The sequence below is a fragment of the Niastella caeni genome (assembly GCF_004834005.1).
GTDB classification, from domain to species: Bacteria; Bacteroidota; Bacteroidia; order Chitinophagales; family Chitinophagaceae; genus Niastella; species Niastella caeni.
Genome location: NZ_STFF01000009.1, coordinates 57,672 through 115,342 on the forward strand (window position 1 = coordinate 57,672; position 57,671 = coordinate 115,342).

Below are 57,671 nucleotides of genomic sequence, written 5' to 3' on the forward strand. Positions count from 1 at the left end.
CTTCGCGTAAAATAAAGTGAAGCATTAATCATTTGCCGGTACCTTATCGGGAAAGTTCCAAACGTCCTTTGTTAACGGCAGGTCTCCTGGCTTGTTGATTTGCTGAACACCTTCCCACCGATGTGGCTTTCACCGGTCATCGGCAGTGGTCATTTGTAAGATCAGCTTAGTGAGTGGCCCCGAATATATTCGGAAACTTCAACCTCCATTCACCCAACTTACAGTTGCCCGTCAGCCCGTGATTTTCACACGGTTCCCTTTTAAGCCGGCTGATTGGTATGATTTTGTCAGCCGACACCGTAACAAATTATTTGTAAGAACCCGTACGAAAGTAGCAGTCCTGCGAAATAATTTATAAAACAGTTTTTCACAGGTGTTAATAGATTTTACGCCAATGTTAAATGTATTTCAATTAAGGCCATATCCTTTATGAAAAAACGCTGTACAATCAATGGAAAAAGAGATAGTTACAAACAATTGACCTAAGTATGTTGTATTTATATATACTGTTATTGCGGTTACTTTGTTGGTGGTTTTTGGGTATGATATAATTTTACCGACTTTCGCAACCTGTAATTAATAATAAATTTATTCGGTATGACAAATACAGCTACGAAACCCCTGTATGAGGAATATATTAAAGGGATGCAAACGATTGCCGATTTACGATATGCCGCCGCCGTATTACAGTGGGACCAGGAAACTTATCTTCCACCGAAAGGCGCACCGGTTCGTGGGCAGCAAATTGCCACCCTTTCTGAAATTGCGCATAAATTTTTCACCGATGATAAGCTGGGCGGGCTTTTACAGGAATTGTTAGCTGGTAATAATTTGTCGGCCGAAGAAAAAAGAAATGTAGAGCTTACCTGGCAGGATTATTCCAAACAAAAAAAATTCCCTTCCTCTTTTGTACGCAAACTGGCTGAAGCGGTGAACAAAAGTTTTCATAGCTGGATGGAAGCCCGAAAAGCCAATGATTTTTCCGTTTTTGCCGATGACCTGGCCCGGCTGATAGAATTAAAAAAACAGGAAGCCGATATGCTGGGGTACGAACAGCATCCTTACAATGCATTGCTTGATGACCACGACAAAGGCGCAACGGTTCAATTGCTCGATGGTGTGTTTACCGCTATTCAACAACCCCTGAAAGACCTGTTGGGAAAAATTGCCGCGCAACCACCGGCTGATGACAGTTTTTTACGCCAGCACTTCGATAAAGAAAAACAATGGCAGTTTGGTTTGCAGGTAGTGAAAGAACTGGGCTATGATATGGAGGCCGGCCGCCAGGATATTTCTGAACATCCTTTTACCACCAACTTCAATAGCCAGGATGTACGCATTACCACCCGCATCGATGAAAATGATCTGAGTAATATGGTGTGGAGTTGTATCCACGAAGCGGGTCATGCGTTATATGAGCAGGGATTACCGTTGGGAGAATATGGTTTGCCACTGGGAGAACCCGCGTCCTACACTATTCATGAGTCACAATCGCGCTTATGGGAAAACCATGTTGGCCGCAGCCGGGCATTTTGCGAACGCTGGCTGCCGGTGTTGCAGCAATACTTCCCGCAACAATTGGGGAAGGTTTCCGTAGAACAATTCTACAAAGGCATTAATAAGGTACAACCTTCGCTTATTCGAACAGAAGCAGACGAGCTTACCTATCATTTTCACATCAAGATCCGGTACGAACTGGAAAAATTGTTGATTGAAGGGTCGATGGGCGTAAAGGACATTCCCGGGTACTGGAACGACCAATACCGGCAATTGATGGGGGTTCAGGTTCCCAGCGATAAGCAGGGTTGCCTGCAAGACGTGCACTGGAGCCACGGAAGTTTCGGCTATTTCCCCACCTATAGTTTGGGGAGTTTTTATGCCGCCCAATTCTACTCCTATGCAAATCAGTCGGTTACAAATTTAGAAGGGCAAATAAAACTAGGAAATACAGCACCTTTGTTGCAGTGGCTGCGTAATACAATACACCAGCAGGGAAGGCGTTTTACTAGTGAGCAGTTGTGCAAAGATATATACGGGGAAACCCTGAATATTGAATATTTTACAGGCTATTTACTTGACAAATACAAGGATATTTACAAATTTTAATATTTGAAACCAGGCCTGGCCTGAACTATGAAGAAACTAATACCTCTGATCGTGACAGGGTGCTTAGCCCTGTTTATATCCATGTCGTGTAAGAAGGCTGTTGAAAAGAAGGCACAGGACATGATAATGGATGCCATTACCAATGGGGAATGGTTCGTAGAGCAGTACTTTGAAGGCAATAATAATATTTCAAATCAGTTTCTAAACTATTATTTCAAATTTAATTCAAACGGAACTGTAACAGGTACCATAAGCAGCACTACTACTAATGGGACCTGGGTGGGGAACCCTTCTGACTATACCATTACCTCAGAATTTCCTTCGGCCGGCGATCCGCTGAAAAAGCTGAACGGGGTGTGGAAGATCAAAGACAGTTACTGGGATTTTGTAAAAGCAGAAATGATAACATCCACTGGAACCAACGTGCTAATGTTGCGAAAAAAACAAAACTGAAACAACTATATCCCAACGAAGCGCATATATTTTTCGTATAAATAAGTTGACACAACCAGGTTTTAATAAACCTACACCCCATCCTTGTAACCGACACAACTTATCAACGGATAAGCTTCTTCCCTGAATATCCTATTTAATACATCCAACTACAATCCGATACCCCGCGATTAACGCATTGCCCAACAACTGGTTAAGAACTGATCATTTGCGCATGTAAAGCCATACAGCTACATTATATTTTACAGGTATAGAATATAATCTGGCGGGAACAAGGTTTGCATGGTAATCGATCATTCTGTGCGAGAGGGGCGTTTACGGCCTATAAACCATAAAACAGTTTTGCACTTGAGTAAATTTGTACTAGCACCTTGTGGTAACCGGATGCGCTTACCGGTTCGGTTTTCCAGGGGAAACCGGCGAATGCTTATCAGATCATGGTTTTGGTTACCATTTATATTGCTATTCCCGCTATCCGGATATGCCCAGACCATGGTTCCCGATTTCTCTGCCAATCAAACTTCGGGTTGTGCGCCATTGAATGTGAACTTCAGAGACCTGACTACCGGTAATCCCCGGTTCTGGAATTGGGATTTTGGAAATGGCACCCTATCGAATGTGCAAAACCCCACTGTAACCTTTTTTACACCCGGCACATATACTGTAACGTTGGTGGTACGCAATCCCGATGGCACCACAGGCATTACCAAAACAAACTATATCACTGTTCATCCTTCGCCTACAGCCTATTTTGGAGCCAATCTTACCATCGGCTGTGTTCCGGTTAATATTCAGTTTACAGATCAAAGCAACTCCACTTCCGGCAATATTGTATCATGGCTATGGGATTTCGGCGATGGCACCACCAGCACGGCTCAAAACCCGTCGCATGCTTATACCACCACCGGTTTCTATACTGTTAGCCTTACCGTTACCAGCAGTACAGGATGTAAAAATACTTATACAGTTAACCGCTACATTCGCATTGTTTCAGGGGTTAAAGCTGAGTTTGACAACAGCAAGCCGGTCAGTTGCCAGGCCCCATATGAGATCGACTTTACGAATCAATCGAGCGGACCAGGCAATATGACCTTTCAATGGGATTTGGGCAATGGCACCAACTCAACGCAAAGCAACCCCAGTACTACGTATGCCGCTACCAATACTTATAATGTAACCCTTACTGCTACCAGCGAATTCGGTTGTTCAAACACAATAACCAAACCGGTGGTTTTAAGTGGGCCAACCACTTCGATCACAGCGCCTGATACGGTGTGTCAAAATGCAAAAGTGTTTTTCGTCAATAATTCATCGGTGGCGCCACAAAAAACAATTTGGGATTTTGGGAATGGTCAACAGTCGCTCAATACCAACGACAGTACCATTTACCCAACGTCTGCTAATTATACCGTAAAACTGTTCAATACGTATGCAGAGTGTAAAGACTCTGCTATTAAAGTTATTTATGTGCGCCCCAGCCCCATGGTTGATTTCACAGCTGCCAATACGGCTGCGTGTAAAGCACCATTGAATGTTACATTCCAGGATGTTTCACCAGCGCCCATTACCAATTGGTTTTGGGATTTTGGAGATGGCGGTACCGGCAGCGGTTCCAACCCTACGCATACGTATAATGCCCCCGGCAGTTTCAATGTTTCTGTTACATTCACTGATAATGCAGGTTGTGAAGGAAAAATTACCAAACCGGCCGTTGTGCAGATCAAGGCCCCAACAGTGCAGATCAATACAGTTCCTGCCGGTGGTTGCGTTCCTTTCACCTATACACCCACCGCAACTGTAACAGCAATAGATGGCGTAGCTTCCTGGTTATGGGATTTTGGCGATGGCTCAACTTCTACCCAGCAATTCCCTTCTCATACCTATACCAGTACCGGTAGTTATGTAGTCAGGTTGACTATTACTACTACTGGCGGTTGCACCGTAACAACCTCTGAAGTTGATGGTGTGAAAGTGGGTACGCCACCGGCAACTAATTTCAGCATGTCGGCAACTGATGTTTGTGCTTCAGATGAAATACAATTCACCGATCTGACGCCCCCGCCTGCTGATTGGTGGGAATGGGATTTTGGCGATGGCGGCTCATCTACCTTACAAAACCCTGGCCATGTCTATAATGATTCCGGTACTTTTGTTGTTACATTAACAGCGTATAATAACCGATGCCCATCCATCAGCACCGGGCAGGCAGTGCATATAAAACCACCGATAGCAAGGTTTACACCCAACATTATATGCGGCAATTTGACGGTATCGTTTACCGATGGGTCAAAAACAGATCCTTCGTATGGGCCTATATCTTATTCCTGGACATTTGGCAACCCTGTAGTGGGAACTGATAATGTCAACCAAAACCCAACGTTCACATTCCCGGGGTATGGCATATACCCGGTTACACTTACTGTAACAAACGGCTCCTGTACCAGTACATATAACGATACGGTAAAACTGGTTAAAGTACCGGCCAATTTCACAGTTCCCGCCACCGTTTGCAGGAATAAACCCTTTGATGTAATATCCACCAACCCCTCTCAATACGTTACAAAATATGAATGGTCAGTTGATGGCGCTCCTTTTGGTGTTGGCGGTGTTTTATCTAGTTTAGTACTTACCACGAATGGCTTACACAGCATCGGGTTGGTCATTACTGATATCAATGGCTGTACAGATACATTAATAAAGACTAATGCAGTAAACGTTACCGGCCCGTTTGCCAACTTTACGGCATCCACGCCGGGCGGTTGTAAAAATGCGCCCATCACCTTTAATGATCATTCAACCACTTCGGGCAGTTTGGTAAAATGGACATTCAACTTTGACGATGGTAATACGCAGTCGTTTACCAGTGCGCCCTTCACCCATGTTTATAGCGATACCGGCTCGTATCTTCCGCAGTTAACCGTGGAAGATAACCAGGGTTGTACTGATACCTACAAATTGACGGATACGATTTATGTTACTACACCAAAGGCCGATTTTACTTCCGACTATGATACCATCTGCCCAACATCGAACGTACAGTTTTCCGATGCTTCCTTTGGAAAAGGCTTAACGCATTTCTGGGATTTTGGCAATGGCGGTACTTCCACCATGAAAGACCCGGTTTATAGTTATGGCGGCAACAATGCTAACTATACTGTTAAACTGGTAATTACCGATCACGCCAGTTGTAAAGACTCAATAATCCGCACCAACTATATTACCACATTAAAACCAGTGCCCGCTTTCGATATCCTGGATACGCTTACTATTTGTCCGCCCATTGAAACCAAATTTACATTCAGGGGCACCGACTATGAATCTTTTGAATGGGATTTTGGCGATGGAGGCACTTCTACTTTAATGAACCCTACGCACTTCTATAATGCCTATGGCGATTATACACCCAAGCTTTATTTATATGGCTATGGTGGTTGTAAAGACTCTGCCAGCGCATCTGTGCATGTATATAATGCCGGCTCGGTCACCACACTCAATTTCAGTCCGACTGATGCCTGTAATGAATTAACAGTGGACTTCAACGTCGTCACCATTCCCGACATGAAGTATGCCCTTCATTTTGGCGATGGCACATCCGATACCACCATGGCCACTACCTATCAGCACTATTATGGTTCACCAGCCTTTTATATTCCTTATTTACAGTATACCGATAAACAAGGCTGTATTGCAGGCGTAAGCGGCGCCACTATTAAAGTAATTGGCGCGGACCCATTCTTTGGCGTAGACAGGAACAAATTCTGCGATTCGGGCGTTGTTTATTTTACAAACTACACCATTGGTAATGATCCGGTGGTAAGCAGAACATGGGATTTTGGCGATGGCACTACTACATCAGATCCTGACCCTACCCACGTTTTCCAACAACCGGGCATTTATAAAGTATCACAATCCGTAACTACGCAGCAGGGTTGCAGTAAAACCTTTTCAGATACCATCCTGGTGTACCGCACACCTGATCCGTATATTGCCGGTGACAGCATTGGCTGTTTAAATGAAACCCTGAACCTGCAGGCTATGCTGACTGTTCCTGACACGTCTATAACCTGGAAGTGGACGATGAGCAACCGCCTCCCCGTATCAACGCCCAATATCTCCCTTAACTTTCAGAATAGCGGAAACTATTTGTTACACTTGCAGGCCACCAACCTGCTCGGCTGTACCGACTCTGCCAGTACAAACCTTTACGTACCGCCCATACCAGAAATTACCGTAACCAGTGACCCGGTAATACCGGTAAGCACGGGCATCACTTTACCTGTAACGTATGGGCCCGAAGTTGTGAGCTATAACTGGACGCCAGCTAAAAACCTGAGCTGTACAGATTGCCCTAACCCATATGCCAATCCTAAATTAAATACTACTTATACCGTTAAGGTGTTTGATGAATATGGCTGCTCTAATACAGAAGACGTTACCGTAACGGTAGTTTGTAACGGGTTGAATTATTTTGTACCTAATACCTTCTCCCCCAATGGCGACGGGGTGAACGACATTTTTGCACCACGCGGTGTTGGTTTGGCGCGCGTGAACAGCATGCGCATCTTCAACCGCTGGGGGCAAATGGTATATGAAAAAATGAACTTTGTAGCCAACGACCGTACCCCAACCGGTGGCTGGGATGGCACTTATAAAGGGAAGCCAGCCAGTGCCGATGTATATATTTATATCATAGAATTTGTGTGTGAAAATGCCGCTATTATTCCTGTTAAAGGCAATGTGGCATTAGTACGATAACCATTAATAACAAAAAACCCAACCATGATCACCGGCTGCAGCTATAAACGATTTCTTGCCGGCTTTATATGCTCGCTGTTCCTGCTGAACGCAAAAGGGCAGGATATACATTTTTCGCAATTCTTTGAAGCGCCCTTGTTACGCAACCCTTCACTGGCCGGAATTTATACCGGCGACTATCGCATCCAGGGCGTATACCGCGATCAATGGAACAGCATTACCAATGCATATAGAACAGGTTCGCTGAACGCAGAATATAAAATGCCCGTTGGCGTCGGCAATGATTTTATAACAACCGGCATCCAGGCTTTATTTGATAAAGCAGGGACCGTAGGATTAACTACCACGCATGTTCTTCCCGCACTTAACTATCATAAATCGTTGAGCAATGAAAAAACCATGTACCTGTCGCTGGGCTTTATGGGTGGACTGATCCGCAAAAGCATTGACATTACCAAGATCACTACCGACAACCAGTACAATGGTGGCGGCTACGATGGCAGTTTGCCAACCGGGGAAACCATGTTAACGCCCAACTATACTACCTGGGACGCCAGCGTGGGCATGAGCTTCAATACAACATTTGGTCCTGATCAGGGAAACAGCTTATTTATCGGGGGCGCTTACCATCATTTGAACCGCCCGAAAAATTCCTTCTACCGCAATCGCAGTATAGAGCTGAACGCCAAGTATGTGGCATCCGTAGGCGTTAAGTGGAGCCTGGATGATTTCTCGGCCTTTACCCTGCAGGCCGATCACTCGGTACAGGGCAATTATACGGAAACGATAGGCGGCGCATTGTACTCCTACAAATTAGGGAACGATATGGATAACCCATTGTATACAGTAAGCGGCGGTTTGTTCCTGCGCTGGAAAGATGCGCTGGTACCGGTGCTGAAAATAGAATGGGCCAACCTGGCAGCAGCACTTAGTTATGACGTAAACGTATCGCAATTAAAAACGGCTAGTATGGGGCAGGGTGGGTTTGAATTATCGATCTCATACATTGGTTTCCTGCATCGCGATAACAGCAGTGAGTATAAAATGTTGTGCCCGAAATTCTGATAACAGGTTAAACTATAAAAAGCGAAGCCTCTGCCATTTGGTGGAGGCTTCGCTTTTTATTTCGCTAACACAGTTTGTACCATCTGCTAATATTCAGGATTTTGTGTTAAGGCCGGGTCTTTCTCCCGTTCCGTTTGCGGTATAGGGAACAGATCAAACGCTGGCCGGTAAACCCGGTTTTCTAATAGAAATTTTTGATAGGTGAAATTACTACCGCTTTTAGTAATGCGCATTCCATACGCGGAGGTTCCCTCCTGGGTTCCGATGCGCCACCGCCGCAGGTCCCAAAAGCGATGCGTTTCAAAAGCCAGTTCTATCCTGCGTTCGTGCCGGATGCGTTGTCGCATTTCTTCTTTTGTAAGACCAACAGGCAGCGGGGGCATCGCCACATTCTTACGGCCGCGTATCTGATTCACCGCATCGTACACACTTTGATCAGGTGCACTCAGGGCTTCGTTTTGTGCTTCGGCATAATTCAATAACGCTTCGGCATACCGCATGAACACCCAGTAATGGCTGCCAGGTTTATACGAAGTGATCAGCGTAGCATTTTCATCTAACAGCTTGGCCACATAGTAACCGGTTTTGGTAGCGGCCGTATTATAATTTAAACCATCCACCCCGCTGCCTACATAGGTGTTGATCGTTGCAGTTCCCCATTTACGACCATTATAAATGATGGATTGATGAAAACGGGGATCGCGGTCTGCATAGGGATTGGCAGCATTATACCCAGATGTTGGATCGGTAATATATTTGCCATTTTTCATTTCATATTCATCAACCAGGTTCTGCAGGGGCTGCAGGTTACCCCATCCCCCACCCTGGCTGGGTGGTTCTGTATGCCGTACCCAATCGTTATCTACTACCTTCCAAACCTGGTTAACGGTGCTTTGAAATATAACTTCCGGCGATGTTCTGGTATGGAACAGGGTTTTATAATTATCATCCAGGCGGTACACGTTCAAATCCATTACTGCTTTGGCAGCACTGGAAGCCTGTTGCCATTTCTCTATATTGTTATCCGGATTATGCAACAGACTGGCGGCATACAATAAAGTGCGCGACTTCAACAGCAACGCCGCTCCTTTAGTTGCCCGTCCAAGATTTTCCGAACTATGGGTGGCGGGTAGTAATGCAGCAGCGCTATCACAATCTTTTACAATAAATGCAACCACTTCTTCTTCGCTATTACGCGGTAATTGCAGATCATCATCGATGCTTAATGGGGCATCCAGCAAGGGAACGCCACCATATCGTTTGTACAACTCTTCATAAAAAAAGGCGCGCAAAAAAAAGGCTTCGCCTTTCATTCTAACCTTACCCGCTTCCTGCCTTGCATCATTAACCGGCAGCTCATCGATATGCTGCAGAAAAATATTTGCCTTTCTGATGTTCTGATACGACTTGGCCCAGATATCGATCGGATTATTGGTAGGCGAGATCAAACCACTGGTGAAATTTATTGTACCGTAATTGAAAGTGTACGGACATTTAGCCTCATCACAGGCTGCTGCATACGTAAACGAGTATACCGGCATCCAATCGCCAGCACCAATACCGGTGTTATAGATATTAGCCAGAAAAGCATCTGTTTGCACATAATCATTAAATAGCTCTTTATCCGTTATGCCACCCGACTCAGCTTTATCGAGATAGGAATTTACTTTTTTACAAGCTGTTGTCAGGCTGACCAACATTATATAGCTGACTAACCAAAGTATGTTTATAGATCGCATAGTAGTTAAATTATTGTCAATAGGAATAAAACAAGGTGAGTTGTGAATGGTGAGTTGTGAGTAGGCTTCTAAAAATCCGCCGACACACCAACATTCACTACCCGCAGTTGCGGATAAAAGAAACCTTTGCCGCTGGGCGCTTCCGGATCGTAACTGCCATTCCCCATTCTATCCCAGGTATACAGGTTCATGCCGTTGGCATATATGCGCAATGATGCAATACCGGTATTTTTTGCGATCCGCAGCTTTCTGAATGTGTACCCAATCTCTGCATTTTTTAACCGGATGTAGCTGGCGTCTTTCAGGAAAAAGGAAGAATATTCCTGGTGGTTATTGGTGTTTTGTCCGTAATGCAATGCCGGGTAGGTAGCGGTAGCCGCCGTTTCCGGCGTCCACCGGCCCAGGTGTTGCTCCATCACTTTTGCACCATTATAAAACTCCCAGGCGCCTTCGTGACTAAAGCGTGCGCTGTAATTGCCTGCCCCCTGGAACAACACACTTACATCAAAACCTTTCCAGCTAACATTTCCAGAGATGCCATATAAAAATTCAGGCACGGTGCTTCTTCCAATTGGTCCTTTATCGAGGTTGTCAATAACATTATCCTCGTTCAGGTCTTTATACTTTATATCACCGGGGATCAGGTTACCAAACTGGCGCGGACTGCTTTGTATTTCTTCTTTACTGTTAAAAAAGCCAATAGATGTAAATCCAAAGATCTGTCCTATTTGCCGGCCGGTTGCTCTTAAGTAATCATAAGGATAGCTGATCTCATCTTTAAAAAGAATTTTGTTCCTGGCGAAAGAACCGTTTGCCCGCAAGAAATAAGTAACATTGCCGATCCGGTTGTTATGGGCCAATTCCATTTCAATTCCGCGATTCACTATTACGCCCATATTGGCCGGCGTTATATTAGCCTGAGGCACGCCCATAAGATCAGGTATAATGCCGCGGACAATAAGAATATCGTTGCGTTTTTCGCGAAACACATCTATTGTAACATTCAACAGATTACGCCACAGCCTGGCTTCCAATCCAATATTCAGCTTACGCGCTTTTTCCCAGGTAACATCCGGGTTAGCCATAGCGCCTTCCTGCCTTCCGGGAATATAAGTTAACTGGTCGGTACCAAAACTATATCCATTACCAGTAACATACTCTGAAATAAACAACCAGCGTCTTTTACCCAGTTTGTCGTTCCCGGTTAAACCATAAGAAGTCCTTAGTTTCAGAAAATCAATAACGCTGTTATTTTGCAGGAAAGCCTCTTTAGAAGCAACCCAACCTACAGAACCAGCCGGGAAAAAGCCATACCGTTTATTTTTTGCGAAGTTGTCGGTACCATTAAAGCCTGCATTAAACTCGGCAAAATATTTATTGTTCAAATTCCAGGTTACTCTCGAAACAAGTCCCTGCGATACAAACGGGATGGTTCCGCCTATAACTTTTTGCTGGCGGTTCACTAGTAACAGGGCAGTAATATTGTGATCCCCAAACGTGCGGTCGTAGTTAATGGAAAGATCAAGCCAGGTGCTCCTGCTTTGTGTAAAGTTGCTATCAGGCGCCTTTAACGGAACGTCTAACCCGGTAAATGAATAACTCGAGGTATCGTAATAATCACCACTTCCTTTGTACAACGCGGTCCTTACTTCCTTGCTGCGTACAAGCGTACCTTTGAAATAACCATCAAAAGAAAAATTACTTTTCACAAACAGGCCGGGTGTAATAAAATCCAATTTCCGCATAGCCGTGAACATTCCCGATAAGGAAGAATTAAAGTTTTGCCTGTACCCGGTGGTGTTCACCAACGCAAAAGGATTGCCGCGCGTAGAACCGCCATAAAATCCGTTTGGATACTGTATCGGATATGCATTGGGTGGCGTTTTTTCGAGGTAATTGAAGATGTCATCGGTATTTACATTCGGCGCATTCTGGTTTTCAATGGCGCCAAACAAACTGAGGCCTACTGAAAAATCCTTGTCGAAATCTATATCAACATTAGAGCGAAAATTATAACGCCGGTATTTCAGGTTGGCATCATACTGATCGTTCTTTTTTGCTTTATACAGGCCATTCTGTTGTGTATAACCCGCATTCACAAAGTATTTAACCAATGGCGTACCGCCGCTGATATTGAAATCGGCCCTGGTCATCTGGGCCGGCTTCAACATCTCGCCCATCCAGTCAACATTGGGATATTTATAGGGGTCAGAACCGGATTCATATGCCTGCAACGCCTCGTCAGAATAAGGCAGCAATGTCCCATTCGGGTTATCATTCAAATACGCTTCATTGGCAAGTAATGCAAAATGATAAGAGTTGAGGTATTTGGGAATGCGTGTAGCCGATTGTATGGAAGTTTGTACACTGGTGTTTATCCGGGGCTTGCCTTCGGTACCACGTCGCGTTTTAATAATAATTACGCCGTTAGCCCCTTTAACGCCATATAAAGCAGTAGCCGACGCATCTTTCAGAATGGTAACACTTTCCACCTCATTGGGGTCAAGCGCCGACAGATCAACCAAACCCGGATCTTTTTCTACTCCATCAATCGTTATCAGCGGTTCGTTGCTGTTGAGGGTAGCTCTTCCCCTGATGTACAATTCAGGTCCATCTGCACCTGGTTCGCCCGAACGTTGTACGGCTATCAGGCCCGGTAACCGGCCTGTCAATGCATTGGCTATATTTGCTACCGGGCTTTGTTTGATCTCTTTAGTTGTTATGGAAGCTACCGCGCCTGTTTGCGCGATCTTCTTTTGCGTTTGTCCAAAACCCAAAACCACTACCTCGCCCATGGCCCCCGTATGTTTCATAGAGATATCGAATACCGCGGTGATACCCACCTGTTCCGTCACCGGTTCGTAACCAGCAGCCGTAAACAGCAGGATATCAGTGAGCTGCGCTTCAATTTTAAAGGAACCATCCTCTTTGCTCATGGCGCCTTTTCCAGTGCGCTGTACCATTACATTTACACCGGCAAGACCCTCTTTTGTTTCAGCATCCCTAATTTTACCGGTTACCCAAATCTCCGTTCGCTTTTTTTCACCGGGTACCGGTACCGGTGCACTGCGGGTGATTACAATATAGCCGCTGAATTCTTTAAAGGACAGCGATGTATTCCTGAAAATTTCCCTACATACATTTTCCAATGGCTCATTGGTAAACGACATTTGCTGTACCTGAAACAACTGTACATCATCCTGCGTATAAGCGAAGTTGATGCCTGTTTTTTTCTGTAACTGTTGCAGTGCTTTGTCTAACGACTGATCATTAAATGAAATGGATACTTTGGTCTTTAATATTGTTTGCGCATAACCAGTGGCGCCCAATACCATACAAAATACCAATGTAAGCAGCAAGTTCTGGTAACCTGGACAAAGCTGTTCAGGAATCTTCTTTTCCATAAGTTCGAGTCTTGTTTTTTTGTAGTAAATATTTGCTACCGATTACAGGATACAGGGGCCTGATCCTGTATCCTGTTTGTTTTTATAGCATTCCTGAACTGCTCGTTCAGGGGCGATTGCTGATGCCTATGTTTTAGTATAATACCCAGGTGTCGGCATTCATTTTTTTATATAGATGGTGATTTAATAAAGCCAGCACCTGTATCACTTCCTGTACAGGCATATTCCTTTTTAACCGGATGTTGTAGTGTCGTGCTTTTACCTGCCGGCTATTTGTGTGCAGGTTGATGCCATACAACATTTGCATGGCCTGTTGCAGTTCGGGAAAAGGTGCATTGGTCAATGGCAGTTCATCTTCTTTCCATAATGAAGCCAGCCACACCGGCACGGTGCTTTTCGAAAAAGACCCTGTTTTTGATTGAACGCTGATCTGTTTGCCGGGCAGCAATACATCCAGCACCTTTTCATTATGGCTCACAGCTACTTTACCGGTAGCTACGGTAACCAGTGTGGCACTATCAGATAAACCGGTTTTTACACTGAACGAAGTACCCAATACCCGGGTTTGCACCAATCCGTTTTGTACAATAAAAGGATGCGCAGCATTTTTCTGCACTTCGAAAAACGCTTCGCCAGCCAACAGTTCCACCGTACGATTGGGATGATTATATAACTGGGTATCTACCTGTAAGCGGGCGTTTGCTTTCAACCAAACCACACTTTGATCGGGTAATAGGTAGCGCATTGTTGCATTGGCAGCAGCGGATATCAGCACTTTTTGATGCGTCAATTTCCTTGGCGAAGCTGGTTGCCGGAATAACCACCAGCCGGCAATCCCGATTATCAGGGCGGCAGCGGCTAACCTGAATAGCCAGCGAGGAATAGGTAGTTTTTTCGGCAGCGTAGCTTCCTGGTAACCAGGCCAGGAGGCAGCTTCATTCAATAAAGTCTGCTCCATAGCGGGCGGCATGGGTTCGGTTATGGGTTCATTCCATACCCCTAACAGGTATTCATCCAATCCTTCGGGATGACGGTTCAGCCATTGTTGAACCAGTTCGGCTTCTTCAGCCGTGCATTCACCTTGAATAAATTTTTCCAGTAATAGTTTGTTCATTGCAAACGGCTGTGCAGCCTGATTTGCATATATCACGTATGAGAAGGCGGGAACCGGTAAGGGGGAGGAAGAAATTTTTTGGAATTGGGAATTGGGTTAAAGCTCTATTAACTCGTTGCCTCGATGCCTGGTTGCCTTGGTGCCTTGCATTTAGTATCCCAATTCTTTCCGTAAAAACTTCAATGACAACCCAACCTGTTTCTCAACCGTGGCGGGAGAAATACCCAGTTGGTCGGCTACCTTTTTATGGGAGAGCCCTTCCTGCTTAACCAGGGTGAAGATCCTTTTTCTTTTGGCCGGCAACAGATCGATGGTCGATTGCAATTGCTGCAACTGCTCTTTAAAGTGCATCAACTGTTCGGCTTGCGGCGTGGCCTCGGCTGGCGTGCTATTTCGTTGTAACTGATCCATCAACTTGCGGTGCCTGGCCTTTTTACGCAGATGGTCAATAACCAGGTTGCGGGCGTATGTAAATAGTAAAGGCAGCACGTCGCGGGAATCATCTACGGTTGCTATCTTTTGCCAAAGTTGCGCATAACAGTTCTGGATGATGTCTTTGGTATCTGTTTCATGTTGCGTAAGCTTCCATACAAACTGATACAGCCGGTCTTTTGTTGCAAAAAACAGGCGGCTGAATTTTTGCGACAGATCCGTACCCGCATCAGTTGCCGAAGCTACAGGCAATGTAACTTCCTGCTCCTGAACAGTTAATTTCCATAATGCCGTATCGTTTAAAGGGAGGTCCATACGCTGAGCAAATCGATACAAAGAAAGTCAACCAATGTTATACAATTATTAAGTGGTTCAAATACAATTAATCACACGTGCTTCATCGCTTCACTAAAAAGTAAGCCATAGAACTACCGGTGCTATCAGGCATCACTCATTTGGGTAAACACGGCTACCATTCGGTTGGGTACGTGATGGTAATCATATTTCAGGAACGAAATCCCACATTGCAAAAAAATGGCGGCGCCCTGATCCTCAAATGATACTGTTTAAAAACGCCGCTTGCAATTGCCGGGTTATACTCTTAATATAACAATCAGGTATTCAAATAAAGCATTTCAACAGCCGTGATTTTGAAGCCCTTCCAATCAAAAATAATCAACCTGCGAACAAAATATATACGCAAACGTTTGTTGAAAATTTAGAAATATCTTTTAGGCTAACAGTACAAAACCCCTTGTCGGGTACACTTATTGTAATATAGATATAGTTCCACCGTACTGCTATCTGACTGCGAACCCATTCCTTTATACCAAAACTCAACCACCTTTATTTCCCATCCTGGAAAACTAATCCACATGCCACTTTTTTTTCGTGTTTGGTATTTACAATTCGCAGATAAAATCTTAAATTTAATAAACATGAGAATCCCGGCAGCGATACTGGCTAAGTGCCGTCCGCACCAACCAAACGGACTGACTCTAACAATGCTTCTCACCATTGTTACATTTACCATTTCTTCAAATTCGTTTACCCAAAGCAGGTATGACTGGCGAACCAATATCGACCAGGTGATCCATGAAACAGATAGCCTCTCACTTAAATCGCAACGCACTTTTTACCTGAATAAAATTTTACGCAAAGACGAACCGCTGAAAGAAACGTGGTATTACACTACTCACAATAATAACATCATTGTATTTGAAGTTCGCTACCGGATTGATTCACTGGAGTATACCGAAACCTACTATATGAACAGGGGCCGGTTGATCTGTATGGAATTGTACGAAACAGATTTTCTCTCCTATTACGAAGATGAGATCAAGCATGGCGAAGTGTTCTTCTTCGACCACGACATGCTGATACAATATGTTACCGTAGGCAACGGGCTAGCCGACCTGTCGTTCCGCGATCCTCAATACGAACCGCTGCGAAGATTTTACAAAAGATACATAGAGTTGCAAAAGAATATCCTTTCGTTAGCAACTAATTAATTAGCAAATATGCCAATGCGAAAATGTGCAAATGGAAACCGGTTCTGGGTTCCTGCAATTTCATTTGCACAACTTGTCTCGATTCGTCGGGATTTGCATACTTTCACATTTTCACATTAATTATCACATTATGATCTCAGTTGGCCAACCAGCTCCAAACTTTACCTTATTCGATTCTGCAAAAAACCCCATCAACCTGCACGACTTTACCGGCAAAAAAGTAGTGCTGCTGTTTTACCCCCTCGCCTTTACCAGCGTCTGTACCAAAGAGCTTTGTTACGTTCGCGATAACATAAGCTTATTTAATAATGTAGATGCCCAGGTGTTAGGCATAAGTGTTGACTCGCTATATACGCTGGCGAAGTTCAAGGAAGAACAGGGACTGAACTTTCCGTTACTGAGCGATTTTAATAAAGAGGTATCCAGCCTATACAATGCCTTATATGAAGAATTTAGTTTCAATATGAAAGGCGTATCAAAACGAGCGTCTTTTGTGATCGACCGGCAAGGCATTGTTCGTTACGCACAGGTGTTGGAGAAAGCAAGTGATTTTCCCGATTTCGAAGCGATACAATCAACTTTAGCCACAATCGATTGATTATGATCAATTAAAATAGAGTTAAAATCTAGCTTGTGTACAAAAATATAAGCGGAATCCCCTATTAAAAGCAGGATTATTGCTAAAGGAGTTGTAATTTTGGTTAAAAGGAAATATCTTGAGCAATAACTGTAAAATATCATCGTGCATGAAGATTTTTTACGCATTGTCCACTATCCTTTTATTGACGTTACAAGGGAAAAGCCAGGATCGAAATCCCGGAGAAGACCCTGCACCCACCATTGTAAAGTTTTACCCTAACCCTGCTACTTCAATTATCACCTTCGATTTTCAACGCGGATACGATAAATCACTGAACCTGCAGATATTCAATTTTATCGGCAAGAAAGTACAGGAAATAACTAACGTAACGCCTAAGACTACCGTCAACCTCAACGATTTCTACCGTGGCATCTACATCTTCCAACTGAAAGATAAGAATGGCAAGGTGGTTGATTCAGGCAAATTCCAGGTTTCCAAATAATTACAAATTCACTTTATTATATAGCCTTGCCGGTATGGCAAGGCTTTTTTTGTAGTTGGCGGTGGTGCTACTATCGCCATTACTTGTATCACTCACTTTTAGGTTCCGAACACTACCGGGCATTCCGGGCCCTGACTTTATAAGAAGTAAAGGGTATTTTTGGCGAATGGCTGCTGAGATCCTGTCATATAATTTCAAATCCGGTTTCAAACACGAGTTAGAAGTACTCTCTTTAGCATCCCTGTATGCAGATGCCAGGCAGGCACTGATTCATCCGCACAGAGCCAACTTTTATCATGTCTTCTGGTTTTTAAGCGGTCCGCATACCCATCACGTCGACTTCAAACCCGTTCCTGTAAAAAAGAATACGTTGCTGTTTGTAAATAAGGAACAGGTGCAAAGCTTCGATCAGTCAGCCAATATCAGCGGAAAGCTGATCCTTTTCACAGACAGGTTCTTTGCAAAAAGCGCCGATGATCTCCGGTTCCTGAACAATTCCATTCTTTTTAATGATTTTATGGAACCAGCGGTGATAAACCTGACCAAACCGGCTGATCAACTATTCAGCTGCTTTCACCAGATCGAAGACGAGTTCACTAACAACAACGCGCTGCATCACTACGACCTGCTAAGAAACTACCTGCACAACTTTTTACTATTAGCTGAACGACAATGGCGACAATCAGGTTTTAAAGAAATAAAAAAAGGCGCCGATCTTGATTACCTCACCTTATTTAAAGAATTGGTCTCCCGGCATTTTAAAGAAAAGAAATCAGTGAGCCATTATGCCAGCGAAATGAATGTATCAGAAAAACGGCTTGGACAGGCAACCGTTAAAACGATCGGGAAAACCCCCAAGCAGGTAATTGACGAGCGGGTTGTATTGGAAGCAAAAAGACTGTTAACCCATACTTCGCAAAGCATAAAACAAATTGGTTATTATTTGGGGTTTGAAGAGCCGACCAATTTTATCAAATATTTCCGCAAACACGAGGGTGTTACACCTATTGAGTTCAGGGAAGCACACACTCCCTGAAATAACAAATTAGGAAGGTGGAATTAGAAATTTAAAAAGTAAAAGCCAGTCTTTCAATTAATGAGAAATCAAATCTAGCGGGTGTATTCCCTTTCTCATTTTTCATTTCTTATTCTTCATTTCTCATTCCTACCGGTTTTTATCATCTTTTCTCCTTTTTCTACCTTTCCCCGCGCCCCTCCTCTTGCGAATTTTGCCTTGAAAAATAACAAGGCAATGAAGAAAATTACATCCCGCGTACTTATTCTCTTATTGGTGCTTTCAGCAACCAATGCGGCGTTCTCCCAAAAAAATAAATCAACTAATTCAAAAAAACATTCAACCATGAACAAGAAGCAGCAAGTAACAGCGCTATTAAAAGCTATTGAAACAGGAGCCACAGAACCTGTTGCCACCATTAATGCCAACAAGTATATACAACATAACTTAAATGTGGAAGATGGTCTGGCCGGCTTTGGAAAACTGTTGCAACAGTTGCCTCCTAAATCTGCCAGGGTTAACACCGTGCGGGTTTTTCAGGATGGTAATTTTGTGTTTGCGCACACCGAGTATAATTTCTTTGGCCCCAAGATCGGTTTTGATATTTTCAGATTTGAAGACGGCAAGATCGTTGAACATTGGGATAACCTGCAGACGACTGCAGAACCTAACCCCAGTAAACACACTATGACAGATGGAACCACGCAAACAGTTGATCTGGACAAAACCGAAGCTAATAAAACCCTGGTAAAATCTTTTGTAGATGACATTCTTGTAAATGGAAGAATGGAAAAGCTGGCCGGTTATTTTAATGGCGACAGCTACATTCAACACAATCCATTGATCCCCGATCAACTCTCTGGTTTGGGAAAAGCATTAGAAGCTATGGCGAAGCAGGGCATTACGATGAAATATGATAAAATCCATACAGTTTTGGGCGAAGGCAATTTCGTGCTGGTAGTAAGCGAAGGCCATCTGGGCGGCAGGCATAGTTCTTTCTACGACCTGTTCCGGGTAGAAAACGGAAAGATTGCCGAACACTGGGATACCATTGAAGAGATTCCTGCAAAAGAAGGCTGGAAAAACAATAATGGGAAGTTTGGTTTTACTTATTAGTACTTAGTTCCCAGTTCTTAATTCTGGCTCCGGCAACTTGCATCTGAATAAACTTTTACCAGCTCTGCAGCGCCTGCGCGGCCTGCAAAGCTGGTACTGTTTTGAATAACAGGTCAGCAGTTGGTTCTACCTAAATAATTCGAGAGGCTTGATCAGCGAAGCAACCACAAACAATAATCAGTAAACCATTTAAAGTACCTGTACTATCAAAAACTTCAAATAATGCGTATTCTCCCACTCCCACACAATGGGGTGGTCGGCCGACTGGGTTTGAAAAGTTACCTGTCTGATCTTTCTTCGGGCATCCTTGGCCGCTAACTGAATGATCTCCAGGAACAGGTCGGGCTGAACCAGGTTGGTACAACTGGAAGTTACGAGGAAACCACCGGGCTTCACCAGCTTCATTCCACGAAGATTGATCTCTTTATAACCAGTAATGGCCTTTTGAATATTATCCCTTGTCTTTGTAAAAGAAGGCGGATCAAGCATCACTACATCGTACTGTCTTCCTTCCCGGGCCCACACCTTCAGTACATCAAACGCATTCTCACATTCAAACCGAACAATTTTCTCTACCCCATTCAATGCGGCATTACGGTTCGCCTGGTCTACGGCGTTCTGTGAAATATCCAGTCCGAGTACTGATTTGGCGCCATAATGCGCCGCATGGATCTCAAAGGTTCCGGTATAGGTAAACGCCCCCAGCACATCGGCGCCTTTTACTATATGCTGAATGGCGCGACGGTTGTCCTGCTGATCGAGGAAGTAACCGGTCTTTTGGCCGTTCTCAATATCAACGTAGAACTTCAATCCATTCTCCTGGATGGTAATTTTTGTATCAAACGGAGCCGATAAAAACCCTTTCTGTTGTGGCAGTCCTTCCAGTTCGCGAACCGGCACATCATTACGTTCGTATATACCTTTAGGCTTGAATATTTTTTCCAGGGCGGCTACGATAGCAGGTTTCCAAACATCAATGCCCAACGCCAGGGTTTGAATAACCAGGTAATCGTTGAACTTATCGATGATCAACTGGGGAAGGGAATCGGCTTCCCCAAAAATAAGCCGGCAATTCTCAACATAGCCCAGTTGTTGGCGGTATTGCCAGGCCTCCAGCAGGCGGTTATAAAAAAACTCCTCATTAACTACCTCGTCTTTTCTGCGGGTGAGCAAGCGAACTAAGATCTGCGAGCGGGGGTTAATGTATCCTTTCCCGATAAACTTTTTATCGTGCGTGTATACTTCTACAATATCGCCGGGATGTACCCCTTCCGGGGCCTCATTCACTTCATTGGCGAAGATCCAGGGATGCCCGTTGGCCACCCGCTGACTGATCTTCTTTTTTAAGATTACCTGATTCATTCGCGCAAAAGTAAAATTATTGCGCGAAAGCAGGGAATTTGGGTTTAAAGAGCTTACTCCGGCCTGATTTCCACTGTCTTCTTATCCCAATCAACGGTTATTGTACTGCCATCGGCAAATACCGTTCGTTCTTTTCGGTAATTGTCGTCCAGAAACTCATGCAGTGTCATCTCTGTAAAAGCCAGCCGCTTGTTTAATTCGCTCATGCGCTTTATCAGGTCCAGGTTTTCTTTGTTCATTTCAAAGCCGCGGCCAATCTGCGGCAAGCCTGCCGTCAGTAACCCTCTAAGATCAGCAGGATTATAGGTTGTTAATATAGCCTCATGATACACCAGGTCCCACAAAGGAATAGGAATGCCATTCCTGCTGTTGAGCGGCGAAGAAAAATCAACGTAAGGGACCGTCCAGTCGCAAGCTGCTTCCGTACCAACAATGCCCAGGTTCGTTCTTGCCCAATGATACACCCTGATCCTGTCGCGCAATGCTTCGGTGCGGGTGGAAGGATGTTGCGGATTAAAATCTTCATCCGGCGGTACATAACCGAAAACATCCATATAACTTCCATTGGGATGGATGTTATGATCAAACATCCCCTGGTAATTTTTTTTCACATGACCGAGCATGAACTTTCCGCTCAGATAACTCATCTTACCACCATCCCAATAATCCATGTAAGGAATTACGCCTTCTTTAAAATCCCCGAAACGCGTTCCCGGAAAAATAGCAGGCGGCTTTATGGAGTCTTCTTCATGGATGGCAAACTGCGTATTGAAGGAAGGCGCATCCACATAATAATCGCGATATTGATCGTGCAGTACAAACAAATAACCCAGGTCTTTTAATGTGTTCTGCAGTCTTTGCATACCCTCGTAACCGCCGGCTGCCGGTGCTGGTGGCAATACATCGGGATGTTGCCGGTCATATCCCAGTTTAGGCCAGCCCGTTAACACCACCATCAGGTTATTCAATCCTTTTTGTTTCCATTGCTTGAATTCTTCCCCACGCTGATCGAATGTAGTTAACCGGTAGCGAGTTCCGGTATCGCGCTTCCAGCGGTCGCTGCCTGCTTTATAATCCGTAAGAATGCCTGAACGAATGATGGGTGTGCCAATGACCTGTTTTACCCGGGGATTTAGGGCGATCTTCTCCTGCAGCGAAACAAACAACCCTGTTTCTTTGGCATATTTTCTATAGCGCTTGGCCATCTGCACATAATTTCCTTCCGGCATAAAACACATGCGGCCGGTACGGGTATAGGTTAATTTTCCCAACGATGCACGCCATCGCGGACCAATTACTGTTGGTCCGCCGGCTGGGTGATTGAACTGGTAAGCTGCGTCGTCTGGTGTTTCTATAATTACCATCATGGCCGACTTTCCCTTTTGAAAACCCCACCACGACATAGACCAGTCTTCAATGACATTGCTTTGCAATTCGCTTCTATCTGTTTTTTTAATTGATCCATCAGGTTCTGAAGAACGGATGGGGTGATAAGGCTTGGGCCAGTTACGCGGCAACAGAACGCCTCTTACATTACTAAGCACCGTGTAATCAACTGCGCTTCCATCCAAAGCGGTAGGCCAGTTAAGCTGCCTTACCACTGTTTGCTTTTCTTCCGCCGCCACATCAAACACAAGATCTTCATCCGGTCCTTCCAACGCAAGCGTTAAGTATAATTTGCAATCCGTTCCTTTCCAGTTTTCAAGGGTTATCAGGACGCCTGTTTTAAAGCCCGGACTGTACTTCTCCACATTTCTTTTTCCGGCATCAGCCAGGCGTACGGTAAATTCTTTTCCATTCCTTTTAACGATCAAATCATTGCTGCCGGAAGGGACCATGTTCCAGTTTGTGTTACCGGCTTTGATGCGGATAGACAGGTCTGATTCTTTGAAAGTCAATATTTGCTTCTTCCCGGTAATAGCCCATACACCATTTGTATTGGTAACTTCTATATCGGTTTTTTGTGCAAACAGTGCCGGAGGGAAGAATAAAAAGATGAAAGCAAAAATCAGGTGCAGGATGAGATTTGGTTTCATAACATTTCTTTGGGATAATAATTTGAATTGTTCCTTTATATTGCAATTAACTACGATTAGACAGAAAACGTCTGCTCCTATTTTACATTCCATTAAACAATTTTGACAGGAACCGGCAAAGAACAACAATGAAATCATTTTTTTTGACCCTTTCACTTGCAGCATTTCTACTTTCCCCTTCTTTTTCACAAACATGTAATACTAAAAAATTAGACAGCCTGTTTGATATGTTACAGAATCGCGGCCTGGCAACAGGTAGCATCGCCATATCAGAAAATGGTAAAACAGTTTATCAAAGAGCCATTGGCTTTGCCACGCTCGACAGCAATAAAAAGATCACGCCTGGCATCCATACAAAATACCGGATCGGTTCAGTATCGAAAATGTTTACTGCCGTAATGATCTTTCAACTAATTGATGAAGGGAAATTAAGCCTTACCGAAAAACTGGCTACTTACTTTCCTCAATTACCAAACGCAGAGAAGATAACTATAAAAGACCTGCTTAATCACAGAAGCGGCCTTCATAATTATACTGTGGGCACCAATTTTCCTGATTGGTTTGATAAGCCTAAAACGCATGATGAACTGCTGCAAATAATTGCCAGCAAGGGCGCCGACTTTGACCCCGGCACCAGGGCAGACTACTGTAATTCAAATTATCTTTTGCTGAGTTATATTATTGAGAAAGTTGACCGGTTGCCCTATGCAGCAGCACTAAAGAAAAGGATCATTTCAAAACTCAGATTAACCAATACGTATTATGGAAAGCCAACTGCTATTGGCAGAAATGAAAGCAGTTCTTACAAATATGTAGACAGCATATGGAAGAAAGAAAAAGAAACGGACCCAAGTATTCATAGTGGTGCAGGCTCAATTGTGTCAACCCCCGGTGATTTGATTGTATTTATACAAAAATTATTTACCGGTAAACTCATAAGCGAGGCCAGCCTGAGCAAGATGAAAACAATGATCGACGACTATGGCATGGGCATGTTCCCCTATAATTTCAATACAACAACGGGGTATGGGCATAATGGAAGAATAGAAGAGTTTTATTCGGCATTAAGATATTATCCTGAAAAGAAGCTGGCAGTATGCTACATCACTAATGGAATTGTATACCCCAGAATTGATATCCTGAATGGGATATTGAAGATCTGCTTCAATAATAATTACACTATTCCCTTCTCGAAACCTATCTCTTTGCAAAGTGAAGACATTGATAAATACCTGGGAGAATATTCTTCCCGCGACCTGCCTTTTAAAGTGACCTGCAAAAAGCAGGATACTAAGCTGATCATTAACGCTGCAGGAAGATCAATGGAAACAGCACCAATAGATACCAATTATTTTATGAACGCTAAAACCGGCACTTTCCTTGAGTTCAATCCCGAAAAAGGAACATTGCAAATAAAAGAAACAGACAACGTTTATTACTTCAAAAAAGAGTAGCAAGTAGCTAGTGGCGAGCAGGAAAGCCATATAAAATGCTCTCCCACCAGCTACTAACCACTTACTACTGGCAATTGACTATTGATCATTACAGTCAATTACAAAATCTGTTATATTCCAATTAATAACCTGCATTCTGTTTCAAATTCACTTTTCCGGTAGCGTTCTGTATATCAATCTGCGTTTGTGGTATCGGATAGTATTCATTCTTTTTAGCGGTGAATGTGGCCGACTGGTTGATGTTGAAAATGGTGGGGCGTTGTTTTTCTGCTGTTGCAAAAGAATTCAGTTCTGGCGCCATCACGGTTCCTGTGCCATTGTCCCAACGGGCCAGGTCAAAGAAGCGGTGCCCTTCCATGGCCAGTTCCAGTTTTCTTTCAAACCGTATTGCTTTCAGCGCGTAATCTTTACTGGCAAATGCGCCCGCCGGATATTGACCGATCTTATATTTATCAGCCGCTGTGTTTCTGGTAATATACTTTCCGCTACCGGCATCATATTCGCTGCTTTTGTAAACCCAGCCAGTGGTATCTGCCGCCCGTGCACGAATAAAGTTCACATATGAAAGCGCTTTTCCTGCACTCCCCACTTCTACTTCACACTCCGCTGCCCATAACAATACATCGGCAAAACGAATAATGTTTATGTTATTGGCAGTAATTTGAGTGGGTCCCCAAAAGCTGGTTTCTGTTGATGATAACAGGTCCTGTTGCACTTTCGCATATGCATTTTTCTTTGGACTGAAATAGCCATTGGTGGCCGGGTCACGAATCCAGGTATTGGCAGGTGTTGGGCCCCAGTCAAAATATGGAATACCGGGACGCCCCATGGTCAGGTCTATCCGCGGATCGAGCGTACCGGTATACGGCCCTGCAGGATCACTTACATTCGGTGCGCTGTTATAAGTATCGAACTGCGGCAATCCATTAGCATCGGTCTTGTAAGAATTGGCCAATGACATAGTTGGGTTGTTAAAACCACAACAACCGCCAGGACCGGCACTATTAGGCAGGTTCAGGGCATCGCCATGGTTACCATTGGTTCCTGAACCATCATTTACTGAAGCCTGGTAGGCAAAGATGGATTCGGCACTGTTATCTGTAGCCGCGTTAAAATTATCCTGGAAATTCACCAGTTTATATTCCTTGCCGCCAGTGGTTACGCCATTACCTGCACCACCATATGCAGCAGGAATGATCTTATCGAACTGCTCTTTTGCCTGCGCAAATTTATGTTGATACAGGTATATTTTACCCAGGTAAACAATAGCGGCCGATCTGTTAACCCTTCCCACCTGTGATTGAGTTACCGGCAGGTTCGCTACGGCAAACTGCAGATCGGCTTCTATCTTTGGCCAGATATTAATAAAATTACCCGCGTCATCTATATTCGGCACATTGGTATTCTTTGCAGCAGTGAAGATGGTTTCATCTACATAGGGCACATTGTTCCACAATTTCTTCGCTTCAAAATGAAAATGCCCCCGCAAAAAACGCGCTTCCCCTTCCAATACTTTTTTCTCAGCATCCGTCATATCTGTAACCTTAGGCAATACACGCAATACTTCATTGGCGCGTTGCACACCATCGTACAATGCCTGCCATTTTTGATTAAAATATGGATTGTTGGTATTGTAAGCCCAGGTTTCTATTTGTACAATATCGCCCTGATCGCTTGGCGTGGACCCTTTATAGGAATCACCGCCAGCCACACTGCCAAATACCCAGTTGGAAGGACCGGAAGCCCAGTTGTTACCAGCGGCCCCACCCATGCCTCCTATCATATGATAAGCACCAATGAGTAGTCCGTTTGCACCAGCCGCGTTTGCCAATTGATCGGGACTGAAGGAACCTAATGGTTCTTTATTAAGAAAGTTTTTACTGCACGACATTACCAGCAACAGCAACATCAGAGAAATGGCCGTTGTAAATCTATATTGAAAAGGATTTTGTTTCATTTTGCTTTGATTTCAGTGTTAAAAAGATACGTTCACACCTATGTTATAGTTCTTCTGATTAGATGGATAGTTACCAAAGTCGATCCCGAAATTCGTATTGTCGCGCAGGTTAGAAGTGGTTAACTCCGGGTCGAGGCCGGTATATTTTGTAATGGTGAACAGGTTAGCAGCCTGCACATATACCCTGAACCGTTCGATGCCCAGCTTTTTGATGCGGGTCATTGGAATATTGTAACCTAGCACCATCGATTTGCAACGTAAGAAGGAACCATCTTCCAGAAAATACGAACTGAATTGGGTAGTGGTGCTGAAGTTAGCGCCACGTTCAAGCCGCGGCACTTTGGCATTCAGCCTGGTAGGCGTCCACGAGTTATTGGCTGCATCTTTACTTAATGCGCCGTCAAATACCTGCGGAAAATCGGTCCAGTAACGAACATAGTTGATCGCATCGTTACCTACAGATGCATAAAAGAAAGCAGAGAAATCAAAGCCTTTGTAAGAAGCGTCGATGTTTAAGCCTGCAGTGAATTTCGGGTTTGGATTACCGAAGAACACGCGGTCATCGGCATCGATCTTTCCATCGCCATTGGCATCCTGAAATTTCATGCGGCCTGGCGCTGCGGCTTCCTGTGTGGGCGATTTGTTTACATCATCATCACTTTGGAACAGCCCCAACATCCTGTAACCAAAAAACGCACCCAGGGCCTGCCCCGGTTGCAAGCGGCTGAAAGCGCCAATGCGATCGGAACCGGTACTCACCTGGTCATAATACTTGATACCATCTGGCAAACTTTTCACCTGGTTCTTATAGGAGGTAAAAGTTCCCGTAACATCGAATTTGAATTCATCTATATTACCGTGATAAGTAGCCGCAATATCAACACCGGTATTCTGAATATTACCCGCATTCACAAATGCGGCTGTAGCACCGCCACCGGTTGCAGGCGCCAGCGGACGGAACAACAATCCGCTGATGGCTTTTTTATACCATTCAAATGAGAATGTCAACTTGTTATTCAGCAACACCGCATCAAAGCCTACGTTAGTAATGATGTCTTCTTCCCAGGTGGTGGCTTTGTTACCGTTCTGACTGGCAAAAATCCCCAATACAGAAGAATTATTAGAGCCAGTGATATCATAATAAGAACTAGCCGCCAGTTGGTTGTACAGGTCAAACGCATTCGTTGGGTTGATGTTACTGATTGACCCCAGTTTACCCCAGCCTCCACGCAATTTCAGTTCACTCAGCCAGCCTATTTTTCCAAAGAAGTTTTCGCGTGAGATACGCCAGCCTGCTGTTACACTCGGGAATACACCCCAGCGCTGACTATTGTCGAACACCGAAGAACCATCACGGCGTAGCGTACCGCTCAACAGGTATTTATCATCATAATTGTAATCGAACCGGCCAAACTGTGAATACAACGACGTTTGTACAGGTGTGGGCGGATTATTACCATCTATGCCGATCCCGTTATTGATACTGAGGTTACCTGTTACCTGACCGCGGGGCGGACCGAACAATAAAGTCCACAAACTGGGATTTATAGTAAGGTTACCGGCATTGGTGACCGGGTAATTGGTGCGTTGCCCAAAAAATCCGCGCTGGTAGTTTTGAATAGCTTCGGTTCCTGCCAACACTTTAAGGTTATGATTGCCCCAGGTGTTGTTATAGGTCAAAGTATTTGTCCACGTCCAGCTACTATTATACATCGTAAACTCGGTGAAGCTATTGGGATTTTTATTATTCTCCGCGTTTTCATAAGAAGTGTAAGAGAAAACGTTCCAGTAATGGTTATCGAAGAAACCACCGAAACTGGTACGCGCAGTAAAGTGCTTGAGCACATCCACCTCTGCAAACACGTTACCCTGTACCTGCCAGTCGTTGTCTTTATTATTGGAAGTCCGCTTCAGGTTGGCTACCGGGTTTTGTGCATTTCCCAATCCCTGCGAGCCGGTGCCGGCAAAATTGCCCATGATGTCATACACAGGAATAAGCGGGCTTTCGCGATAGCTATGCGATATGGGATTGCCTTCATCCTGGTTGCCGTTTGTTAAACCCGGGTTTTGCCGGTAGAAAATGTAGGCATTCTCACCAATGCGCACCTTATTGCCCATATTAAAGGTAGTGTTGATCCTGGCTGAGTATCTTTTTAAATAAGTTTCAATCAACGTGCCCTGTTGATTAAAATAATTCAGCGATAAAAAGAAAGTCGATCTGTCGGAACCCGATGATACCGACAGGTTATGACTGGTAATAGGCGCCGGTTTAAACACCTCATGAAACCAGTCGGTGCCCTGCTTGTTGGTTTTGGTGATCTGGTTATCGTACAGTTTGTACGTTGAAGGGGCGGTGTTCGGATCACCTTCCATGGCGGCTGTTGGCCTGATGTAATCGGGAATTACAGGTGTTGGGCCGGTACCCAGTTGTTTGTGCCCGGGCGTTAAGCCGCTGTTGATATAACCCTGTTGAATGGCATTGGCTGTTTCCTGGGTGTTGGCAATATTAAACCCGTCTTTCAATGGCCGCTGGGTGCCATAGTAAGCATCGTAGTTTACGCGTACTTTACCCGTACGGCCACGCCTGGTGGTTACGACAATTACGCCATTTGAACCACGTACCCCGTAAATGGCGGCAGCACCCGCATCTTTTAATACCTGAATAGATTCAATGTCGTTCACGTTCAGGTCGTGCATGTTGCCTTGTGTACCATCAATGATCACCAGCGGATCGGTTGACCCAACTGATGTGATACCACGAACCCTGATGTTACTGTTGCTGCCCGGCATGCCCGATGTAACGATGGTTACACCGGCAGCCTGTCCCTGTAAAGCTTTTTCAGGCGTACCGGTAGGGATCTGCCGCATGTTATCAACTTCTACCACAGCCACGGAACCGGTAATATCCTTTTTCCGCTGGGCTGTATAACCGGTGATAACTACTTCATTTAAATTGGAAGTGGCAGTTTTTAATGAAACGTTTAGCGTGGCATTATTGCCAACTGCTAACTCCCTTGATTCGTAGCCTACCGAAGAGATCACCAGTACGGAAGATGAATTGGGAACAATGATAGAGAAGAAACCTTCCGGGTTGGTTTGTGTAGCAACATTTGAACCTTTTACCGATACGGTAGCACCTGTAATGGGCTGATTGTTGCTGTCCGTTACTTTTCCGGTAACATTTTTTTGCTGAGCAAGGATCGTTGTGGCAGGTAATAGCAATAGTATGGCTAGCCACAACCTAACAGTTAGCTTTGAGGACATAAAATTAATTTTTGTGAAATGTTTGGTTGTGAATACGTGCTTACTAAATTAAGCGATTAATCGAAGTTCATTGAATTAAAATTCACGTTTTTGATACACCGTTAGAATTACTTAATGGTCTTTTATTTTTTATATATCTTATCTGCTGATAATTAATCTGATCAACAAAAAGTATAACGTAACGGAGATCAATAAGTTTTTTTATCTCAAAGACCGTCAACTAAATATATCTTTTTTTGAGAAAGGTCTTGCAGTAATAGCTGCCAGCAGTAAAAAAATGGCTACTAATTGTTAAAGGATCATTGTGCTATATTTTGAGATTTTGGGATTGGGGATTGCAGATTCATTATTGATTATTGAGATTTGTTTTTGAAATTGGCTCTTGCGATTTAATACTTTGCCCTTGGAACCTGGCGCCTTGCTTCCTGGAACTTTGATTTGCTTTTTGGTTCTTGCTATTGGTTTAGAAATCCCAAAATCTCTAAATTCCCAAATCAGCAATACCTTCTTTACTTTTCCTTTCTTGCCCTTCCTCCCTGTTTCTGGCTCCCTGGCTGGTTTTTGTGATTTGGGATTTGGTTCTCCCTGACTTTTCCGCCATTAATCGGCTGTAAATAAGACAATTTGGCTTACCCGGGTTCACTGGCAAAATAATTGACAAGTATAGCTTTACCAGTGAAAAATGGTAATTTGCGCGGCCGCCCGCAGTGGCAGCGCCTGTCAAGACGCAAAAAGCCCAATCCCGGCCTTACCGGGACGGTTTTGACCGTCATTATTTCAGTTTTAGAAAGCGACAAAAACACGTAAGCGATAGTTATGGCAGATAATGAAAAAAACACCGTGAACCGTGAAAACGGTACCAATGCAATGGATATCAATACCGATGAAAGTATCAGTGGAACTTCGCATCTTAACGAACCGGTTGCCAATGAAGATGAAGTGGAGAAGCTTAAAGGAGAGATTGCGGAGCTGAAAGATAAATACCTGCGGCAGGTAGCTGAGTTTGAAAACTTTAGAAGACGTACTGCCAAAGAACGGATTGAAATGATCCAAACAGCCGGTAAAGAGGTGGTTACCGCCCTGCTCGATGTGCTGGACGATTGCGACCGTGCCGAAAAACAATTACAAGCCAGCGAGGACGCCCCATTGAAAGAGGGTATTCAACTGGTGTTTAATAAATTAAGAAGTACCATGCAGAGCAAGGGCGTAAAACCCATGCAAACCATTGGCACCGATTTCAATCCCGATCAGCACGAGGCCATTACCGAAATACCAGCCCCCAGTGAAGAGATGAAAGGCAAGGTGATAGATGAAGTGCAAAAAGGGTATTATATGAATGATAAGATCATCCGGTTTGCCAAAGTGGTTGTGGGCAAATAATGCTAAGGTGATAAGGTGCCAATTTGAAAATTTGAAAATGGGCGTTGCCGGATTAAGAAGGCTTGAAGTTTTATCAGCCTTTTCAAAAAACAGCAACCCGTTATCTAATTTTCAAATCTTCAAATTTTCAAATTATTAAAATGTCTAAAAGAGATTATTACGAAATATTAGGGGTTGCAAAAGGTGCATCGCCGGATGAAATTAAAAAGGCTTATCGTAAGGCAGCCATGCAATTTCACCCCGACCGGAACCCTGGCGATAAAACCGCCGAAGAAAAATTCAAGGAAGCCTATGAAGCATATGAAGTATTGAGCGATGCCGACAAGCGCGCGCAATATGATCGCTTTGGACATGCTGGTGTACAAGGCAATGGCCGGGGCTTTGGTGGCGGCAATGCCAATATGGAAGATATCTTCAGCCAGTTCGGTGATATTTTCGGTGATGATATTTTCGGTAGCTTTTTTGGTGGCGGCGGCGGCAGAAGAGGTGGTCAGCGGATGCGCGGTGTACGCGGCAGCAACCTGCGCATAAAAATTAAATTGACCTACGAGGAAATCGCCAAAGGCGTAACCAAACAGGTTAAAGTAAAAAAACATGTGCCCTGTAATACCTGTCATGGCAGCGGCGCTAAAGATAAAGGAAGCGTTCAAACCTGTGGCACCTGCGGCGGTAGCGGGCAGGTTCGCAAAGTTTCCAATACATTCCTGGGTCAAATGCAAACGGTAACTACCTGTCCTACCTGTAATGGTGAAGGTTCGGTAGTAACCGCAAAATGTGGTTCGTGTAAAGGAGAAGGAAGGGTGTATGGCGAAGAAACCGTTACGCTCGATATTCCTGCCGGTGTAGGAGAAGGCATGCAACTGAGCCTGGGTGGCAGGGGTAATGCCGGTGAACGCGGCGGACCTCCCGGCGACCTGATCGTTTTAATTGAAGAAGAACAACATAAAGAATTGCATCGTGACGGGTTGAATGTGGCGTATGAACTGCATATTACGTTCCCCGATGCGTGCTTCGGCACCTCGGTTGAAGTACCTACCATCGACGGCCGGGCCAAGATCAAAATACCGCCAGGTACCCAGAGCGGAAAAATATTCCGGCTGAAAGGAAAAGGTTTCCCTGGCGTGAACTCTTACGAAAAAGGCGACCAGCTTATTTATGTGAACGTGTGGACGCCTCAGCAGGTTTCCCCAGAAGAGAAAGCCATGCTGGAGAAATTGAACAATTCACCCAACTTCAAACCACAACCTGAAAAATCTGATAAAAGCTTTTTTGATAAAGTGAGAGAGATGTTTTCGTAATACGAATGTGCAAATGCCATTCCTGTGCAGCCAACTGATTATTTCTAACACGTCATCATACGTGAAGGCCGCGCAAAAGCATTTGCACATTTTCTAATTTTCCAATTTTCAATTTGATTTCTTCCGTTTCCGCTCCCTCCCATATATCTTCTTCGCCTTTTCAATATTGGTAATAAACTCCTGTTGAATGGCATCCTGCTCATCTGCTGATTCGGAAGCCAGCTTTATTACCTCACTCCAGCTATAAGTGCGGGCATACTTTGAATCTTTCAACAATGCGGCAAACATCGCCACCGAAGATGCAAACCGGTAGGTTGATGGCAAACTATTAAATGGCGTAACCGCATATAAACAACGATATGAGGTAATACGTTGTAAGGTATCGTTAGGCAGCTTATATCGTACGTTGATCTTAGCCAGGTTAGCATTGTTGGCGGCCGGCAATCCTGCCGTAAAAACGGGGTCTATTTCAAACAAGGCAATCATGGAGTGCCCCGACCCTACTTCTCCCCCATCGAGGTCATTCACTGAGTCAACCAGGGCCTTCCACTTGTTATCAAAACCAATTAAACGGTATTGTTTTACCACGTCGGGATTAAATTCAATATTCAGGAACGCATTATCGGCTACGCTGTACAATGTTTGGGTCAATTCTTTCACCAATACTTTTTCTGCTTCGCGTTCATTATCGAGGTAAGCGAAGTTGCCATTCCCTTTTTTCGCCAGCACTTCCAGTTTCGAATCTTTATAATTGCCCATACCTACGCCCAGGCAGGTTAAATAGATGCCCGATTGCTGATGTAGTGTGATCAACTTTTCCAATTCATCATCGCTCGTTTGTCCCACATTAAAATCGCCATCAGTAGCCAGGATCACGCGGTTATTGCCGCCCTTTATGAACTGACTTTTAGCGACAGTATATGCCGTTCTGATGCCCGATTCGCCAGGTGTTGAACCGCCCGGGTATAGCTCCTCGATAGATTTGCGGATCTTTTCTTTTTCCTTGCCCGATGTAGGCTGCAGCCAAACGCCGATGGTGCTTCCATATACAACAATAGAAATGGTATCCTTATCGCGCAGGTTATTCACCAGTAAGGTAAAGGCCGATTTCAGCAAAGGCAAACGGTTAGGCATATCCATGGAACCGGAAACATCTATCAGAAAGACAAGATTGCTGGGTGGTATTTTTTCGGGATCCAGTTTTCGTGCTGAAATGTGCAGGCTGAGCAACTGGTTGGTTTTATTCCAAGGGCATTCCGTTACATATGAATGAAAACCAAATATGCTATCGCGGGGAGGCGCAAGGTATTTAAAACTGAAATAATTCAGCAACTCTTCTGTACGCACCGCATCGGGCGGCACCGTTGTATTCATATTCAAAAAACGGCGCACATTGCTGTACGATGCCTTATCGGTATTGATAGAAAATCCGGTTTCGGGATATTTATCTGCCTGAACAAAATCATTCTCCAATAAAGAATTATACGTTTCGGTACCTACCGTCCAGTTGCGTCTTTCGCCAGGTTTTAAATTCCTGGTAAATGAAAGCAGCCGGTTCTTTTGCAGGTTGGCTGAGGTAAATAATGTTTTTAAAACAAGGGAGTGATATTTGGCGGTTTCCAGTTTAACGGAAAGTGACTGATAGCCATCCAGGGAAATGGTAATGGAATCGATCCGTTTGGTGGTCATTATCCCAAACGATCCGCTGCTTCCTGATGAATAAATATAATTGGTTGAGTGAAGCACGATGCGTGCATTCGACAGAAGATTATTCTTTTCGTCCCTGACCTCGCCGCGCAAATAATATTGAGCATGCGCGGATATTATAAACAGGAAAGAGGTTAATATGGCAGCAGCAGATTTCAATATATTGATGAAAATTACAGCAGTTTACAGGTTAACACGCCTGCCCACTACGAGTCGGGCCAACTCGTTAACAGCACTAACTTACTACCATTTCAACTCCTATTCAATCAACTTAAAAATTTCCGGAATATTTCTACCCAGTCCATCATAGTCCAGGCCATACCCAACAACAAATTTGTTTGGGATAGAAAATCCAAGGTAATCAATGGTAATGGGAAATACCGTTGCTTCGGGTTTGTGCAGCAACGCTACGATTTTTAAAGAGGCAGGTTGCTGATGCCGTAGTTGTGGCAAAAATTCGCTGAGTGTTTTACCTGTATCTACAATATCTTCGACTATAATCACATCCCGGCCAAACAGGTCCATATCGAGACCAATAGCAGTAATTACATGACCGGTTGATTTTGTTCCTTTATAAGAAGCCAGCTTAATAAAACAAACTTCCGCATCAATCGTAAGCTCCTTATACAGATCGGCCGCAAACATAAAAGAGCCATTCAAAATCGCTATGAACAATGGCTTTTTACCGGCATAATCTTTATTCAGGTTACCGGCAATCTCTTTTATTCGATCAGCAATCGCGGCAGCACTAATGTATGGTTCAAATTGTTTGTCGTGTACGCGAATATCGCCCATAAGTCAGTTTTTGTAAATAACCAGTTCCTGTCCGGTCTTCAAACCATTACCAGCCAGTTTATTCCAGTCTCTGAGTTGTTCTACTGTAATACTATATTTTTTCGCAATACTATACAAAGTTTCTTTTTCACGAACGATATGCAGGCTTGCTGTTACCGCCGATGAATTGGCAGGGGTGATCTGGTCTGGTGTTACTACCGGCGGTTTAGGCGCTTCCACCACTACCTCTTTTGCCAGTTTTGGTCTTTCGGGCGCTTTTGACTGCAGGTATAATTTCTCGCCTGTGGCCGGTTCGCCCTGTTCCTGCAAATGGTTGTAAACAATGAGGCTTTCGAGGCGAATGCCCTCGCTCTGGCTGATGTCGTACAGCGTTTCGCCGGGTTTTACTTCATGAAACTCTCCCTCCCCTGATTTGCGTTTGCGCTGCAGGAATATCAGTTGGTCCTGCGCCAGCACATCATCATCCTCCTCTTCGCTCAGTTCGTTAAAATCAAGCAGATGCTTCAACGAAACATCATATTCCCTGGCAATGCCCAGCATGGAGGCGCCTGCTTTGGCAAAGATCACCTTGGTCCTGTTGATTGTAAATTGTCCCAGCGGATATTCTACAACAGGCTTTGCCGTAGCCGGCAGGTTTATTTCCCGAATGGCTACGCCGGTACCGATGCTCACCGGCTTGCCGCCGCCAGCCAGTATTTCATCCTGGGGCGATAATTTGCCCATAGCAATGAGCGTATACTGTTGCAGGTTGTAATCTTCTATATATTTTATTATAATCTGCGGGTACCTGGGGTTAGTGGCATAACCGGCTTTTTTTAACCCGTATGCCCACTTGTTGTAATCGGTAGGTTCATATTCGAACAAAAAAGCGTAGCGCTGACCTTTACGCAGAAAATCGGAATGGTCAACATACGATTCATCCGCCTTTGTGTAACTTCTGAAGCACTCGCCGCGGGCATCATCATCGTGATACACTTTCTCTCCCTTCCACTCGGCCCGGCATTTTATGCCAAAATGATTATTCGACCGCTGCACCAGGTCGCTTTTGCCGGCCATACTTTCATGAATACCCTGTGCCAGGGTGATGGAAGCAGGTACGCCACTGCGCTGCATTTCGCGAATGGCCAGTTCCTTATAGGTATTTATGTAATCAATTACATCGCTGTTGCGCTGTGCCTGCAGGCCCTGCACTGCGAAAATTGATAATACAACCAGTAATCTTTTCAACGTTTGCCTGTTTTATTTTTTTCGAATCATTAATAACCCGTCCCGAATGGTCAGCAGCACCTTGTCTACACTAGCATCTTGCTGCACATATTCATTAAACTCCTGAATGGCCTTTGCATTCTTACCTGTAATCCCGCCTGGGCGGGACTGGAGCACCTGACCGCGAAAAAGCACATTGTCTGCTACAATCAGGCCGCCTGGCCGTACCAGCGGCAACACCAACTGGTAATATTGGGTATAATTTACCTTATCCGCGTCAATAAACACCATATCCCAGGTTTCATTCAACCCAGGGATAATGCTTAACGCATTACCCACATGCAAAATTATCTTTCCTGCGTCAATTGACCTATTGAAATTTGCCTGCGCTACAGAAGCATCCTCATCCCGAAGCTCAATTGTATGTATTTTTCCATCTTTTAACAACCCCTTAGCAAGGCAAAGGGCGCTATATCCGGTAAAAGTACCTATCTCCAGGATACGCCGGGGCTGTAGCAGGCAGCTTAACATTTCCAAAAACTTACCCTGTACATGACCGCTTAACATGTGCGCATGGGGGTGCGAAGCCTGTGTAGCGGCCGCCAATTCCTGTAATAAAGCATCTTCTGGTGATGAAAACTGTGCGGCATACGCCTGTGCCAGCGGATCGATGATTTCCAATGTCGGTGATTTTTACAAAGATAGGCAGAGTGAGGTCATAAAGGCATAGAGGCAGAAGGCATAAAGCAGAAGGCCAAAGTCGAATGCAAGTAAAGAATCCTGTACAATTTGGGTTTATACAGTGAAGCTGTATTCCCTTTTAACTTTAGGCTTGTGGCCTTAGGCTGTATTTGTTGCGACGTGAAACGGCAAACGTGAAATGTAATAAACAGGCAGGATTTACAAAACTCGGTAACAACCACAAACAACAAACCACAAACCATAAACCTCTGATGTGTAGCCATCGGTCGGGAGTCAGAAAATCCATTCACCTTCAAAAAATGGCCTCCCGACCTCAGACTAAACACTCCAGCTATCGTAAATATTTTTATTGGTAACCCCGGTTTCTTTGTCTGTCACTTTGCAAGTTGTATACAGAACACTTCTTCGTTTACGCAACAACGGTAATTTGCATTGGTAGCTATTAAACGAGCGATTTTAAGTTTTAGTTTATAAGCCATTTATTTTTTTGTTTTCATACATATAAATATGGAAATGAAAATTTTTGTGAACTGCTAAACAATAAACAATCTGTATTCAATGAATGCCCCCCGCACAATAAAAAACAACGCCATCCCACTTAAGCGGAATGGCGTTGTTTATATCGATATAGCTTATAAACTTTCTTGCGCAACAGCAGGTTTCTTTGAAATGCCTAATAAACCAAGGTATGTCAGCAATCCATTAATGATAAGCAATTCAATCCCGATCTGGTATCCGTTAAACCATTTCGCCGAATTCTGACTGAGGAAATAACAGATAACAGGCGCCACCAGGCAAATGATAGTGATAAGGCTTGTTTGCGGCAATGTTCTTTTACTCAATATACCGAATGCAAAAAGTCCCAACAGCGGACCGTAAGTATACCCGGCCAGCGTGAGGATTTTATCGATGATACTACGATCGCCGATCCCGTAAAATATCATAATACAAATCAGGAAGATAACCGTGAATGACAGGTGAACCGTTAAGCGGATCTTTTTTTGCTGCTTTTCTGTAAGATCGGCACGGCGTTTTAATCCCAGCATATCAATGCAGAAAGAAGAGGTCAATGCTGTTAACGCGCCATCTGCACTGGGGAACAATGCACTGATCAATGCAATGATGAATATAATAGATATCGCCTGCGGCATCAACTGTAAAGCCATGGTAGGAAAAAGAGCGTCGCCCATGATGTTCTTATTATCGGCCAGCAATTGCCATTGTGTACCGCCATTGGCATTGGTAACCTGGGCGTATTCTGCGCCATGGTTCAACGCATACAAATACAATAAACCACCTAGTAATAAGAATAAAAAGTTAACGCCGGCGCTCACCAGGTTAAAGGTGATCATGTTCTTTTGAGAATCTTTAAGGGTTTTCACACTGATATTCTTCTGCATCATTTCCTGGTCGAGCCCAAACATGGAGATGGTAATAAACGCCCCGCCTATGATCTGCTTCAGAAAAAATCCGCTGCTATAGGGATCCGTATTAAAAATATTAGTGTATCCCTTGCTGGTGAGGGTAGTCATAGCTTCGCCCACTGATAAATTGAGGCTGCCCAGAATATATACTATCGCTACTACCAGCCCGGCCAACATCAGGGTGGTTTGCAGGGTATCTGTATAAACTATTGTTTTTACACCGCCTTCAAACGTATACAATAAGATCATTAAAAGAATGATAAGCGCGGTAACAATGAAAGGGACCCCAAAGTTTTTCAAAATAAATTCCTGCAACACAAATATCACCAGGTACAGGCGGGCGGTAGCGCCAACGGTACGTGAAATAATAAAGAACAACGCACCTGTTTTATATGCTATGGTCCCGAACCGCTTCTGCAGGTAATTGTAAATAGAAGTAAGGTTCAGCCGGTAATACAGCGGCAACAATACGAAAGCCACTACCAGGTAGCCAAAGAAATATCCGATCACCACCTGGAAATACGCAAAACCTTTATGCACACTACCAGCAAAATCACCTACCGTACCCGGTACTGAAACAAAGGTTACGCCGCTCAGCGAAGTGCCCACCATCCCAAATGCCACCAACATCCAGTTAGAGTTGCGGTTACCTATAAAAAAAGAATCGTTGTTTGAGTTCCGGGAAGTAACCCATGCAACAACCAGCAACAAAACAAAATAACCGATTACAAATGAGAACAAGAGGGATGCAGACATAGATAACGAAGATTAAAATGTTTCGGGAAAGTTTGAAGGTAATAAAATTGTGTTTTACTATTGCTGATAATCCATTTATCTTAGAGGCCAACAGGCATTTTTATGCACAATAAATGCCAATTATAAAAACAGCGAGCATGAAGATTGAATCGGTAGTAGTTTTTTGCGGATCTAAGACCGGACGAAGCCCTCTATATATACAGCATGCGGCAGAACTCGGCAAGCTGATCGCATTGCTGAACCTGCGCATGGTATACGGTGGTGGAAAAGCTGGTTTAATGGGCGCCATAGCCAATTCCGTACTGACCCATGGCGGAAAGGTTATGGGGGTGATTCCCAAGATACTTACCGAATGGGAACATCAGCACGAAGGATTGACCGAATTATTTGTAGTGCCAGATATGCATACCCGAAAAAAGATGATGTATGAAATGTGCGATGCCGCCATTGTAATGCCAGGTGGCTTTGGCACACTGGATGAATTGTTTGAAATGCTCACCTGGAATCAACTCAAAATACACGACAAAAAAATATACGTGTTAAACACCGAAGGCTTTTACAATCACCTCCGCCTGCATTTACAACATTTAAAAAAAGAAGGCTTCCTGTACGAATCGCTTGAAGAAAGAATCATCTTCTGTGAAACACCGGTGGAAATTTTTAATAAAATTGGATAGCTTAAATTCTAAGCTAGTAGCTAGTGGTAAGTGGCTAGTAACATCCTAATTCGCAACTCGCGACTCCTAATGTACTTTGCGTTTTCCTACTAGCTACTCACTATTTACTACTCACTTTCCCTAGAATCCAAAATTATATCCAAAATTAAAGAACGCGCGGCTGCCATACGGACTGCGTTCATTTTGTAAGAGATCGTAATTAGCCGTTACAATAAAAGCGCCTCTGCCTGCAGGAATAGCAGCGCCTACCCCGCCTAACAGGGATGGAACGACCTTTTTATCGAGCTTATACTCTGCACCATCATCATATCGCTGTTTGCCCCAGGTGTAATTCGCTTCGGGCTGTATTTGAAGAAAGAGATAATCAATAGGATATACGCGGCCAAAGACATTGAGACCGGCTACGCCAAACTGCTCCTTATAACCTATGAATTTGAAGCTTGAATAAATAAAATTTACCCCGGTACCGGCTGCCAGGTAGCGATTAAAACGGTAACCTATCTGCGGAGATACATTTACCAGGGTAGACACATTACCAAAGCCCAAACCAAAATTACCGCCAAAGAACAGTTTGCTTTTATCAAAACCTTTCTCTTTAGGCTCTTCTTCAGGTTCATCCTGTGCTACAGCCGCAGTACTGAACATTGCAAACAAACAGGCGGCCAATAAATATTTCTTCATAGCGATTTATTTATAATGTGCAAATTAGGAAATGCGAAAATTAGCTAATGGTCCTATGCAACATTCCTACAATTTTTGTCCTCCCCGCCGCGTACTTGAATTTGCACATTTGCACATTTTCCAATTTTCACATTTGCGTTTTGCAAAATACGCTTCACCGGCTTCAAATGGTGTTAAGATGTTACTAATACATGCCGAACTATATAACTATTAATCAGCAAGATACGATTAGCGTTGCAACAATAGTTTATGTGGATAAATACTGCTTATAATCAAACTGTTACGTAATTGGCACTTAGCGAACAGCTTATAACTAAGCAATTATGTACATGCAATTAGTGCGTACTGGAGGGTATTTGATTTATTAGGTTTTGTTATTACTTTTATCTCACCTATCCATTGAAAACCGTAAGGATTCACCTGATTGTAGCTTATCAACACCACAAATCCTTAGAAATTCCCCTCAAACTGGTTAACACTATTAAGTTAATCTAACAATCCTGTAAAGCCGTTTTGTGCCAACAATGTAATATGATTCCTGCTGCCATAGGCCAGGAAACCGTATTCCAATACCTGTGCGAACCATATGCATCGTGTGCCCTTTAAGAAAACTATTATTGTTTTCAGCATTTTAACGTACGAGAATGAGAAGATGTATACTGGCTATTGAAGACAGCAAAGCGATCCGGTTTTTACTACATACGGTGCTAGGCAAAGATTACCAGGTAGTTACCGCCCCCGACGCCTGTTCGGCCATGTTCTGGCTGGCAAAAAAGAATTTGCCCGACCTGATCATCGTTGACCCGCAGTTGCCCGATGTGCAGGACTGGGAACTGATTGCCGAATTTTCATCGAGTGCTATTTACCGGGATATTCCCCTGATTGTATTATCGTCGCTTGACAAGGATGTCACTGCGGCAAAATGCCTTAAATATGGCATTTCAGATTATTATACGAAGCCATTTAATCCGCTTGAATTAAACGAAACAGTTCAAAGAGTTATGAGCAGGGTTGCACCGGTTTCGAAGTGAATGCAGTGAAAGCCGGTTAATGACCGGGATTGATCAATTAAATATTCGTGTATGGATGTTACAATTCTACCCACTAAGAAAATTATTAATACCGCGCGTGCGCAGTACAAACGATATAGTTTGCCAGTAGCCGAACCAGAACCAACCGATATTAAAAAATTGCAGTTTTTTTATATCGGTACGCAAACCCGTAATATCGAAAAGCTTAAGGAATACTTCGAATTCGGTTATACCACCATTTCTGCGGAGAGCGCCATTTTTACTTTAAAGCGGTTATTGAAGAACCCAGATTCAGTTACCATCCCCGACATGATCATTGCGGAAGGTACGCTGGGAACAGAGCAATTGGTGGAACTGCACCAATTCATCTATGCGCATAAAATAATGGCAGCTATTCCTTTTATTGTTGAAGCAACTGGTTTATCGAAGGAAGAATCAGCCCGTTTTAAACGATATACGTTTATTGATGAACTGTTGTTCCTGAACGAGTTTACCGCTCCAGTGCTGTTGCGGAAAACGAACTTCCTGAAAAACATAAAACAAAAATGGGTGCAGGAACCGGCTTCATGCAAGGTAGAGACCTCGTTCCGCGCGTATCCGGATGCCCGTGCTGTACTGAAAAGAGGGCTCGATCTGCTGATCTCTTCTGCACTGCTGGCAGTACTGGGACCGCTTATGCTGTTAATTGCATTGGCCATGAAACTCGATACGGGCGGTCCGGTTTTATATACCACTTTACGAACCGGCCGCGGGTACCGCATCTTTCATTTGTATAAGTTCAACACCATCATACAGGATGCCGATAAAAAGAAGAACGGCGCTACTATAAGCAGAGTTGGCTTGTTCATACGCAAAACATGCCTCGATGAATTGCCGCAATTACTGAACGTTTGGCTGGGAGATCTGTCACTGGTAGGGCAACGGGCGTTGCCATTGTACGAAGCGTCGCAATTAACAACCAGAACATCGGCCAACTATTTCCTTTCTGCCGCCGGCCTCACTGGCTGGCAGGTTCAGAAGGTAGACAAAGCGACTATTCCGGCTGAAGTGCCTTTGGTCGCGGGCACCGCCACCGGAAATGCCGACAAATCCGACCTGTTGTACGACATCTGGCTTATGGCCAACAAGCAAACAGCCATTATTAATAAGACGAACGCCTGATTTACATTAATATTCTACAGTAAAATCTCTCAGCCTCTGGCGGGAGATTTTTTTGTCTTACCTCCCTCTACCCCTCCGGCAATCTGCCAACTGACAGAGACCGAAGGCGAAGGGGGTAAATGTATTGAGTCCTGGTCCCTTCCAAAAAAAATTCCCCCGATTTCATCGGGGGAAAATATAGTTGAATCTAGCTGAAAGTATTCTGCTCAGACTATCCTACAATGGTAGCGCCTTCTACCAGTACGGTAGTTTTGTTACCCACCACTTCTACGAAACCACTTTGGATTTCATAATATGCCAGGTGATTACTTTTATCTTTTAACACTTTTACCCGACCGGATTTCAGCGCACTTACCAACGGAGCGTGTTTATCAAGCACTTCAAACAAACCGGTTATACCAGGCAGTTGAACACCATACACTTCACCGCTGAACAGCTTTTTTTCCGGAGTTAAAATCTCTAAATTCATAATTTGAAAATTTGTGAATTTGAAAATTTGAAAATGAAGTCTGACAGTCATGTGCTAACCATTTTCAAATTAGCACATCTTCAAATTCTCAAATTAACCCTGCGCCTGAGCCAACAGCTTCTTACCTTTTTCGATGGCATCATCAATAGTACCAACCAGGTTGAACGCTGCTTCCGGGTATTCATCTACTTCACCGTCCATGATCATGTTAAAGCCACGGATAGTTTCTTCGATGGGAACCAGTACCCCTTTCAAACCGGTAAATTGCTCAGCCACGTGGAAAGGTTGTGACAGGAAGCGTTGTACTTTACGGGCGCGGAATACGGTTTGTTTATCTTCTTCACTCAACTCATCCATACCTAGGATGGCGATGATATCTTGTAATTCTTTATAACGTTGCAGGATCAGTTTTACGCGGTTAGCGCAATTGTAATGGGCGTCACCTACGATCTGCGGCGAAAGAATACGGCTGGTAGAATCAAGCGGGTCAACCGCAGGATAAATACCTAAGTCAGCGATCTTACGGCTTAATACGGTGGTGGCATCCAGGTGGGCGAAGGTAGTAGCCGGAGCGGGGTCAGTTAAGTCATCCGCAGGTACGTAAACCGCCTGTACTGAAGTGATTGAACCGTTTTTGGTAGAAGTGATACGCTCTTGCATCAGCCCCATCTCGGTAGCCAGCGTAGGTTGGTAACCCACAGCAGAAGGCATACGTCCCAACAGCGCCGATACTTCAGAACCGGCCTGGGTGAAACGGAAGATGTTGTCAACGAAGAACAGGATGTCGCGGCCTTTGCCTTTTCCATCGCCATCACGGTAGTACTCGGCAATGGTCAAACCACTCAGGGCCACACGGGCACGGGCGCCCGGAGGTTCGTTCATCTGTCCGAATACAAAGGTAGCTTTAGAATCAGACAGCTCTTTCATGTTCACTTTGCTCAGGTCCCAGCCGCCTTTTTCCATGCTGTGAATAAAATCGTTACCGTATTTCATAATGCCGGCTTCGATCATTTCACGCATCAGATCATTTCCTTCACGGGTTCTTTCACCCACACCTGCAAACACTGATAAACCAGCGTAAGCTTTGGCGATATTGTTGATCAGTTCCTGGATCAATACTGTTTTTCCTACACCCGCACCACCGAATAAACCGATCTTACCACCTTTTGCATATGGCTCAATCAGGTCAATTACTTTAATACCGGTAAATAATACTTCGGTTGCAGTGCTCAGGTTCTCAAATGCCGGTGGCTTGCTGTGAATGGGGCGACCATTCGTTTTAGGTACAGCAGGCAAACCATCGATAGGATCGCCGGTTACATTAAACAAACGACCTTTAATTGCCTCCCCGGTTGGCATGGCAATAGCAGCGCCGGTATCTGATACTTCCATTCCCCGCACCAGGCCTTCGGTACCGTCCATAGCGATACAACGAACGCTGTCTTCACCCAGGTGTTGTTGTGCTTCAAGCACTAACACTTCACCATTTGGGCGCTTCAATTCAAGCGCATTATAAATTTCAGGGAGTTTTCCTTCAAACTGCACGTCTACCACAGCACCGATGATCTGCTTGATCTTACCAACATTTGGCATATAATAGTTTGATTTAGCGTGAGCGTTTTAATTAACTGCTTTGTTTTCAACAACTTATTAGTGTTTCAACGCAGCCTTTTTAATTTCGGCTGCAAAGGTAAGTGAACGACGGGTAATTTTGAATTAATGACGGGAGATTTTTGGAAAGATGCCAGAGGGGCCAATTGCCGAACAGTTACCAGTTACCGGGTCCCGGTTATCAGGAAAACCGTTGCAGTCTGGCACCCGGCACAAATTTCAGCATTCTGCTATTGATACCCTGCAACTTGTAACATGTAACCTGTAACTGATATTTTTGAACCAGCACCGGTAACTGGCAACCGGCAACCGGTAACTATTTACCGCTTTTTCGCTTTATTTGTATTTTGATATGCACTTATGCGATATCCTTATATCCGAACATGCAATTAACTGAAGTCACCACAATCCGGGCAGCGAAAGATTTCATCAGCGCAAATGTTGAACTAAACCGGTCCAACCCCAATTACATCCGTCCCCTCGATAAGGATGTGGAAGAAGTTTTCAATCCCGCCAAAAATAAATCCTTCAGGCATGGTGAATGTACCCGTTGGATATTGCATAATGAAAAAGGTGAATTACTGGGTCGTATTGCCGCATTCGTAAATAAGAAATATAAGAACAAGGGGGATGAATTTCCTGTTGGCGGCATTGGTTTTTTCGACTGCATCAACAGCCAGATGGCCGCCGATATGCTTTTTGATGTGGCCAAACACTGGCTGATGCAACGCGGTGTGGAAGCGATGGATGGCCCTATTAATTTCGGTGAGCGCGACCGCTGGTGGGGACTGGTTACGGAAGGCTTCCAGGAACCCCTGTATTGCATGAACTACAACCCGCCGTTTTATCGCGAGCTGTTCGAAAACTATGGTTTCCGCCCTTTCTTTAACCAGATCTGCTTTGGCGTTGACCCCAAGAAAAAACTAAGCGAAAAATTGTTCGAACGCCACGCCCATTACGCGCATCCCGATTACAAGTGCATTCGCATCGATAAAAAACAGCTTCCGAAATTCGCAGGCGATTTTGCGCATGTATATAATAAGGCCTGGGCCGGGCATGGTGGTTTGAAGGAATTGAAGAAAGACCAGGTGCTGCTGATGTTCAATAAAATGCGGCCGGTGATGGACGAACGGATAATTTGGTTTACTTATTATAAAGAAGAACCCATTGCCATGTTCATTAACCTGCCCGACCTGAACCAATGGTTCAAATACCTGGATGGTCAGTTCAACTGGTATCACAAACTGAAATTCCTGTGGATCAAAAAGACCAAGCCTTGTAAAAAATGTACGGGCCTGGTGTTTGGTATTGTGCCCGAATTCCAGGGCAAGGGTATAGATGCCTTTATGATCGTTGAATCAGGGAAAGTAATTCAATGGCAAACGCCTTATACAGAATATGAAATGCAATGGATCGGCGACTTCAACCCTAAAATGCTGAACGTTGCCGCCGGACTGGGCGATACCTTTCGCAGCCGCGTGCTCACCACCTACCGCTATTTGTTCGACCGCACCCGTGAATTTAAAGCACACCCCATGGTGAGTTAGTTTCTCCGGAAAAAAGAATTTTTCTCGTGAAAATATCGGCTACTTCTATTGCTGTACTTTCAATGCCCATGCTACTGTTTCTTTGATCCCTTCTGAATAAGACGTAGGCGTAAAACCAAACGCCTTATTGAATTTGTTGGAACTGAACAGGTATGGGTATTCGTTCTGGTAATTCATTTCCTTTAATTCTTTCAGCGTGCGGATAAACAATCCGGCCACCGTCAGCATCCAACCCGGGATCGTTGAAATTCCATTTGGTTTTTGCATGGCAGCAGCAGCTTGTTGCACAAACTGCCTGCCGGTTAACAGATCTGGCGCAGTAGGCAAATGCCAGGTTTGATCAAAAGCGGTTTCTTTTTTCGCCAACAGGTACAATGCTTTTGCAGCATCCGGTACATATGTAAGGGAATGCGGTTGATCAGCATCGGCTAACCATTGCGCTTTCTTTCCTTTTACCAGGTTACTGATCACGAGTATATTCGGCATACTGGTTTTAAAACCAACGGGACCGTAAAAATCTGCACTCCGTGCAATTAATGCCTGCAGGTTGCCCGCTTTTGTTTCCTGTAGTAATTGAGTGGCAATGGCTGCCCGTACCTCGCCTTTTTTACTACAGGGGTTGAAAGGCGTTTCTTCCGTCATCCAGCCATTTACTTTACCGTACATGTATACGTTATCAAAGAAAATAAGCTTTGCACCTGTTTCCTTACAGGCATTCATCACGTTGGTCATGATCACCGGCCATTGCGCACGCCACACGCGAATGTCATATTGCAGGCCTATTAACAAATAAACAACGGAAGAACCTTTTATTGCCTCCAGGGTTTGCCGGTAATTGGTTGCATCTGCCGAAACAGCTTCAGCACCCGCTACCGGTTTTGCGTTGCGCGATACCAATCGCACCTTTTCATTATTGCTTAATAAAACCGGTAACAACTGGTCGGCCACTGCCCCTCCGGCGCCAAAGATGGTATGAATGTTCATGGTATAGTGGTTCATTGTTTTATAATGTATCTATGTGTTTTTCAAGTCTCAGGCTGAAAGCCGTAAGCTATAAGCCATAAGCAAATGCAATTATTTTTGGTGTTTTTGCTTACAGCTTGCAGCTTATAGCTTATAGCCCGCTTCGCTAAATCTAAAACGCTTCATTTCACTATTGATCATTTATTTTCGGTGCTAACAACTTATACAACACCGGAGTAACAATCCTTGTTAACAAAGTAGAGCTGATCAATCCGCCGATGATCACCAATGCCAGTGGCGAATACAGGGGATTATTTTCCATTACGAGTGGCAGCAATCCGCCAATTGCAGTTAGTGTGGTTAGAATGATGGGCACAAATCTGGTTTCGCCGGCTTCCTGTATGGCATCATCAAGACTCATTCCCTGTTTACGCAATTGATCGGTATAATCAACCAGCAAAATAGAGTTTTTTACTTCTATTCCAATCAAAGCAATTAAACCAATTACCGCAACAAAAGAAAACGTATTTCCTGTAGCTAATAACATGAGCACGGCGCCGATAATTCCCAGTGGTATTACAGAAAGCACGATGAGGGTTCCACGAAATGTTTTGAACTCAAGGATCAGGGTTCCCAAAATGCCGAAGATAGTTATTAACACAATGGTGCCTAACCCGCCAAAACTTTCCTGGCTCGCTTCTACTTCACCTGCAGCAACATAATGGGAGTTGGCCGGGAAATGCATCGTATCTAATTGTTTCAATATCCCTTCTGTTATTTTACCGGTGTTATACCCGCTTTGTACAAAGGCCGTGGTTACAGTGAACCGGTCTTTATCGTAGTGCTTTATGGTAACGGGTGATGTTTCAAAACGAATGTCGGCCACCTGGTTCAGCGGAATAGAAGCGCCGGTCATGCTGCTCACATATACTTTGCTAAAAGCCTCATAAGTTTGCCGTTCTTCACGCGGCAGGGTAACCGTAATATTAAACTCATCGCCATTTTCCTTTCTGAAGGTGCCGATATTTAATCCGGCTACCGCCATCCTGATGGTGCGGTCTATTTCATGTACCGGTACGCCCAGCAGGCCCGCTTTTTCTTTATTCACTTTTACCCGCAGATCGGTTTTCAACGTCGTGAGCTCATTGTTCACATAAATGGTGCCGGGCGTTTTCTTCAGCAAGGATTCCACCCTGAATGAAAGATTACGCAACGTGTCCAGGTCTTCACTAAACAGCCTGATGGCAATGGGCGCTTCTACCGGCGGACCCTGTTCAAAATCTTTTACTTCAATTTTAGCGTTGGGATAATCTTTGAACTTTGTTCGCAATTGGTCTATCAGCTTTCTTTTTTCAGCCGGCGGCGTTTCTTTCAATTGCACAAACAACTGGGCATAATTGCTTACATCATTTTGCGGGATCACATTATAATAAATGCGGGGGTTGCCGCGCCCTACATTGGTTGCATAGTTCTTCAGGTCAGGAATATTGTTAATCTCTTTCTCTACATACCGCGCCACCTGGTTGGTTGCGGGCAAGCTGGTGCCTAATGGGGTTTCTATATTGATCAGGAACATCGGTTTTTCAGAGGCGGGGAATACGCTGAACCCTACCACCGGCACCAACGCCAGGGAACCCACAAAAATACCCAAGGCTACCAGCAAGGTAGTTATTGGTCGCGCAACGGCGGTGTGCAATAACCTGCGATACGAACCGCCAATGAATTTTTTCAAGCCACGCATAAACAAATTGCCTTCGGGATTTTCATGGTTGCTCAAAATACGGCTCGACAAAAACGGTACAATAGTGAGTGAAACAAACAACGAGGCCAATACCGTAGTAACTACTGCTGCGGGTAAGCTGCGAATAAAGTCGCCTGCGCCTTCTGGTAAAAACATCAATGGCAGGAAGGCAAAGATCAGGGTAATGGTACAACCGATCACCGCCAGGCCTATTTGTTTGGTGGCCGCCATAGCTGCTTCGCGCCGGCTATAGCCCATGCGTAAATAGCGTTCAATATTTTCTACCACAACAATGCTGTCATCTACCAGCAATCCCAATGCTACCACCATACCCACAATACTCAACTGGTTTATGGTTATGCCAAATAGATCGAGCAGGAAAAGCCCTATGGCCAACGACAGTGGAATGGACACCATTACCACAATGGATGCCCGCCAACCCAGAGGCAACAGGGTTAACAGCACCAGGAAGATGGCAATGGCGAAATCACCTGCAAAGCCACTCAGGCGGGTACGAACGCTGTGTGCATTATCAAAGCTCTGTTCGAAGGTTATGTTCTTAGGCAGCTCATTCCTGAATTGCGCCAGCACCGGTTTCAGTTGCTTCTCCACATCAAAGATATTAGTGCCCATTTTCCGGCTGGCAGTTACAAATACACCGCGGTTCCCATTCAACCGGGCAAGGTAGGTTTGCTCTTCATAATTAAAGTTTACATCAGCTACGTCTTTAACGTACACCAGTTTCCCGTTTACATTGCTGACAATGGTATTTTTAATTTCATCGATGCTTTTATAATTGCCGCTGGTTTTGATATTGAATTTCTTCTCCCCCATTTCAATACTGCCGCCGGGTATATTCACATTTTCGCTTTGTATAGCGCTCATTACTCTGTTAAGCGGAATATTATACTGCGCCAGCTTTTCCAATTGTACGGCTACGCGTACCTGCTGCTGCGGGAAAGCCCAGTTATCTACATTCTTTAGTGATTTTATTTTCTCTAACCGCTCTTTTAATTTTTTACTCCATTCTTCCAGGTCTTTATACGGAGCAGTTTCACTAAGCAGCGCTATCTGCATGATGTTTACATCAGAAGGCGAGAATTTCATTATATCAATATCAAGTATGTCTTGCGGCAGTTGATTTTTCAATGCATCCATTTCCCGAACCACATCCTGGTACTTTTTATCAGGATCGGTTTCATATTTGAATTCTACCCGTATCACCGCCAATCCATCATCGATACGGCTTACGATGCGTTTGATATCATCAAGCTCGTTCATTCTTTTTTCAACGGGGTCAACCACCAGTTCTTCCATATCTTTCGGACTGGTACCGGGATACACTACAATGACGTTAAATTGCGGCGCCTGAAAATCAGGGTCTTCACCGCGGGGCATATTCAACAGCGAATTAATGCCTATAGCGATCAGCATCACAAACACAATGAGTGTGAACTGATAATTTTTTACTGAGAAGTCAGTGATCTTCATATGATGAGAATTTGAAGATTTGGGAATTTGAAAATTTGAAAATGAAGAACGCCTTACGTGGCTTGTGAATAAGGGTTGCTTGATAATATCGGCAAATGCGACCTAAAGAACCACAAACCATAAACAATAAACCATAAACAATAAACCATAAACTATTTAACTACCTTTACCACCGACTTATCGGTTAAGTACCCTACCCCTTCTGTTATCACTTCCCGCGCACTATCCAGTCCACTCACAATAGCAGCTTTATTATTCTCAAGAAAAGCAATGGTGACTTTGTTTTTGGTAACCGTTTTTCCATCGGCATTCACGGTATACACATAACCAATTTTATCACTCGCCTCCGCAATGGCCTCCACCGGCACCAGGGTAACCGTTTGTTCTGCGGCCGGTTGTAGTTGAACAGTAGAAAATAATCCGGCGGCAAAGCGGGCGCCATTAGGCAATACTTTTACTTCTACCTCATAAGTGCCACTGGCCACATCGGCCCCCTGGGCTATTTCAGTGATAATGCCGGTAAATGATCTGGTAGGATATGCGTCTATTTCAACAGCAGCCTTATCGCCTTTTTTCAATACGGCCCAGTCTTTATCAGATACCCCAAAGCGTATCACCCAATCATTACCAGCCGTTCCGTTTACAAAAAACACCGGCGAACCTGCACCAGCCATTTCCCCTTCATTCATCAGCTTTTTAAGAATGGTGCCGCTTTCGGTGGCGCGGATCTGGGCATACTGCTGGTTAAAGCGGGCAATGCGCAGGCTTTCTTCAGCCACCTGCAATTGAGTAGTGGCGTTCTGCACCTGTTCCAGCGTGGCTACGGTATCGTTATATAAGTTCTTTACCCTGTTCACATCGCGCTGTACTTTTTCAACCCCCTGCGAAGCCTGCTGCACCTGGGCATTGATCTCCGTAAGATCGAGCGTGGCCAGCAACTGCCCTCTTACTACATGATCGCCTTCTTTTACATATATTTTTGAAATAATGCCGCCTATCTTGAACGACAGCCGGGCTTCGGCTGTAGAAGCCATGGTTCCTGAATATTTTAATACCGGTGCATACCGGGTGGTTGTAACGGGTTGCACTTTTACGGCAATAGCGTCATCTGTTACAGTGGCTGCTTGCGGCCCGCCATTGCAGGCTGTTAGTACCACAAGGGTTGTTGCCATTAATAAAAAGGTAAAGGGGAAGAATATACGTTTCATCTTAAATAATATTTATGTTGATGAACTAGGATTTTTATTAAGTGAGGGTACGTGCTCTTTAGAAAGATTTAGCGATTTAGGGATTTAGGGATTCGCCGGCTCTTCGCAAGGTTCGAATCAAAAGAAATCTCAAAATCCCGCAATCTCAAAATCAGAAATTTAAAAATTATGGGATGCGGTAACCCGTTCCAGTTCGGCGGCGCGCGTCAATACAGCCAATTGTGCCAGCGAATAATTTAGCTGGGCGTTGGTCAATTGCGTGCGGGCATCGATCAGTTCTATTTGCAGGGCCTGGCCTTCGCGAAACCGTCGCTCGGCAAACCGGTAGGTTTCCCGGGTGCTTAGCACTTCATCGGCAAGCGCCTGCAAGGTTTGTACAGCCGACCGGTAATTGTTGGTTGAAGTGCGCACCTGCAACGTCAGTTGCTGTTCTACATCTTTGTATTGCGTGCTGAGCGCATCCAGTTCCAATTGCGACTGGCGTACCTTATATTTATTATCATTTGCTTTAAATAAATCCCACCGGAACTGTAGCCCGCCTAACTGGTAAAACTGATCGCCGTTAAAACGAAAACCAAAACCCTGAAAACCGATGTTATAAAATGCATTCAGTTTGGGTATTATGTACGAGCGGTTCATTTTAATACTGGTGCCCACTACCTTTTGCGCACTTTGCAATTTGGTCAGCTCTTCGCGCCGTACCGGTACATCCAAAGAAGTAATTACAGCAGTATTCACATTTTCAAAAATGGTGGTGTCTTTAACGATCTCCGCGTCGAGCGATTGGTTGAGCAGGCAATTAAAATACGCGGCTGCATTCTGTTGTTGATTGGTGGCTGCAATCAACGAAGCTTTCACCTGGCTTACCTGCGCCCTGGCGCGTAACACCGTTTCTTTGGTAGCCATGGCATTTTGCATAAACTTTTCGCTTACCCGCAAATTTTCACTGGCGAGCGCCAGCGCATTATTATAAATGTCAACAGCTTTACCAGACTGCAGGTATTGGTAATAAGCTTCTTTAATGTTTTTTACCAGCTCACGTTTGTAAATATCAATGTCGGCCTTTTGGGTATGGATCAATTCCTGTTTAATAGCCTTATTATAACGTATATCGGTATTCACCAGGGGGAGCGAAACTTCTACGCGTGTGTCGTGAAAGTCGTTTGGCAGAAAAGCAATGGTTTGATTGCTTATCTGCGGAAATTTGTTCTGGCCGCTTAACTGGTTGAGGGTGGAATAAACTCCGTTCAGCATGTCCCCAACAGGCAGATCCTGGGTACGACCGCCGGAAGCCAGAGTGTATTGCGAATTCAAACTGGCTTGCGGATAAAATAATGCTTTCGCCCGTTTCAGGTCGAGCTCGGCTTTTTGCAGATCGAATGTTTTCTGATGCAAGGCCAGGTTACATTCCAGCCCTTTCTTTACATAATGGTCTATGGTTGTTTGCGCAGTGGCCGAACAGGCAATGAGAGCCCCGGCAAGCCCGATAGCTATCGGGACTGTCAGACTTCTTTTCATAAGTCGCTCAGTTTTATATTATATTGTAAATATTATTAACAGTGTTAAGTGCACAAGCAAAAAAAACGCTAGGTTTTATTGCCCGAAGCGTCCAGCACATTCAGGTACCAGGTCAACCCCTTAGTCATCAGCGTCACCGCTTGCTGATCGCCGGTAACCACCTTATCGAAGCGGTTACGGATGGCCAGGGATACCATGCCATGCACCATGCTCCACATTGTCATTGCCATGGCGTCTATATCGCCCTTTATGATCAGGTGCTTGTCCATGCATTCCTGCAGGGTTTCTTTTAAACGGCCTAATGCCTGGTCGCCGCTTTTCCATTCACAATTGGCATCCATCGCCTGTAAACATTCCATGGGCGCCTGTAATATGAACATGAGGTCATAAAAGGCGGGATTCTCGAGGCCGAACTGAATGTAGTACTCGCCCATTTTGTGCAGCCGAACCAGCGGGTTCTTTATCGTCCATAAGTCGGCCGTATATTCAGCCATCTTCTGAAACCCTATTTCATGCAGGTTATACAGGATCTCGTTCTTGTCTTTAAAATAGAGGTATACGGTGGTAGGACTATACTCAATAAGGTCGGCAATTTTGCGGATAGAAACATTCTCAAACCCTTGTTCCATAAATAGTTTCATGGAAGCGTCGAGGATCGCCTTCTTTATGTCCTGCTTTTGTTTCTCTTTTCTTTCCGCTATGCCCATAATCTTTTAATTAACGCCACAAATATACTTAACACCGTTAAGTATCCAAACATTATGTCGTTTTTTTTAAATATTCTTTTTACAAATCCGTTTACGGCTGTTGAATAACAAGCAATTGGGTTTTGAAATGGTGGGTGGTCAAGGGTGAATGGGTCAATGGTCAATGCCTGCCCGCCAGGCGGCATAAGCTGCAAGCAAATACCAGTAATTCACTGCCTTTATGCCTTGTTGCCTCGTTGCCTTTTTCAATTATTACAACTTGTCCCGATATATCGGGATTATCACATTGATTCTTACATTTGCCGGATATCATGGATAAATTCATTGTTTCAGCCCGAAAATATCGTCCGCAAACCTTTGATACGGTTGTAGGACAAGCCCATATTACCACTACCCTCCAGAATGCGATCAAAAACCGCCAACTGGCGCATGCCTTTTTGTTCTGCGGTCCGCGTGGGGTGGGTAAAACAACCTGTGCCCGTATTCTGGCTAAAACCATCAATTGCGAAAAACCTACCGCTGAAGGGGAAGCCTGTAACGAGTGTCAATCATGCGTAGCGTTTAACGATGGTATTTCATTGAATATTCATGAGCTGGATGCGGCCAGTAACAACTCGGTTGATGATATCCGCTCCCTGGTTGAGCAGGTTCGCTTTGCCCCCCAGGCCGGAAAATATAAAGTGTATATCATTGACGAGGTGCACATGCTTAGTTCCTCGGCCTTCAACGCCTTTTTGAAAACACTGGAAGAACCTCCTTCCTACGCCATATTTATATTAGCAACAACTGAAAAGCATAAAATTCTACCTACCATCCTCAGTCGATGCCAGATCTTCGATTTCAAGCGCATCACCAGCAACGATACGGTAGAGCACCTGCAGAACATTTGTACAAAAGAAGAGATCAAGGCCGAAAAACCGGCGTTGCAGGTAATTGCCCGCAAAAGCGAAGGCTGTATGCGCGATGCGCTTAGCATTCTCGATAAAATAGTAAGCTTTACCAGCGGCACGGTTACTTACCAGAATACGCTGGAACATTTGAACATTCTGGATGCAGATTATTATTTTAAAATGATAGACTGCATGCAACAGCAAGACCTGGCCGGCGCTATGTTATTGTACGATGATATAGACCGCAAAGGTTTTGAAGGCGACCTGGTGTTGAATGGTTTTTCAGAATTCATCCGCAACCTGCTGGTATGTAAAGATGAAAAAGTAGCCGGTTTGCTGGAAGTAGTAGAAAGCTTTAAAGACAAATACATTGCTACCGGGCAAAAAACATCGGTGGCCTATCTCATCAGCGCGCTGAATATTTTAAACGAAGCAGAGATCAACTTTAAAGGCGCCCGTAACAAAAGACTGCATACCGAACTGGCCATAATTAAATTAACCTACCTGCAACAGGCCCTTGAGCTGGCCGCCACAGGCGATGGCATTGGTAAAAAAAAAGTAGTTGATAATGCGCAGCCGGTAGCTTTTCGCAAATTGGCGATGGTGGAAGACAGAAGTAAGAAGTCGGAAGCTGGAAATCAGCAGCCGGAAGCCGGAGGTCAGAAGCCAGAGGCAGGAAGTCGGAAGCCGGAAGCCGGAAGTCAGAAAAAAGAGTCGATCTATCAACAACCCAATAACGAAGCCAGGCTTATCATAGAAGAACCTACGGTCGATTATATTAGCCAGGAAGAAGAAGAGCAGAACTACATGCAAAGCATGCAAACTGTTCAATCTGCGGGAACCCAACCACAAACTACAAACCACAAACCACAAACTACCAAGCTTGGCACGCTTGAATCCATCAGGCAAAAGTTTGCGAATAAACAGGCAGGAAACGTCAATCCCGCCATTCCGCTAACGATGGAAAAGCTAATGGAACACTGGGTAAACTTCACTCAAAGATTAAGAGATAATAAAAACCCGGCCTCCCAATCATTCGACATGGCCCGGCTGGTTATTTTAAGCGAAAGCAGTTTTGAGATCGTTACCAATAATAACCTGGAGCAGAAATTCATTGAAGGTGAACGCCGCGACCTGTCGGAGTATTTACAACAACGCTTCAACAACCGCACGCTGTTGTTCAACATTATCGTTACCGATAACCCGGTTATACAGGAACCAATTGAACGGCCCCTCTCTACAAAAGAACAGTATCTAAAAATTGTAGAGCAATATCCACTGGTGAATGAATTGAGAAGTAAACTGAAGCTCGGGTTTGAATAAAGCAGTTTCCGGGTACCGGTTCCCGGTCACCGGGGCAACAAACTCGGAGTCCCTGATTATCTGTAGAGCGATCGAAATTCAAGTACCGGCACCTGGTAACCGGTAACTGGTAACCAGTCTAATTCAAATACGGCAACTGCGCCTGCAGTAAACTTTTAAATTTCCTGAATACAAAATCATTGATGGCGCTCCAGCTTTCATTGGCCAGGTTGTGCAATTCGTTCAGCTCGTTATTATAAAATTCATTGCGGGAAAAATAAACATACTGGCTATCGAGAAATTTTTGCACTTTTTCTTTCAATACAGGAGAATAGTCAAAAGCCCCGGCAGTGATCCATTGGCGGATATGTTTTTTATAAGTGGTTTCCTGTGTTTTTAACTGTTGAATGATCTCCTGAACCTGTTCAAGCGAAGCCCCACCAGTTTCGTATATCGGCGCAAGCCCTTCTAACATAGTTTGCGTATGTTGAAAATAATCTTCCATTTCTTTACGCAGGTTAAAAAAATCAATATATCCGGTCCTCAGTTCCATGGCTTTGGCATAATCCTTTTGCATAGCCTTGTTGTAAACCAGGCGGTACGATTGCTTATCAGCCGTTTCCAGTTGAAGCTTTAACGCAGCAAGCTCCTTCTGCAATCTGTCAGAAATAGTAGCAGCCTGGTCACGCTCATACTTCTCACCATCAAAATCAAACGTTTTTGTATCCACCTGCTTTTCTGCAATGGCTTTTAAGATCTGAATATCTGTTTCAACCGCTTTGATCTTCGCCTGTAACCCGGCATTGGCCGGTGAAAATATACTGGCAACATCTTCCACAGGTCCCTGTTGCTGCGATAGTTCCTCTATGTTCAACTGGGTGATCTGTCTTTTATCGTAAAAATTATTGTACTCCGGTGGTAATGAATATAACTCATAATCCTGCTGTACCAGCTTTTCAAAATCCGGTGCATCCAGCGCATGTACATCATTAGGCAACTCAACAGCAACGTACACTTTCTTTGTTAACTGCTGCTGCCAGTGTTCTGTATTATCAAACAAGATCCAGGCACTTTCATCGTTACGGCCGCTTTGTACGTTGAGGTTGTTTAAATGTACTTCCCGCTCTTCCAGCGCCGGGTGCGAAGCCCACTGATCTTTAAAATTTACCCGGGTCATATTCAGGGTCTTTAAAAAGGCTTCATCCACTACAGGCAAATCGTTCTGCAGGGATAATTTAAAGTCTTGCGCCAGGCGCCTGGTATAGGCTTGTTGATTGGGATACAAATTGCTGGTGATCCGTTTTTCTTTAAACAACTCGCCGCATTTCTGTATAACGGCATTGTAACTGCTACTCGCCAGTTCAACGCGGCGTAAAGCCGAAACACAATTGGCAGAACCGCTAACACTGGCCGCTACCGCATCGGCATGGAATTCCATCTCGCGCGACAGGCTCATATAATTCTTATTCAGCAATCCGTACATTTTTTGCAACACCCATTGTATGCCGGTTACTATACGAACAACTACCAGCACGAAAATG

The 57,671-nt window shown here is 44.4% G+C and carries 39 protein-coding genes and 1 riboswitch (1 of these 40 only partly in view); of the genes, 17 read left to right on the forward strand and 22 right to left on the reverse strand.

Features of this window, described 5'->3' with window-relative positions:
- Positions 1-59 precede the first annotated feature (59 nt).
- Positions 60-317: riboswitch (cobalamin riboswitch) on the reverse strand.
- A 280-nt stretch (positions 318-597) separates the two neighbouring features.
- The 4 genes from FAM09_RS25215 to FAM09_RS25230 all read left to right on the forward strand — a co-directional run bounded on the left by FAM09_RS25215 (position 598) and on the right by FAM09_RS25230 (position 8,379).
- A complete protein-coding gene (locus FAM09_RS25215) occupies positions 598-2,106 on the forward strand; it encodes a carboxypeptidase M32 (RefSeq protein WP_136579942.1) in 1,509 nt (502 codons plus the stop codon).
- A 27-nt stretch (positions 2,107-2,133) separates the two neighbouring features.
- Positions 2,134-2,559, forward strand: coding sequence for a lipocalin/fatty acid-binding family protein (locus FAM09_RS25220; protein ID WP_136579943.1), 426 nt, complete (start codon positions 2,134-2,136; stop codon positions 2,557-2,559).
- Between the two features lie 423 nt (positions 2,560-2,982).
- Positions 2,983-7,314, forward strand: coding sequence for a PKD domain-containing protein (locus FAM09_RS25225; protein ID WP_166437266.1), 4,332 nt, complete (start codon positions 2,983-2,985; stop codon positions 7,312-7,314).
- A gap of 24 nt (positions 7,315-7,338) precedes the next feature.
- Positions 7,339-8,379 carry a PorP/SprF family type IX secretion system membrane protein gene (locus FAM09_RS25230; protein ID WP_136579945.1) on the forward strand — a complete coding sequence of 347 codons (1,041 nt, stop codon included), beginning with the start codon at positions 7,339-7,341 and terminating at the stop codon, positions 8,377-8,379.
- Positions 8,380-8,465: 86 nt separating this feature from the next.
- Here FAM09_RS25230 and FAM09_RS25235 read toward each other — a convergent pair whose 3' ends face one another.
- From FAM09_RS25235 to FAM09_RS25250, 4 genes are all read right to left on the reverse strand, one after another.
- Positions 8,466-10,118, reverse strand: a complete 1,653-nt coding sequence (locus FAM09_RS25235; protein ID WP_136579946.1) for a RagB/SusD family nutrient uptake outer membrane protein — start codon at positions 10,116-10,118, stop codon at positions 8,466-8,468.
- A 68-nt stretch (positions 10,119-10,186) separates the two neighbouring features.
- A complete protein-coding gene (locus tag FAM09_RS25240; protein WP_136579947.1) occupies positions 10,187-13,522 on the reverse strand; it encodes a TonB-dependent receptor in 3,336 nt (1,111 codons plus the stop codon).
- Positions 13,523-13,655: 133 nt separating this feature from the next.
- Positions 13,656-14,636 carry a FecR family protein gene (locus FAM09_RS25245; protein WP_136579948.1) on the reverse strand — a complete coding sequence of 327 codons (981 nt, stop codon included), beginning with the start codon at positions 14,634-14,636 and terminating at the stop codon, positions 13,656-13,658.
- 150 nt (positions 14,637-14,786) lie between these two features.
- Positions 14,787-15,383 carry a sigma-70 family RNA polymerase sigma factor gene (locus FAM09_RS25250; RefSeq protein ID WP_136579949.1) on the reverse strand — a complete coding sequence of 199 codons (597 nt, stop codon included), beginning with the start codon at positions 15,381-15,383 and terminating at the stop codon, positions 14,787-14,789.
- A 623-nt stretch (positions 15,384-16,006) separates the two neighbouring features.
- On the opposite strand from FAM09_RS25250, the gene FAM09_RS25255 reads away from it, so the two are divergent.
- The 5 genes from FAM09_RS25255 to FAM09_RS25275 all read left to right on the forward strand — a co-directional run bounded on the left by FAM09_RS25255 (position 16,007) and on the right by FAM09_RS25275 (position 19,792).
- Positions 16,007-16,579: a hypothetical protein gene (locus FAM09_RS25255; RefSeq protein ID WP_136579950.1), complete on the forward strand. Its 573-nt coding sequence runs from the start codon at positions 16,007-16,009 to the stop codon at positions 16,577-16,579.
- 130 nt (positions 16,580-16,709) lie between these two features.
- Positions 16,710-17,177 (forward strand): peroxiredoxin, encoded by a 468-nt coding sequence (locus FAM09_RS25260; protein ID WP_136579951.1) that lies wholly within the window; start codon positions 16,710-16,712, stop codon positions 17,175-17,177.
- Positions 17,178-17,325: 148 nt separating this feature from the next.
- Positions 17,326-17,661 (forward strand): T9SS type A sorting domain-containing protein, encoded by a 336-nt coding sequence (locus tag FAM09_RS25265; RefSeq protein WP_136579952.1) that lies wholly within the window; start codon positions 17,326-17,328, stop codon positions 17,659-17,661.
- A 166-nt stretch (positions 17,662-17,827) separates the two neighbouring features.
- Positions 17,828-18,697: a helix-turn-helix domain-containing protein gene (locus FAM09_RS25270; protein WP_136579953.1), complete on the forward strand. Its 870-nt coding sequence runs from the start codon at positions 17,828-17,830 to the stop codon at positions 18,695-18,697.
- 216 nt (positions 18,698-18,913) lie between these two features.
- On the forward strand, positions 18,914-19,792 hold the full coding sequence (locus tag FAM09_RS25275; protein ID WP_208025655.1) for a nuclear transport factor 2 family protein: 879 nt from the start codon (positions 18,914-18,916) through the stop codon (positions 19,790-19,792).
- A gap of 189 nt (positions 19,793-19,981) precedes the next feature.
- Here FAM09_RS25275 and FAM09_RS25280 read toward each other — a convergent pair whose 3' ends face one another.
- Positions 19,982-21,154: a class I SAM-dependent rRNA methyltransferase gene (locus FAM09_RS25280; protein ID WP_136579954.1), complete on the reverse strand. Its 1,173-nt coding sequence runs from the start codon at positions 21,152-21,154 to the stop codon at positions 19,982-19,984.
- Positions 21,155-21,207: 53 nt separating this feature from the next.
- A complete protein-coding gene (locus FAM09_RS25285; RefSeq protein WP_166437267.1) occupies positions 21,208-23,190 on the reverse strand; it encodes a DUF5696 domain-containing protein in 1,983 nt (660 codons plus the stop codon).
- Between the two features lie 128 nt (positions 23,191-23,318).
- Here FAM09_RS25285 and FAM09_RS25290 point away from each other — a divergent pair, with 128 nt between their 5' ends.
- Entirely contained in the window at positions 23,319-24,644 is a 1,326-nt protein-coding gene (locus FAM09_RS25290) for a serine hydrolase domain-containing protein (protein WP_136579956.1), read from the forward strand.
- A gap of 121 nt (positions 24,645-24,765) precedes the next feature.
- Here the strand turns inward: FAM09_RS25290 and FAM09_RS25295 are convergent, their stop codons facing one another.
- Together FAM09_RS25295 and FAM09_RS25300 are read right to left on the reverse strand one after the other, a co-directional pair.
- Positions 24,766-26,601 carry a RagB/SusD family nutrient uptake outer membrane protein gene (locus tag FAM09_RS25295; RefSeq protein WP_136579957.1) on the reverse strand — a complete coding sequence of 612 codons (1,836 nt, stop codon included), beginning with the start codon at positions 26,599-26,601 and terminating at the stop codon, positions 24,766-24,768.
- 18 nt (positions 26,602-26,619) lie between these two features.
- Entirely contained in the window at positions 26,620-29,865 is a 3,246-nt protein-coding gene (locus FAM09_RS25300; RefSeq protein WP_136579958.1) for a SusC/RagA family TonB-linked outer membrane protein, read from the reverse strand.
- Positions 29,866-30,681: 816 nt separating this feature from the next.
- Here FAM09_RS25300 and FAM09_RS25305 point away from each other — a divergent pair.
- Together FAM09_RS25305 and dnaJ are read left to right on the forward strand one after the other, a co-directional pair.
- Positions 30,682-31,245, forward strand: a complete 564-nt coding sequence (locus FAM09_RS25305; RefSeq protein ID WP_136579959.1) for a nucleotide exchange factor GrpE — start codon at positions 30,682-30,684, stop codon at positions 31,243-31,245.
- 140 nt (positions 31,246-31,385) lie between these two features.
- Positions 31,386-32,543 carry a molecular chaperone DnaJ gene (dnaJ, locus tag FAM09_RS25310; protein ID WP_136579960.1) on the forward strand — a complete coding sequence of 386 codons (1,158 nt, stop codon included), beginning with the start codon at positions 31,386-31,388 and terminating at the stop codon, positions 32,541-32,543.
- Positions 32,544-32,651: 108 nt separating this feature from the next.
- Here the strand turns inward: dnaJ and FAM09_RS25315 are convergent, their stop codons facing one another.
- The 5 genes from FAM09_RS25315 to FAM09_RS25335 form a co-directional block, all read right to left on the reverse strand.
- Positions 32,652-34,409, reverse strand: coding sequence for a vWA domain-containing protein (locus FAM09_RS25315; RefSeq protein WP_136579961.1), 1,758 nt, complete (start codon positions 34,407-34,409; stop codon positions 32,652-32,654).
- Between the two features lie 99 nt (positions 34,410-34,508).
- Positions 34,509-35,045 (reverse strand): hypoxanthine phosphoribosyltransferase, encoded by a 537-nt coding sequence (hpt, locus tag FAM09_RS25320; protein WP_136579962.1) that lies wholly within the window; start codon positions 35,043-35,045, stop codon positions 34,509-34,511.
- 3 nt (positions 35,046-35,048) lie between these two features.
- Positions 35,049-36,272, reverse strand: coding sequence for a glucosaminidase domain-containing protein (locus tag FAM09_RS25325; RefSeq protein ID WP_136579963.1), 1,224 nt, complete (start codon positions 36,270-36,272; stop codon positions 35,049-35,051).
- Positions 36,273-36,284: 12 nt separating this feature from the next.
- Entirely contained in the window at positions 36,285-36,932 is a 648-nt protein-coding gene (locus FAM09_RS25330) for an O-methyltransferase (protein WP_136579964.1), read from the reverse strand.
- 653 nt (positions 36,933-37,585) lie between these two features.
- Entirely contained in the window at positions 37,586-39,133 is a 1,548-nt protein-coding gene (locus FAM09_RS25335) for a sodium:solute symporter (protein WP_136579965.1), read from the reverse strand.
- Positions 39,134-39,270: 137 nt separating this feature from the next.
- Here FAM09_RS25335 and FAM09_RS25340 point away from each other — a divergent pair, with 137 nt between their 5' ends.
- Positions 39,271-39,810 carry an LOG family protein gene (locus FAM09_RS25340; protein WP_243751779.1) on the forward strand — a complete coding sequence of 180 codons (540 nt, stop codon included), beginning with the start codon at positions 39,271-39,273 and terminating at the stop codon, positions 39,808-39,810.
- A 120-nt stretch (positions 39,811-39,930) separates the two neighbouring features.
- Here FAM09_RS25340 and FAM09_RS25345 read toward each other — a convergent pair whose 3' ends face one another.
- The gene (locus FAM09_RS25345) at positions 39,931-40,491 is read right to left on the reverse strand and encodes a hypothetical protein (protein ID WP_136579967.1); all 561 of its coding nucleotides are present in this window, start codon (positions 40,489-40,491) and stop codon (positions 39,931-39,933) included.
- A gap of 644 nt (positions 40,492-41,135) precedes the next feature.
- On the opposite strand from FAM09_RS25345, the gene FAM09_RS25350 reads away from it, so the two are divergent.
- Together FAM09_RS25350 and FAM09_RS25355 are read left to right on the forward strand one after the other, a co-directional pair.
- The gene (locus FAM09_RS25350) at positions 41,136-41,522 is read left to right on the forward strand and encodes a response regulator (RefSeq protein ID WP_136579968.1); all 387 of its coding nucleotides are present in this window, start codon (positions 41,136-41,138) and stop codon (positions 41,520-41,522) included.
- Positions 41,523-41,573: 51 nt separating this feature from the next.
- Positions 41,574-42,683 (forward strand): sugar transferase, encoded by a 1,110-nt coding sequence (locus tag FAM09_RS25355; protein ID WP_136579969.1) that lies wholly within the window; start codon positions 41,574-41,576, stop codon positions 42,681-42,683.
- A 211-nt stretch (positions 42,684-42,894) separates the two neighbouring features.
- On the opposite strand, the gene atpC is transcribed toward FAM09_RS25355, so the two are convergent.
- Together atpC and atpD are read right to left on the reverse strand one after the other, a co-directional pair.
- Positions 42,895-43,152 carry an ATP synthase F1 subunit epsilon gene (atpC, locus tag FAM09_RS25360; RefSeq protein ID WP_136579970.1) on the reverse strand — a complete coding sequence of 86 codons (258 nt, stop codon included), beginning with the start codon at positions 43,150-43,152 and terminating at the stop codon, positions 42,895-42,897.
- 93 nt (positions 43,153-43,245) lie between these two features.
- Positions 43,246-44,745, reverse strand: coding sequence for a F0F1 ATP synthase subunit beta (gene atpD, locus FAM09_RS25365; RefSeq protein ID WP_136579971.1), 1,500 nt, complete (start codon positions 44,743-44,745; stop codon positions 43,246-43,248).
- 401 nt (positions 44,746-45,146) lie between these two features.
- Here atpD and FAM09_RS25370 point away from each other — a divergent pair, with 401 nt between their 5' ends.
- A complete protein-coding gene (locus FAM09_RS25370) occupies positions 45,147-46,310 on the forward strand; it encodes a hypothetical protein (RefSeq protein WP_136579972.1) in 1,164 nt (387 codons plus the stop codon).
- 45 nt (positions 46,311-46,355) lie between these two features.
- On the opposite strand, the gene FAM09_RS25375 is transcribed toward FAM09_RS25370, so the two are convergent.
- From FAM09_RS25375 to FAM09_RS25395, 5 genes are all read right to left on the reverse strand, one after another.
- A complete protein-coding gene (locus FAM09_RS25375; protein ID WP_208025656.1) occupies positions 46,356-47,309 on the reverse strand; it encodes an NAD-dependent epimerase/dehydratase family protein in 954 nt (317 codons plus the stop codon).
- 154 nt (positions 47,310-47,463) lie between these two features.
- Positions 47,464-50,505, reverse strand: a complete 3,042-nt coding sequence (locus tag FAM09_RS25380; protein ID WP_136579973.1) for an efflux RND transporter permease subunit — start codon at positions 50,503-50,505, stop codon at positions 47,464-47,466.
- Between the two features lie 152 nt (positions 50,506-50,657).
- Positions 50,658-51,713, reverse strand: a complete 1,056-nt coding sequence (locus FAM09_RS25385; protein WP_136579974.1) for an efflux RND transporter periplasmic adaptor subunit — start codon at positions 51,711-51,713, stop codon at positions 50,658-50,660.
- 159 nt (positions 51,714-51,872) lie between these two features.
- Complete coding sequence (locus FAM09_RS25390) at positions 51,873-53,231, reverse strand: TolC family protein (RefSeq protein WP_136579975.1); 1,359 nt, start codon at positions 53,229-53,231, stop codon at positions 51,873-51,875.
- Between the two features lie 68 nt (positions 53,232-53,299).
- Positions 53,300-53,938 (reverse strand): TetR/AcrR family transcriptional regulator, encoded by a 639-nt coding sequence (locus FAM09_RS25395; protein WP_136579976.1) that lies wholly within the window; start codon positions 53,936-53,938, stop codon positions 53,300-53,302.
- Between the two features lie 311 nt (positions 53,939-54,249).
- On the opposite strand from FAM09_RS25395, the gene FAM09_RS25400 reads away from it, so the two are divergent.
- Positions 54,250-56,151: a DNA polymerase III subunit gamma/tau gene (locus FAM09_RS25400; RefSeq protein WP_136579977.1), complete on the forward strand. Its 1,902-nt coding sequence runs from the start codon at positions 54,250-54,252 to the stop codon at positions 56,149-56,151.
- Between the two features lie 118 nt (positions 56,152-56,269).
- On the opposite strand, the gene FAM09_RS25405 is transcribed toward FAM09_RS25400, so the two are convergent.
- A protein-coding gene (locus tag FAM09_RS25405; RefSeq protein WP_136579978.1) for a M48 family metallopeptidase crosses the window boundary here: on the reverse strand, positions 56,270-57,671 show its 3' portion. The gene runs 698 nt beyond the window's last position; 1,402 of the gene's 2,100 nt are visible here — the last part of the coding sequence; its start codon lies beyond the right edge, outside the window; the stop codon is at positions 56,270-56,272.

Excerpts from the sequence above, each read along its gene's own strand:
- FAM09_RS25245 (WP_136579948.1), bottom strand. The coding sequence starts at position 14,636 with ATGAACAAACTATTACTGGAAAAATTTATTCAAGGTGAATGCACGGCT.
- FAM09_RS25220 (WP_136579943.1), top strand. The coding sequence starts at position 2,134 with ATGAAGAAACTAATACCTCTGATCGTGACAGGGTGCTTAGCCCTGTTT.
- FAM09_RS25275 (WP_208025655.1), top strand. The coding sequence starts at position 18,914 with ATGAAGAAAATTACATCCCGCGTACTTATTCTCTTATTGGTGCTTTCA.
- FAM09_RS25340 (WP_243751779.1), top strand. The coding sequence starts at position 39,271 with ATGAAGATTGAATCGGTAGTAGTTTTTTGCGGATCTAAGACCGGACGA.
- FAM09_RS25350 (WP_136579968.1), top strand. The coding sequence starts at position 41,136 with ATGAGAAGATGTATACTGGCTATTGAAGACAGCAAAGCGATCCGGTTT.
- FAM09_RS25390 (WP_136579975.1), bottom strand. The coding sequence starts at position 53,231 with ATGAAAAGAAGTCTGACAGTCCCGATAGCTATCGGGCTTGCCGGGGCT.
- FAM09_RS25235 (WP_136579946.1), bottom strand. The coding sequence starts at position 10,118 with ATGCGATCTATAAACATACTTTGGTTAGTCAGCTATATAATGTTGGTC.
- FAM09_RS25230 (WP_136579945.1), top strand. The coding sequence starts at position 7,339 with ATGATCACCGGCTGCAGCTATAAACGATTTCTTGCCGGCTTTATATGC.
- FAM09_RS25255 (WP_136579950.1), top strand. The coding sequence starts at position 16,007 with ATGAGAATCCCGGCAGCGATACTGGCTAAGTGCCGTCCGCACCAACCA.
- FAM09_RS25285 (WP_166437267.1), bottom strand. The coding sequence starts at position 23,190 with ATGAAACCAAATCTCATCCTGCACCTGATTTTTGCTTTCATCTTTTTA.
- atpD (WP_136579971.1), bottom strand. The coding sequence starts at position 44,745 with ATGCCAAATGTTGGTAAGATCAAGCAGATCATCGGTGCTGTGGTAGAC.
- FAM09_RS25225 (WP_166437266.1), top strand. The coding sequence starts at position 2,983 with ATGCTTATCAGATCATGGTTTTGGTTACCATTTATATTGCTATTCCCG.
- FAM09_RS25215 (WP_136579942.1), top strand. The coding sequence starts at position 598 with ATGACAAATACAGCTACGAAACCCCTGTATGAGGAATATATTAAAGGG.
- FAM09_RS25355 (WP_136579969.1), top strand. The coding sequence starts at position 41,574 with ATGGATGTTACAATTCTACCCACTAAGAAAATTATTAATACCGCGCGT.
- FAM09_RS25380 (WP_136579973.1), bottom strand. The coding sequence starts at position 50,505 with ATGAAGATCACTGACTTCTCAGTAAAAAATTATCAGTTCACACTCATT.
- FAM09_RS25400 (WP_136579977.1), top strand. The coding sequence starts at position 54,250 with ATGGATAAATTCATTGTTTCAGCCCGAAAATATCGTCCGCAAACCTTT.
- FAM09_RS25395 (WP_136579976.1), bottom strand. The coding sequence starts at position 53,938 with ATGGGCATAGCGGAAAGAAAAGAGAAACAAAAGCAGGACATAAAGAAG.
- FAM09_RS25280 (WP_136579954.1), bottom strand. The coding sequence starts at position 21,154 with ATGAATCAGGTAATCTTAAAAAAGAAGATCAGTCAGCGGGTGGCCAAC.
- FAM09_RS25250 (WP_136579949.1), bottom strand. The coding sequence starts at position 15,383 with ATGGACCTCCCTTTAAACGATACGGCATTATGGAAATTAACTGTTCAG.
- FAM09_RS25375 (WP_208025656.1), bottom strand. The coding sequence starts at position 47,309 with ATGAACCACTATACCATGAACATTCATACCATCTTTGGCGCCGGAGGG.
- FAM09_RS25335 (WP_136579965.1), bottom strand. The coding sequence starts at position 39,133 with ATGTCTGCATCCCTCTTGTTCTCATTTGTAATCGGTTATTTTGTTTTG.
- FAM09_RS25270 (WP_136579953.1), top strand. The coding sequence starts at position 17,828 with ATGGCTGCTGAGATCCTGTCATATAATTTCAAATCCGGTTTCAAACAC.
- FAM09_RS25260 (WP_136579951.1), top strand. The coding sequence starts at position 16,710 with ATGATCTCAGTTGGCCAACCAGCTCCAAACTTTACCTTATTCGATTCT.
- FAM09_RS25240 (WP_136579947.1), bottom strand. The coding sequence starts at position 13,522 with ATGGAAAAGAAGATTCCTGAACAGCTTTGTCCAGGTTACCAGAACTTG.
- dnaJ (WP_136579960.1), top strand. The coding sequence starts at position 31,386 with ATGTCTAAAAGAGATTATTACGAAATATTAGGGGTTGCAAAAGGTGCA.
- FAM09_RS25290 (WP_136579956.1), top strand. The coding sequence starts at position 23,319 with ATGAAATCATTTTTTTTGACCCTTTCACTTGCAGCATTTCTACTTTCC.
- FAM09_RS25295 (WP_136579957.1), bottom strand. The coding sequence starts at position 26,601 with ATGAAACAAAATCCTTTTCAATATAGATTTACAACGGCCATTTCTCTG.
- FAM09_RS25385 (WP_136579974.1), bottom strand. The coding sequence starts at position 51,713 with ATGAAACGTATATTCTTCCCCTTTACCTTTTTATTAATGGCAACAACC.
- FAM09_RS25300 (WP_136579958.1), bottom strand. The coding sequence starts at position 29,865 with ATGTCCTCAAAGCTAACTGTTAGGTTGTGGCTAGCCATACTATTGCTA.
- atpC (WP_136579970.1), bottom strand. The coding sequence starts at position 43,152 with ATGAATTTAGAGATTTTAACTCCGGAAAAAAAGCTGTTCAGCGGTGAA.
- FAM09_RS25265 (WP_136579952.1), top strand. The coding sequence starts at position 17,326 with ATGAAGATTTTTTACGCATTGTCCACTATCCTTTTATTGACGTTACAA.
- hpt (WP_136579962.1), bottom strand. The coding sequence starts at position 35,045 with ATGGGCGATATTCGCGTACACGACAAACAATTTGAACCATACATTAGT.
- FAM09_RS25370 (WP_136579972.1), top strand. The coding sequence starts at position 45,147 with ATGCAATTAACTGAAGTCACCACAATCCGGGCAGCGAAAGATTTCATC.
- FAM09_RS25345 (WP_136579967.1), bottom strand. The coding sequence starts at position 40,491 with ATGAAGAAATATTTATTGGCCGCCTGTTTGTTTGCAATGTTCAGTACT.
- FAM09_RS25305 (WP_136579959.1), top strand. The coding sequence starts at position 30,682 with ATGGCAGATAATGAAAAAAACACCGTGAACCGTGAAAACGGTACCAAT.